General features: G+C 68.2%; 58 protein-coding genes (2 of these 58 cut by a window edge). 25 read left to right on the forward strand and 33 right to left on the reverse strand.

The window, feature by feature from the left end:
• On the forward strand, positions 1–395 hold the final stretch of the coding sequence (locus ACIG5A_RS13590) for a carbohydrate kinase family protein (protein ID WP_397240470.1). 574 nt of this gene lie to the left of the window's left edge; the window shows 395 of its 969 coding nt (coding positions 575–969); its start codon lies off the left edge, out of view; it ends in the stop codon at positions 393–395.
• A gap of 60 nt (positions 396–455) precedes the next feature.
• Here ACIG5A_RS13590 and asnB read toward each other — a convergent pair whose 3' ends face one another.
• Positions 456–2399, reverse strand: a complete 1944-nt coding sequence (gene asnB, locus ACIG5A_RS13595) for an asparagine synthase (glutamine-hydrolyzing) (protein ID WP_397240471.1) — start codon at positions 2397–2399, stop codon at positions 456–458.
• A 296-nt stretch (positions 2400–2695) separates the two neighbouring features.
• On the opposite strand from asnB, the gene ACIG5A_RS13600 reads away from it, so the two are divergent.
• The 5 genes from ACIG5A_RS13600 to ACIG5A_RS13620 all read left to right on the forward strand — a co-directional run bounded on the left by ACIG5A_RS13600 (position 2696) and on the right by ACIG5A_RS13620 (position 8265).
• On the forward strand, positions 2696–3784 hold the full coding sequence (locus tag ACIG5A_RS13600; protein WP_397240472.1) for a cytochrome c oxidase subunit II: 1089 nt from the start codon (positions 2696–2698) through the stop codon (positions 3782–3784).
• 14 nt (positions 3785–3798) lie between these two features.
• Positions 3799–4215 carry a cytochrome c oxidase subunit 4 gene (locus tag ACIG5A_RS13605; protein WP_397240473.1) on the forward strand — a complete coding sequence of 139 codons (417 nt, stop codon included), beginning with the start codon at positions 3799–3801 and terminating at the stop codon, positions 4213–4215.
• A gap of 221 nt (positions 4216–4436) precedes the next feature.
• A complete protein-coding gene (locus ACIG5A_RS13610) occupies positions 4437–6002 on the forward strand; it encodes an alkaline phosphatase D family protein (RefSeq protein WP_397240474.1) in 1566 nt (521 codons plus the stop codon).
• Positions 6003–6054: 52 nt separating this feature from the next.
• Complete coding sequence (locus ACIG5A_RS13615) at positions 6055–7332, forward strand: FAD-binding oxidoreductase (protein ID WP_397240475.1); 1278 nt, start codon at positions 6055–6057, stop codon at positions 7330–7332.
• A gap of 108 nt (positions 7333–7440) precedes the next feature.
• Positions 7441–8265 carry an SDR family NAD(P)-dependent oxidoreductase gene (locus ACIG5A_RS13620; RefSeq protein ID WP_397240476.1) on the forward strand — a complete coding sequence of 275 codons (825 nt, stop codon included), beginning with the start codon at positions 7441–7443 and terminating at the stop codon, positions 8263–8265.
• An 87-nt stretch (positions 8266–8352) separates the two neighbouring features.
• Here the strand turns inward: ACIG5A_RS13620 and ACIG5A_RS13625 are convergent, their stop codons facing one another.
• Together ACIG5A_RS13625 and ACIG5A_RS13630 are read right to left on the reverse strand one after the other, a co-directional pair.
• Positions 8353–8820 (reverse strand): nitroreductase/quinone reductase family protein, encoded by a 468-nt coding sequence (locus ACIG5A_RS13625; RefSeq protein WP_397240477.1) that lies wholly within the window; start codon positions 8818–8820, stop codon positions 8353–8355.
• A 75-nt stretch (positions 8821–8895) separates the two neighbouring features.
• Complete coding sequence (locus tag ACIG5A_RS13630; protein ID WP_397240478.1) at positions 8896–9990, reverse strand: alkene reductase; 1095 nt, start codon at positions 9988–9990, stop codon at positions 8896–8898.
• Positions 9991–10137: 147 nt separating this feature from the next.
• On the opposite strand from ACIG5A_RS13630, the gene ACIG5A_RS13635 reads away from it, so the two are divergent.
• On the forward strand, positions 10138–10599 hold the full coding sequence (locus tag ACIG5A_RS13635) for a MarR family winged helix-turn-helix transcriptional regulator (RefSeq protein WP_397240479.1): 462 nt from the start codon (positions 10138–10140) through the stop codon (positions 10597–10599).
• Positions 10600–10661: 62 nt separating this feature from the next.
• On the opposite strand, the gene ACIG5A_RS13640 is transcribed toward ACIG5A_RS13635, so the two are convergent.
• The 14 genes from ACIG5A_RS13640 to ACIG5A_RS13705 form a co-directional block, all read right to left on the reverse strand.
• Positions 10662–10889 carry a hypothetical protein gene (locus tag ACIG5A_RS13640; protein WP_397240480.1) on the reverse strand — a complete coding sequence of 76 codons (228 nt, stop codon included), beginning with the start codon at positions 10887–10889 and terminating at the stop codon, positions 10662–10664.
• Positions 10889–12499 (reverse strand): cytochrome bc complex cytochrome b subunit, encoded by a 1611-nt coding sequence (locus tag ACIG5A_RS13645; protein ID WP_397240481.1) that lies wholly within the window; start codon positions 12497–12499, stop codon positions 10889–10891. The genes ACIG5A_RS13640 and ACIG5A_RS13645 overlap by 1 nt, the downstream gene beginning before the upstream one ends.
• Before the next feature lie 167 nt (positions 12500–12666).
• Positions 12667–13062, reverse strand: coding sequence for a hypothetical protein (locus ACIG5A_RS13650; protein ID WP_397240482.1), 396 nt, complete (start codon positions 13060–13062; stop codon positions 12667–12669).
• Between the two features lie 434 nt (positions 13063–13496).
• On the reverse strand, positions 13497–14159 hold the full coding sequence (locus ACIG5A_RS13655; RefSeq protein ID WP_397240483.1) for a phosphoribosylanthranilate isomerase: 663 nt from the start codon (positions 14157–14159) through the stop codon (positions 13497–13499).
• Positions 14160–14208: 49 nt separating this feature from the next.
• A complete protein-coding gene (locus ACIG5A_RS13660; protein WP_397240484.1) occupies positions 14209–14934 on the reverse strand; it encodes a lysophospholipid acyltransferase family protein in 726 nt (241 codons plus the stop codon).
• A 111-nt stretch (positions 14935–15045) separates the two neighbouring features.
• Positions 15046–16056, reverse strand: coding sequence for an ROK family protein (locus ACIG5A_RS13665; protein ID WP_397240485.1), 1011 nt, complete (start codon positions 16054–16056; stop codon positions 15046–15048).
• Positions 16053–16475 (reverse strand): hypothetical protein, encoded by a 423-nt coding sequence (locus ACIG5A_RS13670; RefSeq protein ID WP_397240486.1) that lies wholly within the window; start codon positions 16473–16475, stop codon positions 16053–16055. The genes ACIG5A_RS13665 and ACIG5A_RS13670 overlap by 4 nt, the downstream gene beginning before the upstream one ends.
• Positions 16472–17707, reverse strand: coding sequence for an ArsA family ATPase (locus tag ACIG5A_RS13675; protein WP_397240622.1), 1236 nt, complete (start codon positions 17705–17707; stop codon positions 16472–16474). The genes ACIG5A_RS13670 and ACIG5A_RS13675 overlap by 4 nt, the downstream gene beginning before the upstream one ends.
• Positions 17704–18141, reverse strand: coding sequence for an SRPBCC family protein (locus ACIG5A_RS13680; RefSeq protein WP_397240487.1), 438 nt, complete (start codon positions 18139–18141; stop codon positions 17704–17706). Before ACIG5A_RS13680 ends, ACIG5A_RS13675 begins: the two co-directional genes overlap by 4 nt.
• 33 nt (positions 18142–18174) lie before the next feature.
• Entirely contained in the window at positions 18175–18558 is a 384-nt protein-coding gene (locus tag ACIG5A_RS13685) for a polyketide cyclase / dehydrase and lipid transport (RefSeq protein ID WP_397240488.1), read from the reverse strand.
• Between the two features lie 183 nt (positions 18559–18741).
• Entirely contained in the window at positions 18742–19869 is a 1128-nt protein-coding gene (locus ACIG5A_RS13690; RefSeq protein WP_397240489.1) for a glycosyltransferase family 4 protein, read from the reverse strand.
• Positions 19870–19920: 51 nt separating this feature from the next.
• Positions 19921–20931: a hypothetical protein gene (locus ACIG5A_RS13695; RefSeq protein ID WP_397240490.1), complete on the reverse strand. Its 1011-nt coding sequence runs from the start codon at positions 20929–20931 to the stop codon at positions 19921–19923.
• Between the two features lie 6 nt (positions 20932–20937).
• Positions 20938–21963 carry an NlpC/P60 family protein gene (locus ACIG5A_RS13700; RefSeq protein ID WP_397240491.1) on the reverse strand — a complete coding sequence of 342 codons (1026 nt, stop codon included), beginning with the start codon at positions 21961–21963 and terminating at the stop codon, positions 20938–20940.
• A gap of 231 nt (positions 21964–22194) precedes the next feature.
• Positions 22195–22773, reverse strand: a complete 579-nt coding sequence (locus ACIG5A_RS13705) for a C40 family peptidase (RefSeq protein WP_397240492.1) — start codon at positions 22771–22773, stop codon at positions 22195–22197.
• Between the two features lie 560 nt (positions 22774–23333).
• On the opposite strand from ACIG5A_RS13705, the gene ACIG5A_RS13710 reads away from it, so the two are divergent.
• The gene (locus ACIG5A_RS13710; protein ID WP_397240493.1) at positions 23334–25070 is read left to right on the forward strand and encodes a DEDD exonuclease domain-containing protein; all 1737 of its coding nucleotides are present in this window, start codon (positions 23334–23336) and stop codon (positions 25068–25070) included.
• 4 nt (positions 25071–25074) lie between these two features.
• On the forward strand, positions 25075–25350 hold the full coding sequence (locus tag ACIG5A_RS13715; RefSeq protein WP_397240494.1) for an Lrp/AsnC family transcriptional regulator: 276 nt from the start codon (positions 25075–25077) through the stop codon (positions 25348–25350).
• A 16-nt stretch (positions 25351–25366) separates the two neighbouring features.
• Here ACIG5A_RS13715 and ACIG5A_RS13720 read toward each other — a convergent pair whose 3' ends face one another.
• The 4 genes from ACIG5A_RS13720 to ACIG5A_RS13735 all read right to left on the reverse strand — a co-directional run bounded on the left by ACIG5A_RS13720 (position 25367) and on the right by ACIG5A_RS13735 (position 27728).
• Entirely contained in the window at positions 25367–25654 is a 288-nt protein-coding gene (locus tag ACIG5A_RS13720; RefSeq protein ID WP_397240495.1) for a hypothetical protein, read from the reverse strand.
• Positions 25655–25703: 49 nt separating this feature from the next.
• On the reverse strand, positions 25704–26018 hold the full coding sequence (locus ACIG5A_RS13725) for a hypothetical protein (RefSeq protein WP_397240496.1): 315 nt from the start codon (positions 26016–26018) through the stop codon (positions 25704–25706).
• Between the two features lie 138 nt (positions 26019–26156).
• Positions 26157–27218 (reverse strand): anthranilate phosphoribosyltransferase, encoded by a 1062-nt coding sequence (trpD, locus tag ACIG5A_RS13730; RefSeq protein ID WP_397240497.1) that lies wholly within the window; start codon positions 27216–27218, stop codon positions 26157–26159.
• A gap of 78 nt (positions 27219–27296) precedes the next feature.
• Positions 27297–27728: a hypothetical protein gene (locus tag ACIG5A_RS13735; protein WP_397240623.1), complete on the reverse strand. Its 432-nt coding sequence runs from the start codon at positions 27726–27728 to the stop codon at positions 27297–27299.
• Positions 27729–27943: 215 nt separating this feature from the next.
• On the opposite strand from ACIG5A_RS13735, the gene ACIG5A_RS13740 reads away from it, so the two are divergent.
• The 5 genes from ACIG5A_RS13740 (at position 27944) to ACIG5A_RS13760 (ending at position 32797) form a co-directional block, all read left to right on the forward strand.
• Positions 27944–28555 (forward strand): heme-copper oxidase subunit III, encoded by a 612-nt coding sequence (locus ACIG5A_RS13740; protein ID WP_397240498.1) that lies wholly within the window; start codon positions 27944–27946, stop codon positions 28553–28555.
• Positions 28556–28613: 58 nt separating this feature from the next.
• On the forward strand, positions 28614–29489 hold the full coding sequence (locus tag ACIG5A_RS13745) for a c-type cytochrome (protein ID WP_397240499.1): 876 nt from the start codon (positions 28614–28616) through the stop codon (positions 29487–29489).
• A gap of 97 nt (positions 29490–29586) precedes the next feature.
• Entirely contained in the window at positions 29587–30762 is a 1176-nt protein-coding gene (locus ACIG5A_RS13750) for a ubiquinol-cytochrome c reductase iron-sulfur subunit (protein WP_397240500.1), read from the forward strand.
• Entirely contained in the window at positions 30759–32396 is a 1638-nt protein-coding gene (locus tag ACIG5A_RS13755; protein ID WP_397240501.1) for a cytochrome bc complex cytochrome b subunit, read from the forward strand. The genes ACIG5A_RS13750 and ACIG5A_RS13755 overlap by 4 nt, the downstream gene beginning before the upstream one ends.
• Before the next feature lie 92 nt (positions 32397–32488).
• Entirely contained in the window at positions 32489–32797 is a 309-nt protein-coding gene (locus tag ACIG5A_RS13760) for a DUF732 domain-containing protein (protein WP_397240624.1), read from the forward strand.
• Between the two features lie 16 nt (positions 32798–32813).
• Here ACIG5A_RS13760 and ACIG5A_RS13765 read toward each other — a convergent pair whose 3' ends face one another.
• Positions 32814–33302 carry a polyadenylate-specific 3'-exoribonuclease AS gene (locus ACIG5A_RS13765; protein ID WP_397240625.1) on the reverse strand — a complete coding sequence of 163 codons (489 nt, stop codon included), beginning with the start codon at positions 33300–33302 and terminating at the stop codon, positions 32814–32816.
• Between the two features lie 114 nt (positions 33303–33416).
• On the opposite strand from ACIG5A_RS13765, the gene ACIG5A_RS13770 reads away from it, so the two are divergent.
• Entirely contained in the window at positions 33417–34802 is a 1386-nt protein-coding gene (locus tag ACIG5A_RS13770) for a class II 3-deoxy-7-phosphoheptulonate synthase (RefSeq protein ID WP_397240502.1), read from the forward strand.
• Positions 34803–34877: 75 nt separating this feature from the next.
• On the opposite strand, the gene ACIG5A_RS13775 is transcribed toward ACIG5A_RS13770, so the two are convergent.
• Positions 34878–35231: a hypothetical protein gene (locus tag ACIG5A_RS13775; RefSeq protein ID WP_397240503.1), complete on the reverse strand. Its 354-nt coding sequence runs from the start codon at positions 35229–35231 to the stop codon at positions 34878–34880.
• Positions 35232–35396: 165 nt separating this feature from the next.
• Here ACIG5A_RS13775 and ACIG5A_RS13780 point away from each other — a divergent pair, with 165 nt between their 5' ends.
• The 3 genes from ACIG5A_RS13780 to ACIG5A_RS13790 all read left to right on the forward strand — a co-directional run bounded on the left by ACIG5A_RS13780 (position 35397) and on the right by ACIG5A_RS13790 (position 37068).
• Entirely contained in the window at positions 35397–35630 is a 234-nt protein-coding gene (locus ACIG5A_RS13780; protein ID WP_397240504.1) for a ribbon-helix-helix protein, CopG family, read from the forward strand.
• Positions 35627–35920 carry a hypothetical protein gene (locus tag ACIG5A_RS13785; RefSeq protein ID WP_397240505.1) on the forward strand — a complete coding sequence of 98 codons (294 nt, stop codon included), beginning with the start codon at positions 35627–35629 and terminating at the stop codon, positions 35918–35920. The genes ACIG5A_RS13780 and ACIG5A_RS13785 overlap by 4 nt, the downstream gene beginning before the upstream one ends.
• 77 nt (positions 35921–35997) lie before the next feature.
• Positions 35998–37068, forward strand: coding sequence for a hypothetical protein (locus ACIG5A_RS13790; RefSeq protein WP_397240506.1), 1071 nt, complete (start codon positions 35998–36000; stop codon positions 37066–37068).
• A gap of 25 nt (positions 37069–37093) precedes the next feature.
• On the opposite strand, the gene pknB is transcribed toward ACIG5A_RS13790, so the two are convergent.
• Positions 37094–39109, reverse strand: coding sequence for a Stk1 family PASTA domain-containing Ser/Thr kinase (gene pknB / locus ACIG5A_RS13795; RefSeq protein ID WP_397240507.1), 2016 nt, complete (start codon positions 39107–39109; stop codon positions 37094–37096).
• Positions 39110–39237: 128 nt separating this feature from the next.
• Between pknB and ACIG5A_RS13800 the strand changes: the two genes are divergently transcribed.
• Complete coding sequence (locus ACIG5A_RS13800; protein WP_397240508.1) at positions 39238–39606, forward strand: Rv2175c family DNA-binding protein; 369 nt, start codon at positions 39238–39240, stop codon at positions 39604–39606.
• A gap of 54 nt (positions 39607–39660) precedes the next feature.
• Here the strand turns inward: ACIG5A_RS13800 and ACIG5A_RS13805 are convergent, their stop codons facing one another.
• The 5 genes from ACIG5A_RS13805 to ACIG5A_RS13825 all read right to left on the reverse strand — a co-directional run bounded on the left by ACIG5A_RS13805 (position 39661) and on the right by ACIG5A_RS13825 (position 45262).
• Positions 39661–40662: a phytoene/squalene synthase family protein gene (locus ACIG5A_RS13805; protein WP_397240509.1), complete on the reverse strand. Its 1002-nt coding sequence runs from the start codon at positions 40660–40662 to the stop codon at positions 39661–39663.
• Positions 40659–42347: an alpha-(1->6)-mannopyranosyltransferase A gene (locus ACIG5A_RS13810; protein ID WP_397240510.1), complete on the reverse strand. Its 1689-nt coding sequence runs from the start codon at positions 42345–42347 to the stop codon at positions 40659–40661. Before ACIG5A_RS13810 ends, ACIG5A_RS13805 begins: the two co-directional genes overlap by 4 nt.
• A gap of 64 nt (positions 42348–42411) precedes the next feature.
• The gene (gene crtI / locus ACIG5A_RS13815) at positions 42412–43992 is read right to left on the reverse strand and encodes a phytoene desaturase family protein (protein ID WP_397240511.1); all 1581 of its coding nucleotides are present in this window, start codon (positions 43990–43992) and stop codon (positions 42412–42414) included.
• A complete protein-coding gene (locus ACIG5A_RS13820; protein ID WP_397240512.1) occupies positions 43989–44162 on the reverse strand; it encodes a hypothetical protein in 174 nt (57 codons plus the stop codon). The genes crtI and ACIG5A_RS13820 overlap by 4 nt, the downstream gene beginning before the upstream one ends.
• On the reverse strand, positions 44159–45262 hold the full coding sequence (locus tag ACIG5A_RS13825; protein ID WP_397240626.1) for a polyprenyl synthetase family protein: 1104 nt from the start codon (positions 45260–45262) through the stop codon (positions 44159–44161). Before ACIG5A_RS13825 ends, ACIG5A_RS13820 begins: the two co-directional genes overlap by 4 nt.
• Positions 45263–45490: 228 nt before the next feature.
• Here ACIG5A_RS13825 and ACIG5A_RS13830 point away from each other — a divergent pair, with 228 nt between their 5' ends.
• On the forward strand, positions 45491–46408 hold the full coding sequence (locus ACIG5A_RS13830; protein WP_397240513.1) for a methylenetetrahydrofolate reductase: 918 nt from the start codon (positions 45491–45493) through the stop codon (positions 46406–46408).
• 60 nt (positions 46409–46468) lie between these two features.
• On the opposite strand, the gene ACIG5A_RS13835 is transcribed toward ACIG5A_RS13830, so the two are convergent.
• The 3 genes from ACIG5A_RS13835 to ACIG5A_RS13845 form a co-directional block, all read right to left on the reverse strand.
• Positions 46469–47242, reverse strand: a complete 774-nt coding sequence (locus ACIG5A_RS13835) for a cyclase family protein (RefSeq protein ID WP_397240514.1) — start codon at positions 47240–47242, stop codon at positions 46469–46471.
• Positions 47243–47417: 175 nt separating this feature from the next.
• A complete protein-coding gene (locus ACIG5A_RS13840; RefSeq protein WP_397240515.1) occupies positions 47418–48956 on the reverse strand; it encodes an FAD-dependent oxidoreductase in 1539 nt (512 codons plus the stop codon).
• Between the two features lie 80 nt (positions 48957–49036).
• The gene (locus ACIG5A_RS13845) at positions 49037–49576 is read right to left on the reverse strand and encodes a hypothetical protein (RefSeq protein ID WP_397240516.1); all 540 of its coding nucleotides are present in this window, start codon (positions 49574–49576) and stop codon (positions 49037–49039) included.
• Between the two features lie 266 nt (positions 49577–49842).
• Between ACIG5A_RS13845 and ACIG5A_RS13850 the strand changes: the two genes are divergently transcribed.
• The 4 genes from ACIG5A_RS13850 to ACIG5A_RS13865 all read left to right on the forward strand — a co-directional run bounded on the left by ACIG5A_RS13850 (position 49843) and on the right by ACIG5A_RS13865 (position 52945).
• Positions 49843–50439, forward strand: coding sequence for a DUF3558 domain-containing protein (locus ACIG5A_RS13850; protein ID WP_397240627.1), 597 nt, complete (start codon positions 49843–49845; stop codon positions 50437–50439).
• A gap of 108 nt (positions 50440–50547) precedes the next feature.
• Positions 50548–50976 (forward strand): hypothetical protein, encoded by a 429-nt coding sequence (locus ACIG5A_RS13855; protein ID WP_397240517.1) that lies wholly within the window; start codon positions 50548–50550, stop codon positions 50974–50976.
• Positions 50973–52169, forward strand: coding sequence for a hypothetical protein (locus ACIG5A_RS13860; RefSeq protein WP_397240518.1), 1197 nt, complete (start codon positions 50973–50975; stop codon positions 52167–52169). Before ACIG5A_RS13855 ends, ACIG5A_RS13860 begins: the two co-directional genes overlap by 4 nt.
• The gene (locus ACIG5A_RS13865; RefSeq protein WP_397240519.1) at positions 52169–52945 is read left to right on the forward strand and encodes an ESX secretion-associated protein EspG; all 777 of its coding nucleotides are present in this window, start codon (positions 52169–52171) and stop codon (positions 52943–52945) included. Before ACIG5A_RS13860 ends, ACIG5A_RS13865 begins: the two co-directional genes overlap by 1 nt.
• A gap of 289 nt (positions 52946–53234) precedes the next feature.
• Here the strand turns inward: ACIG5A_RS13865 and ACIG5A_RS13870 are convergent, their stop codons facing one another.
• Positions 53235–53537 carry a DUF6342 family protein gene (locus ACIG5A_RS13870; RefSeq protein ID WP_397240520.1) on the reverse strand — a complete coding sequence of 101 codons (303 nt, stop codon included), beginning with the start codon at positions 53535–53537 and terminating at the stop codon, positions 53235–53237.
• A gap of 409 nt (positions 53538–53946) precedes the next feature.
• On the opposite strand from ACIG5A_RS13870, the gene ACIG5A_RS13875 reads away from it, so the two are divergent.
• A protein-coding gene (locus ACIG5A_RS13875; protein ID WP_397240521.1) for a hypothetical protein crosses the window boundary here: on the forward strand, positions 53947–54747 show its 5' portion. The gene runs 93 nt beyond the window's last position; 801 of the gene's 894 nt are visible here — the first part of the coding sequence; the start codon lies at positions 53947–53949; the stop codon falls past the right edge of the window.

Below are 54747 nucleotides of genomic sequence, written 5' to 3' on the forward strand. Positions count from 1 at the left end.
TCACCAACAAGTACGAGTGGGCCCTGCTGCAGCAGAAGACCGGCCTGAGCGAGGACGAGATCGCGGCGCGGGTCGGCATCAGGGTCACCACCCTCGGCAAGGACGGCGTCGAGATCGTCGACCGCGACGGCACCAAGGTGCACGTCGGCGTGGTGCCGGAGACCGAGCGGGTCGAGCCGACCGGTGTCGGCGACGCGTTCCGCGCCGGGTTCCTCACCGGCCACACCGCGGGCCTGAGCCTGGAGCGTTCCGCCCAGCTCGGTTCGCTGATCGCGGTGCTCGTGCTGGAGACGATGGGTACCCAGGAGTGGACCCTGAACAAGGAGACCGCGCTGGAGCGCCTGACCGCCGCCTACGGCGCGGATGCCGCCGCGGAGATCAAGCCGCTGCTCTGAGCGGGGACGTAGACGAATGGCCCGCAACCGAGATCGGTGCGGGCCATTCGTTGTTCGGCGCTAGAGCGAGACCGGGTACACCGGCTCCTGGATCTCCGGCTTGATCCGATCCTCGACGAAGATCCCGTGCCAGATCATGAACACCAGCAGTGTCCACAGCCTGCGGCTGTGATCCGAGGTCCCCGCCCGATGCGCGACGAGCATGTCGGTGATCGCGGCCTTGTTCAGTAGGTGATCGGTCTGCGATTCGGCGATGGTCTGCTGGGCCCAGTCGTAGAGTTCGGTGCCGCGCAGCCAATGCCGCAGCGGGACCGGGAAGCCGAGCTTGGCGCGGTGCAGCACATGCGGCGGCACGATGCCGTCCAGCGCCCGGCGCAGCGCGTACTTGGTGGTCTCCTTGGTGAGCTTCTGCTCCAGCGGCACCTGCTCGGCGACCTTGAAGACCTCCGAGTCCAGGAACGGCACCCGCAGTTCGAGCGAGTTGGCCATGGTCATCTTGTCGGCCTTGACCAGAATGTCGCCGCGCAGCCAGGTGAACAGGTCCAGATGCTGCATGCGCGCCACCGGATCCCAGCCGCGCGACTGCGCGTAGATCGGGGCGGTGACGTCCTGATGGGTCCATTCGGGCCGGAAATCGCGCAGTACCGACCGCAACTGGGCGTCGTTGAAGCTGCGCGCGTTGCCGTAGTAGCGCTCCTCCATGGTGAGCGAACCGCGGTGCAGCAGGCTCTTGCCCCTCGTGCCGTCCGGAATGCGCTCGGACAGCTTGCCCGCGAGCCTGCGCAGACCGCCGGGCAGATATTCGAAGGGCTTGAGCGACAACGGTTCCCGGTAGATGGTGTAGCCGCCGAACAGCTCGTCGGCGCCCTCGCCGGACAGCACGACCTTGACGTGCTTGCGCGCCTCCTTGGCCACGAAGTACAGCGGCACCAGCGCCGGATCGGCCACCGGATCGTCGAGGTACCAGACGATTTCGGGGATGGCGCCGGCGAATTCGGCGGGGGAGACCGTCTTGATGACGTGCTTGGCGCCGATCGCCTCGGCCGTCTCCGCGGCCACATCCGCCTCGGAGTAGCCCTCGCGCTCGAAGGCGCTGGTGAAGGTGATCAGGTTCGGGTTGTGCCGGATGGCCAGCGCCGCGACCGCGGTGGAGTCGATACCGCCGGACAGGAACGAACCGACGGTGACATCGGCGCGCATGTGCTTGGCGACCGAATCCTCCATCGCCGCGGCGATTTCGCGGTAGCGCGCGTCGGCCGAACCGGCCGCGAACGGGCGCACCTGGAACCGCGGCCGGAAGTAGCGCGTCACCTTCGGCGCCTGACCGGGGGTGAGCCGGGCGTAGCTGCCGGATTCGAGGCGGCGGATGTTCTTGTGCAGCGATTCCGGCTCCGGCACGTACTGCAGCACCGTGTAGTGCTCCAGCGCGCGCGGATCGAGCTCGTCGCCGAGCCCGAGCGGGGCGAGCAGTTCGAGCAGGCTCTTCTTCTCGCTGCCGAACGCGGTGCCGCCGGGGCCGGTGGCCAGGAACAGCGGCTTGATGCCGAACTGGTCGCGGGCCAGGAACAGCTCGTGGGTTTCGGTGTCCCAGACCGCGAACGCGAACATGCCGCGCAGCTTGCCGAGTACCTCGGCGCCCCAGTAGTGGAAGCCCGCGACGATGGCCTCGCCGTCGCCCTCGGTCAGGAACATCGACCCGTCGGCGTAGTCCGTGCCGTGCGCGGCCGCGAGTTCCTCGCGCAGTTCGAGGTAGTTGTAGATCTCGCCGTTGAAGGTGAGCGCGTAGCGCTCCCTGTTCTCCGGCGGCCCCCAGCGCAGCGGCTGGTGCGAATGCTCGATATCGATGATCGACAGGCGGTTGAACCCGAAGATCATGTGGTCGTCGTGCCAGGTGCCGCGCTCGTCCGGACCGCGATGGCGCACGCAGTGCAGCGCGTTGTAGACCTGGTCGACCACATCGGTTGTCGCCGCATCGGCGGTCAGGAATCCGAGCAGTCCGCACACGGTGTCGGCAACCTCGTTTCTCCGGTAGGTAGGACGCGAAAAGTTGTGTCCGAGTATGCCGCACGCGCCGAAATCGTGTCTCGCGCACACCCTGTACTGGGTCTATGCGCTGGTGGCCGGGATCGGCGGAGTGTCGAATACGACCCGACGACAAAGTGGGCGCCGGTTTGGTCTACGCTGCGTAGTACTCAGGCCATTCTTAGGAAGCGGCCTGAACGTGCTTAGGACGTACCGTCGGGCGATCGCGGCCCGCGCGGTGCAATGTCGGAATGTGTGGCGACCAGGAAGGCGTGAGCGTGGCGCACAAGGCGAGCGAAGAGATCGGGGCACGACCCGCGAAGGGTCGGCAGGGCCGCATCCTTCGACGGGCCGGGCTGGCGGTGTCCCTCGGGATCACCGCGTTGCTCGTCTCGGGCTGCTCGATCGATAACGTATGGCTGCGGTTCGGCTGGCCGTCGGGTGTCACGGATCAGGGCACCAAGATGCGCGAGCTGTGGACCTGGTCGGTTCTCGCCGCGCTGGTGATGGGCGTGCTGGTCTGGGGCCTGACCTTCTGGACGGTCACCTTCCACCGCAAGAAGGCGGATTCGCCCGAGTTCCCGCGCCAGACCGGCTACAACGTGCCGCTGGAGCTGACCTACACGGCGATTCCGTTCGTGATCATCGCGGTGCTGTTCTACTTCACCGTCGTCGTGCAGAACTACGTGCACGAGAAGGTGGCGAACCCGGACGTCACCGTCGACGTGACCGCCTTCCAGTGGAACTGGAAGTTCGGCTACCGCAACGTCGACTTCAAGGACGGCTACAAGTTCGACGGCATCAACACCGCCAAGGAAGACGCGAACAAGGAGCAGCTCGAGGAGTACAAGGAGCGCAAGAACGAGGAAGGTCACCCGCAGCCGGGCCCCGTGCACGGCAAGCCGGAGAACGACATCCTGTCCTACCTCCACTACGACAAGGTCGAGACCGTCGGCTCCAGCACCGAGGTGCCGATCCTGGTGCTGCCGATCGGTAAGACCATCGAGTTCCAGCTCGCCGCCGCGGACGTGGTGCACGCCTTCTGGGTGCCCGAGTTCCTGTTCAAGCGCGACGTGATGCCGAACCCGAAGGAAAACCACTCGGACAACGTCTTCCAGATCACCAACATCTCCAAGGAAGGCGCGTTCGTCGGCCGCTGCGCCGAGATGTGCGGCACGTTCCACTCGATGATGAACTTCGAGGTCCGCGCGGTGACGCCGGAGAAGTTCACCAAGTACCTCGATGCGCGCAAGGCGGGCAAGACCAACGCCGAGGCGCTGGAGTCCATCGGTGAGACCCCGGTCGCCACGTCGACCCGGCCGTTCAACACCGAGCGCACGACCAAGACCGCGGCCGAGGCGAAGTAAAGGACTGATCTGATATGAAGATCGAAGCGCGGATTTTCGAACTGCTCACGGCGTTCTTCGTCATCGTGGCAATCGTCTACGGCTTCTTCACCGGCCAGTCGCGCACCGGCGTCGAGTGGGCGGGCACCACCGCCACCGTGCTCACCGCGGGCCTGTCGCTGATCATCGGCACCTACTTCCGTTTCGTCGCACGTCGCCTCGACCTGCGCCCGGAGGACTACGAGGATGCCGAGATCGTGGACGGCGCCGGTGACCTCGGCTTCTTCTCGCCGGGCAGCTTCTGGCCCATCACCCTCGCGGCCTCGGGCTCGATCACCGCGCTCGGCCTGGCGTTCTTCCAGCCGTGGCTGATCGCCGTCGGCGTGCTCTGCGTCCTCGGCGCGGCGGCGGGCCTGGTGTTCGAGTACTACCTCGGCCCCGAGAAGCACTGAGTTTGTTCTGATGAAGCGCCCTACCGGATTCCGGTGGGGCGCTGCTCTTCCGCCTCCCCGCGTATTCAGGCCAGACCTGGGTGCCGCGAAATCAGTTGTCATGAAGCGCCCCGCCGGTTCCCGGTGGGGCGTTTTGTGCTTGCTGGGCATTCGCGACGCTGTTGGTCGACGCGCCGATCACCGTTCACATTTCGTTGGGTTTGCTGGGTCAGGGTGATCCCATGAGTGGTTCGAACTTCGGCTTCACCCGGCGCACCCTGCTGCGCACCTCCGCGCTCGGGCTGGTCGCGGCGCCCGCGCTGGCCGCATGCTCGTCGGACGGGCCCGGTCTGGTGCGGCAGCGGCCGGTGCTCACCCACGGTGTCGCGGTGGGCGATCCGCGCAGCGACGGCGCGCTGATCTGGGCTCGCTCGGACCGCCCCGCGAAACTGATCGTGGAGACCGCGGCGACCGAATCCTTCACCGATGCCAAGCGCTTCACCGGCCCGCTGCTCACCCCCGGCAGCGACGGCACCGGCCGCGTGCGCGTCAACGGACTGCCCGCGGGCCAGCAGGTGCACTACCGGGTGACGCTGGAGGGCGAGGACGGCGCCACCTCCGAGGCCGTCACCGGTGTCTTCCGCACCGTGCCGACCAGTCCGTCGACTATCAAGCTGCAGTGGTCCGGTGACGTGGTCGGCCAGGGTTACGGCATCAACCCCGATCTCGGCGGCATGAAGATCTTCTCCGCCATGGCCGCCCGCGATCCGCACCTGTTCATCCACTCCGGCGACTCCATCTACGCCGACGGCCCGCTGAAGGAGTCGGTGACACTGCCCGACGGGCGCGTCTGGCGCAACGTGGTCAGCGAGCCGAAAAGCGCTGTCGCCCAGACACTCGAACAGTTCCGCGGCAACTACGCCTACAACCTGACCGACCAGAACTACCGCCGCTTCAACTCCTCGGTCGCGCAGATCGTGCAGTGGGACGACCACGAGACGGTCAACAACTGGTACCCGGGCGGTCAGGTCGCCGCGACCAAGGGCTACACCGAGCGCAGCATGGACACCCTGGCCACCCGCTCCTGGCAGGCCTTCCACGAGTGGATGCCGCTCGACCCCAAGGAAGCGGTGGACGGGCGGCTCTACCGCAAGATCTCCTACGGCCCGCTGCTCGACGTCTTCGTGCTCGATATGCGCACCTACAAGGACACCAACGACGTCAACACCCGCCCCGACGGCCACATCTTCGGTGCGGCGCAAACGAAGTGGCTGATCGAGGGCCTGCGCGATTCCAAGGCCACCTGGAAGATCGTCGCCAACGACCTGCCGCTCGGCCTGGTGGTCAAGGACGGCGAACAGCCGGGTACCACCGCCTACGAGGGCCCGGCCAACGCCGATCCCGGCGCGCCGTCGGGCCGGGAAACCGAGATCGCCCAGGTGCTCTCGGCGATCAAGGCGAACAAGGTCGGCAATGTGGTGTGGCTGACCGCCGACGTGCACTACTCCGCCGCGCACCGCTATTCGCCGGAGCGGGCCGCGTTCACCGATTTCGACGAGTTCTGGGAATTCGTCTCCGGACCGCTGAACGCCGGTGCGTTCGGCCCGAATCCGCTGGACGCGACGTTCGGCCCGGAGGCGGTGTTCGTGCACGCGCCGCCCGTGCAGAACGCCTCGCCGCTGGACGGCGCCTTCCAGCACTTCGGTGAGGTGCTGATCGACGGAGCGTCAAGGGAACTGACGGTCAACCTGTGCGATGCGAGCGGATCGGTGCTGTTCAGTCAGCGGCTGGCACCGGCATCCAGATGACCCCCCTATTCGGGTGCACATCCGGGGCTCAGCTGTGGTTAGCTTTCGTGCCATGAGCACGCCGCACACCGTCGCCGCCGAAGAGTATCTACCCCGCGACACCGCGGATGTCGTTCGCACCGTTCGGGATTCGCGCGGACGCGCCGAGCGGATCACGGTGCGCGGCGGCGAGCCGCTCGATGATCACCTGTCCCTGCCCGATCAGCGCACCGTGGTGTCGCTGCGGCGGATGAACCAGGTGCTCGACATCAACCTCGGCAGGCGGACGGTGCGCGTGCAGGCGGGTGCCAAGCTGTCCGATATCGATCGGCGGCTCGGCGCGCACGGGCTCGGGCTGCCGATCGTCGGCGACCACCGCGATATCACCGCGGGCGGTTTCGCCTCGGTCGGCGGGGTGAGCACGGCCTCGCACAAGTACGGGCTGTTCATCGATCAGATCGTCGATCTGGAATACGTCGACCCGGACGGCAGGATCGGCACCTGCGGGCGCACCCACCACACCGAGCGGTTCCACCGCATCCTCGGCGCGGGCGGGCGCGCGGGCATCATCACCGCGCTCACCCTCGACGTGGTGTCGGTCGACAAGGAACACACCTGGCTGACCACCAACGCCGACCGCTTCCTCGACTTCGATTCGTTCGTCGAGCACGCCTACGCCGAGATCGCCCGCCCCGGCGACGCGGCGCTGCAGGTCGGCCGCTGGGTCGATACGGCGCCGCTGAAGGTCGCGCGGCCGGTCGGCACCGGGCATGTGCAGCTGGGCACGGTGCGCTTCGGTCAGTGGTCGAGCCTGCACCCGACCACACCGACCAGGGGCCTGCGCGCCCGGCGTGAGGCCGGTACCAGGACGCGTAAATCGCTGGGCGCCATCGCTTCCGCCGCGGGCGGGCGCGCAGGCATGCCGGTGCGCAACGCGGCGGCGGCCGCGCTGATGTTCGCGCCGAAGGTGCTGACGCTGCGCGACGCGGAGTACCTGGCCGACACCCAGCTCAGCTCGTCCGAGCGCGGACCCGCCTACCGCGTGGGCGTTTTCGCGCCGCTGTCGGGGTACACCTCGGTGTTCTACCGGCTGCACGATCTGTTCGCCGGGCATCGGGAGCGCACGGGCTGCTTCACCGTCATCTCGGCCATGACCTACGGTGTGCGCTCACAGCACCTGCGGGCGGAGGCCGCACAGCGCGGGCTCGCGGAGGCCGACTACGGGCTCATCACGTTCACCTGCCGGTTGCGGCCCTCGGCGCTACCGTCGGAACTGCTGCGCGACATCGTGTCCGGCATCGACGAGATCTGCCGCTCCGAACATGCCATGCGGTACGACTCGGCCGATTAGACTGTGCCGCGTCAACCGTAGTCGCTGAGGGGTTGCGGTCGGCTTCGGCACTGTCGGCGGGGTGCTGAATGCGTATGTTCAGTCATTCTGCAGTGAAGGTCTGTGCCGATGCTCGAGTTCCGCCCTGTTCCCGACCGAAGTCCTGTTTCCGATCGCAGTGGTGTGCGGCCCGCCGAATCCGTTGCGGGCCTGCGCGTCCTGATCACCGATGCCTGTGCCGAGCCGGGCCGCGCCACCGCACGGCTGCTCGCCGCGCGCGGTGCGCGGGTCGTGCTGGTCGCCCGGCGTGGCGATCAGCTGATCGCCGCTTGCGAGGAGATCACCGCGGCGGGCGGTGACGCGCGCTGGTACCGCTGCGATATCGCCGCGCTCGGTGATGTCGATCAGCTCGTCGGCTGGGTGCTCGACGAATTCGGCGCGGTGGATGTGCTGATCAACAACGCGGGCCGCCCGCTGCGCAGGCCGGTGGCGCAGTCGCTGGACCGGTTCCGCGACTATCAGCGCATGATGGCCACCAACTACTTCGGGCCGCTGCGCCTCACCCTCGGCCTGCTGCCGGCCATGCTCGCCGCGCGGGCCGGGCACGTGATCAATGTCGGGCCGTGGCACCGGAATATCGGCGCCGCACCGAATTTCGCGCCGTACGCCAGCGCACAGGCCGCGTGGACCACCTTCGGCCAGTGCGCCGACGCCGAACTCGCGCCGCACGGCATCCAGGTGACCACGGTGCACTATCCGGCGTTCCAGGTGGATATCGACGCGGGCATCTCCCACTACAGCGAGGAACCCGCCCTCGATCCCGAGGCCGCGGCGCGATGCGTCGCCACCGCGATTCGTACCCGTCCGGTCGAGGTCGATACCGGTGCCGCGCGGACGCTGCGCGGGCTTGCGCCGCGGTCGACGAACCGGCTACTGCACGCATTCGGGTTGTGAACGCGTGCAGTAGCCGACGGCCGCGTGCAGTAGCCGACGGCCGCGTGCATTAGCTGACTGACGCGCTCTAGTCGCTGACCGCCGGGCTCAGTCGCTGACCGCCGCGGTCAACCGGACGATCGGGATGTGGCGGTCGGTCTTGTTCTGATAGCCGAGATACCGCGGCTGCTCGGCGGTGATCCGCTGCCACGCCGCGTCGTACCGCTCGCCGTCGAGCTGTTCGGCGACGGCGCGAAACTTCGTGCCGCCCAGCTCGATCCAGACCTGGTCCGGATGCGCGGCGATATTGTGATACCAGCCGGGATGCCGGATCGTCCCGCCCGCGGAGGCCACGACCAGCCATCCCGCGCCGTCGGAGAACCGGCTCAGCGGATGCCGCCGCTCCTCGCCGGTCTTCGCGCCGACGGTGGTCAGATACAGCAGATCCATGCCGAGGAACCGGTCACCACGTAGCCGGTGATATCGCTCCATCGCGCTCATCGCGAAGCGGAAGAACGGATTGGACGCGGGCTGGCGCGGCCCCCTCGTTCCGGCCGGAGTCTTCTCGAAGCTCATGGGAACGGCCCTCCTGTGCGGATCGCGACGATGCCAGTGACCAGCATGGCACCGTCGCGACCCGGCTGTTCGCGGTTATGCGAGAACCGCTTCGGCCAGCGTCGGGTAGTCGGTGTAGCCGCGGTGGTCGCCGCCGTAGAAGGTGCCGCGATCGGCGGTGTTGTACGGGCCGCCGGCCTGGATGCGGGTGGGCAGGTCCGGATTGGCCAGCCAATAGGCGCCGAGGGTGATGGCGTCGGCGACCCCTTCGCTCAGTGCCGCCGCGCCGAGCTCCGGGGTGGCCGGGGCGCTCGGGTCGACCGGATGCGGGTTGAGCACCAGGGTGCCCGGCCAGTCGGCGCGGACCAGGCGGGTGATCTCGCGTGTCCCCATCTCCATCACGTGCAGGTAGGCGAGGCCGAGCGGGGCGAGTTCCCGCGCCAGCGCGGGATACAGTGCGGCGGAGTCGCTTTCGGTGATGCCGTTCAGTGTGACGGCGGGGGAGATGCGGAATCCGGTCCGCTCGGGGCCGATGGCCGCGCTCACCGCGGCGGCCACCTGGATGGCGAGGCGGACCCGGTTGTCGATCGAGCCGCCGTATTCGTCGGTGCGCACATTGCTGCCGTCGGCCAGGAACTGGTGCAGCAGATAGCCGTTGGCGCCGTGCAACTCGACGCCGTCGAAGCCCGCCTCGATGGCATTGCGTGCCGCGCTCACGTGCTCGCGCACCGCGGCGTCGATATCGGCGATGGTCATCTCGCGCGGCACCGGGTGCTCCAGCAGGCCTTCGGCGGTGTACATGCCGCCGCCGGTGGCGATGGGAGACGGCCCGACGGGCAGTTCGCCGTGCAGTGACGGGTGGCCGACGCGGCCGGTGTGCATGAGCTGCGCGAAGATTCGCCCGCCCGCGGCGTGCACCGCGTCGGTCACGGTGCGCCACGCGGCGATCTGCGCCGCGTCGTGCAGGCCGGGCGTATCGATGTAGCCCTGGCCGAGCACGCTCGGCTGGATGCCCTCGGTGATGATCAGGCCCGCCGCGGCGCGCTGGGCGTAGTACTCGGCGGTACGCGCGTCGGGGCGGCCGCCGACGGCCCTGCTGCGGGTCATCGGCGCCATGAACAGCCGGTTCGGCAGCTCGAGCGCGCCGAGTGTGACCGGGGTGAACAGCGCGGCGGTTTCGGTCTGCGACATCTCGTCCTCCTGGAAAGTTGGTATACCAAGAGTATTACTTGGGGCCCCAACTAAAATCAACCGAACTGTGACGGCTGCCATGCTCGAGCCCTGGTCAGATGGGCAGTATTATTTGGGATGCCAAGCGATGAATCGGGAAGGAGGGCGATGGATACGCCCGAACTGCCATCCGTATCGGCGGTCAACGGACCGATCAGCCATATGATTGCGCGTGCCACCAAGGCGCATATCGGCGCCGCGGCCGGTCTGTTGCGCAAGGCGGGACTCACGGCGGGCCCGGAGCTACTGCTGATGGTGCTGTGGGATCGGGACGGGCGATCACAGGCCGAACTGGGCAAGGCGCTCGGCCTCGACCCGTCCACCATCACCGCCAAGGTGAAGACGCTCGAGCGCGACGGGCTCATCGTGCGCACGCCGGATCCGGCCGATCGCCGGGCGATGGTGGTCTCGCTGACCGAGAAGGGTGCGGCACTGCGGCCCGAGGTGGAGCGCATCTGGGCGGAACTGGAGGCGGTCACCACCCGTGGCTTCTCGGACCGCCAGCGCGCGGAATTCCTGCGCATGCTGCGTCGGGTCGAAGCCAATCTGCTTGCGCCGCAGGAACAGTGACGACCCCGGGTGAAGGGTCCCGGGGTCGTCGGTCAGGTGGTTCCATGGTGCGGTCGCTGTGGTCAAGTGGTGTGGTTACACAGCACCTCGTAGGCGGCCAGCGCGTCCTCGGGGAAGACCAGCACCCGCCAGCGGCTGCCGCCCGGTGCGTTGCTGATCGGGCGGTCCGGGTCGGCGGGCCCCGTGGTGGCGCGGATGCCATTGCCGCGCAGCAGGTCTCGGACCTTGCCCGCCGTCATCGGATCGGGGACGGTGGCCGCGGGCAGCAGCAGGCCGTAGTCCTCGGCCATCAGTGCTTCCTCCCATCGCGCGCCATCCGCTCCTGATACCGCTGCAAGACCGCCAGTTGCTTGCGCTCCTCCCGATGTTCGAGTTCGAAGTGCCGCCGTGATTCCTCCGGCGGGTCGGCGCGCACGAAGCTGCCGGTGCCGGGTTTGCCCGCCGAGCCGACCTTGTTCATCTTCTTGGGCACCGCGGCGCCCTGGTATTCGAGCGGCACCGGATGGCCGTGCTCGTCGACCGGGCCGAGCGCCTGATGCACCTCGACGTATTCGCCGTGCGGCAGCCGCTTGATGATGCCGGTCTCTATACCGTGCTCGAGTACCGCGCGGTCGCTGCGCTGCAAGCCGAGGCAGAACCGGTAGGTGACGAAGTAGGCCAGCGGCGGGCCGAGCAGTACGCCGATGCGGCCCGCCCAGGTGGTCGCATTCAACGAGATATCGAACTTCAGCGCGATGATGTCGTTGACGCACGAAACCGTCAGCACCACATAGAAAGTGACCGCCATCGCGCCGATCGCGGTGCGCACCGGCACATCTCGCGGCCGCTGCAGCAGATTGTGCGCCGCCCTGTCGCCGGTGAGCCGCTTCTCGATCCACGGGTAGGCGGGCAGCACCGCGAGCACCAGGCCCATCACCAGCGCCACCCAGAACGCCGCGGGAATGGTGTAGTTGCCTATGTAGATCTCCCAGGGCGGCATCAGCCTGGCGATGCCGTCGGTCCACATCATGTAGAAGTCCGGCTGCGAACCCGCCGACACCTGCGCCGGGTTGTACGGGCCGAGCTGCCAGATCGGGTTGATCTGGAAGACGCCGCCCATCACCGCCAGCGTGGCGAGGGTGAACATGAAGAACGCACCCTGATCGGCGGCGAACACCGGAACGATGCGCGCGCCGATCACATTGCGCTCGGTGCGGCCCGGTCCGGGGAACTGCGTGTGCTTCTGGTACCAGACCAGCGCGATATGCGCGGCGATCAGCGCGAGCATGATGCCGGGGAACAGCAGCACATGGGTGATGAACAGCCGCGGAATCAGTACGGTGCCGGGGAATTCGCCGCCGAACAGTGCCCAGTGGATCCAGGTGCCGACGATCGGCACGCTCATCGTGATACCGCCGAGCGGTGACCGCAGGCCGGTACCGGAGAGCAGGTCGTCGGGCAGCGAATAGCCGAAGTAGCCCTCGAACATGGCCATAATCAGCAGCAGCGAGCCGATCACCCAGTTCGCCTCGCGTGGTTTGCGGAACGCGCCGGTAAAGAAGATCCGCAGGCAGTGGATGATGATCGCGGCCACGAACATCAGTGCGGCCCAATGGTGTACCTGGCGTACGAACAATCCGCCGCGCACCTCGAACGAGATGTTCAGCGAACTCTGATAGGCCGCCGACATGTGCACGCCGCGCAACGGCTGATAGGCGCCGTCGTAGACGACCTCCGTCATCGACGGATCGAAGTACAGCGTCAGATAGATGCCCGAGAGCAGCAGAATGATGAAGCTGTACAGCGCGATCTCGCCGAGCAGGAACGCCCAGTGCGTCGGGAACACCTTGTTGATCGAGCGTTTCACGAACGCGGCGCCGCGAAACCGCTCGTCCAGCGCCGCAGGCGCATTGACAGCCATGGTGATCTCCTTGTCGATCTCGTACCGCTGCACATGAGACGGATCCGCGACCGAAAAGGTGACATCCGCGTGGCGAACGTCACGCGGTCAGGAGTGCAAGTGATCGAGGGCGCTGAGGAAGTCGCCGGACGTGGTTGTGCACCGCGACCCGCCGCGTCACCGGCGATCTAAGCGAGCCCGATCTGAATCCACACCACCGCGAGGCTGATCGCGTACCCCGCGAGCGCCACCGAGCCGATCGCGAACAGTGGTGTGCCGAAACGGCTCCCGGTCGACAGCGCGGGATCGCCGCGCACCAGCATCAGCAGCGGCACCTGGTATTCGTCGGCATCGCCGAAGTCGGGAAAGGTCAGCGCGCCGAGCAGTACCGCGGCGTCCGCGACCAGCAGTGCCGGATGGGCGATCCCGGTGGCCAGGAACCCGGCCCCGATCAGCGGCCCGAGCGTCAGCGCGGGCAGCACCCCGAACGAAAGCACCGACGCCGCGAGCATCCACCCGCCGGAAAGCAGTCGCAGCGCCAACACCATGGCCACCACCGCGACCTCGATCCAGCCGAAATTCATACCAAGCGTCCTCATCCCGTATTCGCGCGTCATGTTCTCACGAGTACGGCGTGTCCGCCGGGGGAGCGGACGCCGGGACGGCCGGAGCGCGCCGCCGGGTGCGGGTACAGCTGGGTAATCCCCGGCGGCGCGACTACCCGCGCGGCGTTGTCGGCAACGACCGCACGTAGTCGGGGGCGTCACAACCACCGCGCCCCATGGTGCGACATTCTATCGACCCGAACCGATAGCAGTCAGTTAGCTGGGCCGTAAAAAGTGAGTCAATACCGCTGGTCAGGGCGATTTCTGTGGAATTGCTCGATGGCGTCTATGCGCATCGATACGCGCAGCCGCTCGATCATGTGCCGAAACCCTCCCTACCCCAAGTGGTTCCGTCCAACCTAGCAACACGGTGGGGAGCGCGCAGGGTGAGTGCGCGGTGAGTAGGGGTGGGTTTAGGGGGAGGCCTTGTGGGCGGCGGTGATGAAGGCTTTGGAGGCTTCCGGGTGTTTATCGCCGGTGCCGGTTTCGATGCCGCTGTTGACATCGACGGCGAAGGGGCGCACGGCGTGGATGGCGGCGGCGACGTTGGCCGGGGTGAGGCCGCCCGCGAGCACGACCGGGCGGGCGAGCAGGTGCAGGGCCCGGACGATCGCGGCGCTGATCGACCAGTCATGGGTGAGGCCGGTGCCACCGAGGCGGTTCGCGGTACGCGAATCCAGCAGTACCGCATCGCAATGCGGGGCCAGTTTTCGCGCCGTGTCGAGTGCCTCCGGCCCGGTGACGTGCACGGCCGCGATGACCTGGCGGCCACGGGCCGCGCGCCGCACCGCGCGGACGGTGTCCACCGGGACAACGCCGTGCACCTGGATGGCGTCGACGCCGATGCGCTCGGCCAGATCGATGATCGCGGCAGGCTCCACCACGTGGGTGACGAGCACCCGGCTGACGAACGGCGGTGTGCGCCGCGCCAATTCGGCCGCCGCCGCGGCGTCCAGTGCGTCCTCGCTGAAATGGGTTGTCCCCGAAATGAACCCGACCGCGTCAGCGCCCGCGGCCAACGCGACCCGCAGATCCGCCACCGACCTGATCCCGCACATCTTTGTACGCACCGTCACCGGCACACGATAACCGCCGGTAGCGGTGCGATTGCGGAACGGAAATGAGTCAGCTGGCCGCGGTGTGCGGGATGCGGGCGGCGTCCGGACGTGAACCGCTCGGCACGCCCTTCTTCAGGCTCGCGGCGTACACGTCGACATACTCCTGGCCGCCGAGCTGCATCAGCTCGTACATGACCTCGTCGGTGACGGCGCGCTCGATGAAGCGGTTGCCGCCGAGGCCGTCGTAGCGGGAGAAGTCGATGGGCTCACCGAATTTCACGGTGACCTTGCGACGGCGCCAGCGGAACGGTCCCGGCGGGCTGACCTCGTCGGTGCCGATCACCGCGACCGGGATGACCGGGACGCCGGTCTCCAGCGCGAGCCGGGCCAGGCCGGTCTTGCCCTTGTAGAGGCGGCCGTCGGGGGAGCGGGTGCCCTCCGGGTACAGCCCGACCAGGCGGCCCTCGTCGAGCAGCTTGCGCGCGGCGTTCAGCGCGTCCTCGGCGGCGTCGGCGCCGGTGCGGTCGATGGGGTACTGGCCGGAGGTCTTGAAGAACCACTTCTGCAGTGCGCCCTTGAGACCCGGTGTGTTGAAGTACTCCGCCTTGGCGAGGTAGTTGATCCGCCGCGTGCTCATCAGCGGCGCGAACAACCAGTCCGCGAACGAGAGGTGATTACCCGCCATGATCGCCGGGCCGTCCGCCGGAATGTTCTCCACACCCTCGACCGTCGGCCTGTTGTAGAGATGCATGAACGGTCCCAGCAACACGTACTTCAGCAGCCAGTAGAACATGACGTCCTTCCCCCGGGACCGGGATCGAAGCGAGCACCTGCGTCAGATGCCGACTTTACCGCTGGTCGCAGATCACATCCAACCGCAGCGGTTTATCTCACCACATGATTCTCAACGGGTGGAACGCGCGACCCGCGCCCGCCCGCCGTCGGCGCCGACAAGGGTCGCCCTGGCCAGCTCCGCGGCGCCGATCATGCCCGCCGCCTCACCGAGCTGGGTGGTGCGAATCCGGGCCAGCGGGCGGTGTCCCGCACCGGTGATGGACTTGGCGTAATGCTCGCGCGCCTCGTCCAGGAACAGCGACGCGGAACTGCTGACACCGCCCGCGATCACCACCAGATCCGGGTCGAAGATATCGCCGACGAAGGCGAGCCCGAGCCCGAGCCAGCGCGCGAAATCGGCCATGACCAGGGTGGCGAGCGGATCGCCGTCCTGCGCGGCGCCCGCGACCCTGCGGCCGGTGAGCGAGCCGGGATCGCGATAGACATCCTTGGCGAGTACCGAGCGCACCGGATCGGTGGCCAGCATCTCGATCGCGGTATCGGCCAATGCCGTTCCGCTGCAATACCTCTCCCAGCAACCACGCTTGCCGCACGGGCAGGCCCTGCCGTCCGGCACCACCTGGAGGTGGCCGAGTTCCGGTGCGACACCGTGGGTTCCGCGATACAGCTGCCCGTCGATGAGCAGCGCGGCGCCGATGCCGGTGCCGATCGCGACGAGCACGACGTTGTGCCCGCCCGCCGCGGCGCCGAAGCGGTACTCGGCCCACATGGCGGAGTTGGCGTCGTGCTCCAGGATCACCGGGAGGCCGAGCCGCTCGGTGAGCCGTTCGGCGACGGGTGCGTCGTGCCACGGTAGGTGCGGCGCGAATCGAACGGTCGTGCGATCGGCGGTGATGAACCCGGCCACCGCCAGACCCACCGCGCCGATGGGATGCCTGCGGCACAGCTCGCGCACGGAGCGCTCGAGCGCGTCCTCCAGTGCGCGGGCGGAGTGCGGCGTCGGCGCCTGCACGGTGTCCAGCACCTCGCCCTCGCCGTCGACGACGGAGGCGCGAATGTTGGTGCCGCCGACGTCGATACCGACGGTCAGCGGTGGCGCACCCGCCATCCGGCGCGTCATGCCTTGATCGTCACGGGGATGCCGATGTACCTGCTGCGCTTGCGGGCTGATGTCGGCTCCTCGGTGGTCTGGTCGGCGGCGTCCTCCGCGCCGGGCGAATGGTCATGTACGCCTGAATGATGGTGTCCCGCATCGTCTTCCGGATCGGGCAGCAGCGGCTCGACCGGTACGCCCGCGAGCGCCTCGCGCAGCACCGTGACGATCGCGGTGCCGTGATCGGCGATCGCGGCGACCACGTCGTGGTGTTCGCCGCGCACCAGCGCCGCCGCCGCGCACACGGGGCACCAGCTGCAGCTCGACCATTCGGCCTGCCCGTCGGCGGCGCTGCGGCGCAGCACCGGCTCGACCCGTTCCAGCACCGCCTCGGCGAGCAGCTTCAGCTCCTCGGCGAATTCGCCGAGACCGTCCTGCTCGGTCATATCGGCCACACCTCCGGATCCGGCACGAACCGCACGACCAGGTATCCGTGGTCGAGTTCGGCGCCGTCGACCGTGCACCGCCGCAATACCGGCGCCAGGCGCACGCGGCGCCGGACCCCGTCCGCTCCCACGATCAAATCGTCCTCCACTCGTCCCAGTCGCAGCGTCGCCGGGTCAACCACGGGCAGGTGCATCCGTAGTGCGTACACCGATTGCAGGCCGGTGCCGGACTCCCATCGAACCATCGGTTCGCCGGAAGTGGTGCGAGGCGGTGCCGGATCGTCACCCACCACCGCGTAGGACAGCGCGGCCAGTGAGGTCAGCCCGACCGGTTCGGGCCCGGTGTGCTGGGCGATCAGTACGGGGGTGCCGTCGAGGCTGTATCGGAGGCGGTCGATCACGTCCAGTTGCTCGGCGCGCCGGTTCAGGTACCACTGCATCGCGGGATGGGTGGCGTCGTCGGGCGGCGGCACGGCGGGCAGCACCTTGTTCACCACCACCGCGTCCAGCCGCAGGCCGAGCAGCGCCGCCGCCGAGCGGACCCGCTCGGATTCGGCGATCGCGACCCGCTCGGCGACGGTGATCAGCCGCGCGCCGGTGCGCGTGTGGTCGGCGAGCAGATCGCGTACCTCGGTGACCGCCTTGACGATTCGTTCGACCGTGCTCGCCAGCACCGCGCGGCGCAGGTCGGTGCCGATGGTGCTCATCGCGCGCGCGTGCGGCGGCCACACCCGCTCCAGATAGCCGAGCAGGGTGTCCGGCGCGGTGATGATCCGCAGCATGTCCGCCGACGGCGGGCAGTCCAGGACGAGCACGTCCCATTCGTCGTCGCCGGCGAACTCGGTGATCTCGACCAGCATCAGCAGTTCCTGCACACCGGGCAGCCCGGTCAGCTCGGCCGGGTCGAGCGCGGTGAGGTCGATGCCGTGATCGTGGCCTGTGCCGGACAGCGCGCGCACCACGTCGCGGAACCGATCCTCCAGCAGCGCAAGCGAATCCACCTCGATCACGTCGAGGTCGGGCAGTACCTTCGCGATGCCGGTGACCGTGCCGGGATCGTGCGGGAAATGAAAGCCGAGCGCATCGCCGAGCGAATGCGCCTGGTCGAGCGAGGCGATCAGCACCCGCTGCCCCGCTCTGGCGTAGGCCATCGCGGTGGCGCATGCCAGCGTCGTCTTGCCCACCCCGCCTTTGCCGATGAACAGTTCGACGCGGGTCCCGGTCGTGCTCAGCCTTCGACCCGTTTCTTCAGTTCTTTCAACGCGGTATCGGTGATCACCTTCTCGGCCTTGCGCTTGAACATCCCGATCATCGGGATGTTCAGGTCGACCGTGAGTTCGTAGACCACCTCGGTGCTGCCGTCGGGCCGGTCGATGAGTTCGTACGTGCCGTCCTGCGCCTTCTGCAGCTCACCGCTGATCAGGGTCCAGCTGACCGCCTTGTCGTCGGCGCGCCAGGTGTAGGAGAGCACATAGCTGTCCTTGACCACGCCCGCGTCCAGGACGAACCGCGCGGTCCGCGCCCGGCCGTCGGGGCCCTTGTCGAGCACCTCGACGGATTTCGCCGCCGACACCCACTCCGGGTAGGACTCCAGATCGGCGATGACGGCCATCACCTGCTGCGAGGGGGCCTCGACGATGATCGACCTCTGGGTCCTGTCGGCCATGGCGGGCAACGGTTCCTTTCCGGCGGAGGTGGTTCAGGCGGAGTGCGCGGGAGCGACACCGGCGGGCCTGCCCGCCTCCAGCCTGGCCTTCAATTCGAACGACATGGTCCGGCCGGCGACGCGGCGGGCGCGGTTGGCCGCGGCCAGGTCACGGGGCGCCAGCGCGGTCCGTGGTTCGGCGTGCAGGAAGTAGTGCACGATCACCCCGTCCAGCGACGGCTGCAGCCAGACCTCCATGGTTCCGGTCAGCGCACCGGTCACCGACCAGCGGATTCCCTTGTCGGCCCGGTCTTCCCGCACGTCGAGCGTGAGATCCGGCCACCAGCGGCGCCAATTGTTCGGCGCGGCCAGCACATCGGCGACCGCGGTCCCCGGTGCGGCCACGAACGTCTGATCTGCGACCTGGATGCTGCTCACGGCTGCGCCTCGCTGACGCTCGGCTCCGCCGAGAGCAAAGGCGCTGTGTTGTTGGTTCGCTCGCCTCGCTCCCTCACGGCTTCGCCTCGCTGGCGCTCGGCTGCGCCGAGAGCAAAGGCGCTGTGTTGTTGGTTCGCTCGCTACGCTCCCTCACATTCAGGAGCGTAGTTCATCCACAGATATTCACCGCAGCAGCTGTCGTAGCCGGGCGCCGATGCTGTCCCAGTGCCAGCGTTCCTCGACGAACACCCGGCCCGCGGCGCCCATTCTGGCGGCGGCCGCGCGGTCGGAGAGTATGTCGACGATGGCGCCCGCGATCTGGGTGACCTTGCGCCCGTCGACCACGCGACCGGTCTCGCCCTCGACGACCGTCTCCGGTGCGCCGCCGGAGCGGCCGGCCACCACCGGCACGCCGGTGGCCGACGCCTCCAGGTAGACGATGCCGAGCCCTTCGACATCGAGCCCGGCGCCCCTGGTGCGGCACGGCATCGCGAACACGTCGGCGATGGTGTGATGCGCGGGGAGCTCGGCGGCGGGCACCCGCCCGGTGAACACCACGGAGTCGGCGACGCCGGCGGCCTTGGCCAGCTCGTGCAGCTTCTGCTCGTACGGTCCGCCGCCCGCGATCACCAGCACCGCGCCGTCGATCCGATCCCGGATCTCGCGCATCGCGCAGATCAGCGCGTCCTGGCCTTTGCGCGGGACCAGCCGGGACAGGCACAGGATGGTCGGGCGGTCGTCCAGCCCGTAGCGCTCGCGCAGTTCCGCCCGCGCGGCCGGATCGGGCCGGAAGACATCGGTGTCGACCCCCGGCGGCAGGTACTCCAGCGCGGCACCCGCCCCGAACGCCGAGGCGAACCGGGACCGGGTGTAGCGGCTGACGTAGGTGACCACATCGGTGTGCTCGCCGATCGAACGCAGCGCCTGCCTGGCGCCGGGCAGCATCGACCAGCCGACCTCGTGCCCGTGCGTGCTGGCCAGGACGCGCTCGGCGCCCGCGCGGCGCAGCGCGGGCGCCATCAGCGCCAGCGGCGCGGCGGCGCCGAACCAGACGGTGTCGCAGTTCTCGCTGCGCAGCAGCCGCGCGGCCCTGCGGATCACCAGCGGGGTCGGCAGCATCAGCGTGGTGGGGTGGCGGACCACCTGGAACTTCTGCTTGGCGTCGAACTTCAGATGGCTGTCGCCGCGCCAGCGCGGGGCGTAAACGACCAGATCATCGGGCGGCAGCTGCTCCGCGAGCGCGTGCAGATACGACTGGATACCGCCCGGCCGCGGCGGGAAATCATTGGTAACCAGCAAAGTTCGGGCCATGGGCCCCAATCTAATTGCCGCTCCGCGCCCGGCGCGTTCGCGGGGCAGGTTTCACCGCTGCGCGCCTGCCTGGCCCGGCAGCCACGCCCGCCACTCGCCGACGAACTCCGCGCGGCCGGTGCCGAGCACCTCGCGCAGGATTCGATCCTCGCTCGCGCCGTCCTGTTTGCTCGCCGCGATGCGGTGATAGAGCTGGACCAGGCGCGGTTGATCGAACCGCTCGGCGACGAACTGACAGACCGACCAGGCGCGTTCGTAGGCGAACGAGGCGTTGGCGCCGCCGAATTCGGAATCCGCGGGCAGATCGGCGGGCAGGTCACCCGCGCGCACATGCGCGGTGAGGGTCGGCGCGATATCGGCGAAGCCGTGGTGCTGGCCGCGGTGGGCGACGAAGTCGGCGAATCCCTCCAGCATCCATTGCGGCGCGCCGTCGACCGTCTGCGCGCGGGCCGCGACATGGGTGAGCTCGTGCCGCAGCAGGGTGCGCAGCCCGTCGGGGCCGAGCCGCCTGCCCGCCTCGGGACTGAACACCACCCGCTGTCCGGTCGGCCTGGTGCCCGGCGCGAAGGGATCGGCCACCGAGGCGGCGGCGATCTCGCTCGGCATGCTCGCGCCGGATTTGATCAGCGCGGCGAATTCGGACGGATTGGACGCGACGACCACGACCGCCGACTGTGCCCAGTCCGCGCCCCACACCTCGGTGACGGCGGCGGTGGCCTGCGCGAGTTCCCGCTCGAGCACGCCCATCTCGATGTTCTGCGCGCGATGGCCGGCGACCAGCGATTCCTGACCGTTACCGGTCGGCACCCGGCGGGCGACGATCGCGCCGAACGGCTCGAGTGTCCGGCGTACCGCGGCCAGCCGCGGATCGTCGGGTGCGGCGGCGGGGAAGGCGTCGGCCGACGCGGTCTGCGCCGCACGCAGTTTCGGCAGCACCGAATTGGGCAGCAGCACCAGCGCGCCGCAGGTGCCGGTCAGCACCGCGACCATGGCGACGGTGAGGCAGAACTGGAACCGCCCGCGCGCCGACAACCACCCGCGAAACCGCCCGGCCACCGTCATAGCTGATCAGTATCGCCGAGCGGAGTGGAACGGTGTCGTCCCCATCGGCGCCACCGCCACCGGCACGCCGAAGGTCGAGGCGTGCAGCATCAGTCCGTTGCCCGCGTAGATGCCGACATGGGAGATATCGGAGTAGAAGAAGACGATGTCGCCGGGCTGCAGATCCTTCTCGGCGATCGGCGTGCCGTAGCCCGCCTGCTGCGAGCTGGTGCGCGGCACATCCTTGCCGACCTGTTTGAAGGCCCACTGCACGAGCCCGGAGCAGTCGAACTGATGCGGGCCGGTCGCGCCCCAGACGTACGGGTCGCCGACGCGGGTGAGCCCGGCGGCCAGCGCGCTGGTGCCGCTGCCGGGGACGAGGCCCTGCAGCAGGGTGTCGCGGTCGAATCCGGGCGGGAACGGGGAACCGGCCAGCGCCGAGCGGTCCCTGGTGGACAGCGCGCCCCACGCGGAGACCACCTGGGCGATGGCGCCGCCCAGTTCGCCGCGCTTGCGCTCCAGATCGGCGCGCACCGCGTCGGCCTTGTCGGCGGCGCTGCGCGCGGCGTCGGCGGCCGTACGCGCGGCCTTGTCCGCCGCGGTCGCGGCGTCGGTGGCCTTCTTGAATTCGTTGAGCTGGTCGGCGGTCTGGGCCGAGAGCACGTCGAGCATCGACATCTGGTCGAGCAGCTGCTGCGGTGAATTGCTGAGCAGCACGGCGAACATCCGATTACTGCTGCCGCCTTGGTACTCCGCGATGGCGGTGCGATCGATGACCGGCTGGTACTTGCGCACCTCCTCGCGTGCCGCCTGGACCGCGCCGGTGGTTTCGGCCACCTTCGCGTCGGCCTCGCGCTGCAGGGCGAGTTTGGCGTCGAGATCGGTCTGCGCGTTGAGCGCCTGCTGATTGAGCTGTTCGGATTGCCGCGACAGGTCGATCATCTGCTGGACGGCCTCGCTGGCCGTCGCGGGCATGGCCGCGGGCTCGGCCCCCGCCGGACCGCCGCTATAGATGCTCGTGGCCAGGAATCCGGCCGCGATCGCTACTCCCACCCGATGACCGATGCGTTGTCTTCGGTGTGCCACAGCCTGCCGTGCCCCGTTCTCTGGTCTGGAAGCTAGATCTCCGGTGAAGCGAAAGCGACGTAGTAACCCGTAGGTCTCGTTTAGGTTACGGAACGGCGTAGGCGGATGTCCAGCGGGGAACGAAACGATCACGCCTGTTGTCCGATATACGGCTTTTCGGGGCGGGCCGCTTCCTCTCGGCCCGCCCCGTGCCGTGGCTCAGTAGCGGCGCGCGCCCGCGAACGGCATCGACGAGATCGACGCGACCTGGACCGGGGTGCCCGCGGTCGAGGCGTGCACCACGTTGCCGTCACCGGCGTACAGGCCGGAGTGGCCGCCGCCGTAGAACGACACCATGTCGCCCGGCTGCAGGTTCTCGAGCGACACCGGGGTGCCGGCGCCGAGCTGCTCACCGCTGGTGCGCGGCAGCTCCATGCCCGCCTGGCGGTAGGCCCACTGGACCAGGCCGGAGCAGTCGAAGGCGTTCGGGCCCGCGGCGCCGTACACGTACGGGGCGCCGATCTTGCTCATCGCGGCGTCGAGCGCGACCTCGCCGAGCGTCTTCTTCGGCGCGACGAACGGCAGCGGCGCGCCCGGCTGACCGGGGAGCTCGATGCCGGGGATGCCCTGCGGGATCTGGATCTCGTTCGGAATCTCGAACGTTCCAATGCCGGGGATGGTCACCGGCTGGGCCGACGCAGGGGCGGCCGGAAGCAGGAACGCGCCGAGGGTGGCAGCGCCGACAGCTCCGGCGGCAGCGACACGCTGCGCCTGTCGCTTGACGGTGTTGATCGCCATGATGCGGTACTTCCAATCTGCCCCACGACGCCGCACCAGGTGGATGCGTCGGACTCCGTGAGGTCTCGAAAAGATTACGAACACATCACGGGGGTTTGTAAAGTCGCCGGCTTGCGAAATGAGGGCGGTCAACAAATTTTCGGTGTTATCGGTGCGAGATATCTCACACCAATCACGAAAAGATAACGCCAGGTCTTTATCGGCGAGCGTCCTGGCCGCTACCCGAGTGGGACGCGCACCGGATCTTCACGAGATCGCCATCTGGTTCTCAGCATTTTCCAAGGTCGCGAAGGTCATCATTGACCTTACCGGCCATCGGACTCGCCCGGCCGCGTGGTCGCGGCGCCGCGCGACGCAGCACCCTCGGTTCGCCACCCCCGGGGATTCCGACACGCCCGGAGCATTGATGTATCGTCCGCAACATTGTGACCTGCGTCACTTTCGAGCGTTGGAGATCATTTCGTGGGTATCACGGCGAAATTCTCACGGAGTAATTCGGACTTTCCGGCGGCGTGTTACAGCGGGCGTTCCTGTCGTACCGAGGCCCTACGCTGCACGCCGTGCCCGCCGAGCAACTGGCCTTCGACGACCTCGATACGCCGCTGTATGCGACCACCTTCGTGGTCGTCGACCTGGAAACGACCGGGACCAGCCCGGATGCCGACGCGATCACCGAGATCGGCGCGGTGAAGGTGCGCGGCGGCGAGGTGCTCGGCGAGTTCGCGACGCTGGTCAACCCCGGCCGTGAGATCCCGCCCGCGGTCGTGCACATCACCGGGATCACCACCGCCATGGTCTACGCGGCGCCGCGGATCGAATCGGTGCTGCCGGGCTTCCTCGAATTCGCCGCGGGCTCGGTGCTCGTCGCGCACAACGCCCGCTTCGATATGGCCTTCCTGCGCGCCGCCGCGGCCCGCAGCGACACCGCGTGGCCGAACCGGCAGGTGCTGTGCACGGTGAAGCTGGCGCGGCGGGTGCTCAACCGGGACGAGGCGCCCTCGGTACGGCTCGGCGTGCTCGCCAGGGTGCTCGGCGCCAGCGTGCAGCCGACCCACCGCGCGCTCGACGACGCGCGCGCCACCGTCGACGTGCTGCACGCGCTCATCGCCCGCGTCGGCAACCAGGGCGTGCACAGCCTGACCGAACTGCTCGACTACCTGCCCGACGTCGGCGCGGGGCAGCGGGCCAAACGCGGGCTCGCCGCCGATCTGCCTGCGCGGCCCGGTGTCTATCTGTTCCGCGGCCCGTCCGACGAGGTGCTCTACATCGGCACCGCGGTGAATCTGCGCCGCCGCGTACGCAATTACTTCACCGGCTCGGAGACGCGCGGGCGGATGAAGGAGATGGTCGCGCTCGCCGTGCGCGTCGATCACGTCGAATGCGCGCACGGACTCGAGGCGGGCGTACGCGAGCTGCGGCTGCTCGTCGCGCACACCCCGCCGTACAACCGGCGCTCCAAGTTCCCCAAGCGCGCCTGGTGGCTGACGCTCACCGACGAACCGTTCCCGCGCTTCGCGGTCGTCCGCACGCCGGCCCGGGATGCGCTCGGCCCCTTTCACTCCCGTGCGGACGCGCTCGATATCGCGGCCGTCGTCGCCGAGTTCACCGGCCTGCGCACCTGCACGACGCGGCTGCCGAACAAGGGCCGCCACGACTGCCCGCCCGCGGTGGTCGGCGGCTGTCCGGCGGCGGTCTCCGATGCACCCCTTAATAGAGAGGAATACGCACCCGCCGCGGCGGCGGTGCGCGCGCTGTTCAGCGGCGCCTCGGACGCGACGCTGCGCACCATGCTGGACCGTATCGAAACCCATTCCCGGGCAGAGCATTTCGAGGCCGCGGCCCGGCTGCGTGACCGCACCGTCGCGGTGATCCGCGCACTGCACCGCACCCAGCGGCTCGCCGCCGTTGCCCGGATCGCGGAATTGGTGATCGCGCACCCCGACGGTGCGGGCGGCTGGGAGTTCTCGGTGATCCGCTACGGGCGGCTCGCGGGTGCGGGGCACGCGGTCAGGGGAGTGTCGCCGATGCCCGTGGTGGAGCGGATCGTCGCGTCGGCCGAAACCGTCGTCCCGGCAGGCGATCTCGACGACGCGCCGCCGTTGCGCGGCGCGTCACCGGAGGAGGCCGGTCTGGTCGCGCGCTGGCTGGCCCGCCCTGGCGTGCGGATCGTGCGGACGAGCGAGGGCTACGGCGAGCCGATGCACGGCGCGGCGCGCTGGCTGGGGTGGGCCGAGGTGGCGGATGCGGCGGCCAGGGCGAAACCGCCTGAAGCGGAGTACCTCGACGCTTTAGGCTGATCCCATGATTACCGCGATCGTGATGATCAATGCCGACAACGGCCTTATTCCGGAGACCGCGCAGGCGGTCGCCGACACCGACGGCGTCGCCGAGGTCTACTCCTGCGCGGGCGATGTCGATCTGATCGCGATCGTGCGGGTGCGCGACCACGAGCAGATCGCCGAGGTGGTGACCAACCGCATCGACAAGGTGAAGGGCGTCGCGCGGACCACCACCCACATCGCGTTCAAGTCCTACTCGAGCGCGGAGGTGGAAGCCGGGTTCTCGCTGGGCGAATGAGCCCGGGGAAGCCGGCTCAGCCGACCGCGACGGACTTGCCGGGGTAGGTGCCGGAGTCGCCCGAGGGGAGTACCGCGCTGGCCTCGCCGCTGCAATCGACCCTCGGGAAGACCGTCACCACGCCCTCGGTGTTGTTCTCGAAGGTGCGGTTGGCGTCCTCGCCGATGAAGATGCAGCCCGACGGATCCTGGTAGACAGCGCCGTCGACGATGAGCTGTCCGTTGACCGCGTGCGCGGTGGGGGCGAGGACGAGCAACGCCGCCGCCGCGAGCGGGACGGGGATCGCGCGAATACTGCGTCGCATGCTGTGCTCCTTACTTATAGGGCGGCACTCATCACTTATAGGGCGGCACTCATCGCATGACCTTGATCGACGCACCGAAGAATCCGGCGGGTGCCGGTCCCGGCCGCCGGGTGTTGAACGGGTCGATGTAGCCGGTCATCTCGCCGGTGCAGCCCGAGTCGCGAAAGACCGCGGCGCCGGTCGCGGTGTTGTTCTCGACCGCGAGCGGCATCGCCTTACCGGCTACCTCTAGGCATCCGTCCGGATTGCGGTAGGGGATGCGATTGATGATCAGATCGCCCGCGGCCGCACCGGCCAACGGGCCGACCAAGATCATCGCTGCCCCCGAGGTCACGCCGAGTACTGCGGCGATGCCGTACCTCATGCCGTGCTCCTCGCCAGTCATGCCGGAAGGGCACACGTCCGCGGACGCGTCCGGGCGATTTGCGTGATTGTTGCTACAACTCTAGTTGTTGCGCATGCGGGGTACCGCGAAATCCCGATTGTGGCGCGCTGGCCTGGCTCAGCGGTCGCCGAGGGTGTTCGTCAGCGCGGCCCACCGGTCCAGCAGCCTGGCCGCCGCACCGGCGTCGATCGCCGCGGCGGCGCGCTCGATCCCGGCCGACAGCGCGCCATCGAGGTCGGCCTCGGCATCGCCGGCGCCGCGCGACAGATCGTAGGCGACGATCGCGGCCGCGGAGTTCACCAGCACGGCGTCACGGACCGCGCCCGGCGTTCCGGCGAAAACGTCGCGGGCCACCGCGGCATTGACGTCGGCCTCGCCGCCGCGCAGTGCCGCCAGATCGACGCGCGCGATGCCGAGGCGGGTCGGGTCGATGGTGGTCTCGCGCAGCTTGCCGCCCGACACCACCCAGACATCGGTGGTGTCGGAGGTGGTGATCTCGTCCAGGCCGTCGTTGCCGCGCACCACCAGCGCGCTCGCGCCGCGCTCGGCGAAGACGCCCGCGACCACCGGAACCAGATCGGGGAACGCGCAGCCGACGAGCCCGGCGCGCGGCTGGGCCGGGTTGGTCAGCGGGCCGAGGATGTTGAAGACGGTGGGGATGCCTATTTCTTTACGCGCCGCGCCCGCGAAGCGCAGCGCGGGATGGAAGACCGGTGCGAAGCAGAAGCCGATGCCGAGTTCGCGCACGCACTGCGCGACGGCCTCCGGGCCCAGCGCCAGCTTCACGCCGAGTGCCTCCAGCACGTCGGCGCCACCGCTCTTCGACGACGCGGCGCGGTTGCCGTGCTTGACCACCGGCACACCGGCGGCGGCGACCACGATCGCGGACATGGTGGAGATGTTCACCGAGCCGGACCGGTCGCCGCCGGTGCCGACGATGTCGACGGCGTCGCCATCGATCTTCACCAGGCGCGCGTGATCGAGCATGCCGGTGGCCAGCCCGCCGAGTTCGTCGGGCGTCGGGCCCTTGATCTTCATCGCGACGCCGAACGCGGCGATCTGCGCGGAGGTGGCGTTGTCCGACATGATCTCGTTCATCGCCCATGCCGTGTCGGCCGCGGCCAGGTCGCCACCGTCGGCGAGGGTACCGAGCACCTGGGGCCAGCTACGCACAGTCATGTTTCTACGTCTCCCATTCACACTGGTTCGCACCAGTTTGTCGCGAAGCAGCCTAGTAGGCGAGCGCTTTAGGGCCTATTAGCGTGGTTCGGTCATCGAATCGGGCTGCAAAGCGTCCCAGCCGTCGGCGATCCCGTCGTTGCGCTGCGCCAAACCGGCCATCCGCGACCGCTCCTGTGCGCAGTGCAGCGCGTCGAGCACCTGGACGCGTTGCAGGACAAGCTTTTCCAGCGGACCGGTCATGGGTGCGCGCTCGGCGTCGGTGGGCGCGGGCGGCGCGTCGGCGGGCGCGGGGGAGTAGCCGTCCTGCGCGGCGATCGCACACACGTCGGCGATCCGGTCGGCGGGGACGCGCAGATGGTGGCGCAGCACCGCGGGCGCGTCGGCCACCAGCCGGGTGGCCCGCTCCAGCGCCGCCGAACATGCCTCGGCGTCATCGAAACTGGCCGCGACGACCACCAGGTCGGTCCGGTCCCGATCGAGTTCCGCCGCGCGTTCGCGCCCGAACATCCGCCGCAACCATCCCGCTGCCACCGTTGCCTCCGTCTCAGCTTCTACTTATCCGCGCCTGCCATGCTCGACGCCGGTCACCGCGACACGCTGGGTAAACCCTGACACGCCGAGGCCGCGTCGAGACCCTGTCTGTCCGTGCGTTTTCCGACACGGACGAACAAGTTTCGCACCCGGGTACTTGTGTCGTACTACGACGAGTCATACTTACCCCCGTGACGACCGCAGTAGGGACCCCAGGATCGGCCATTACCCAGCGTGTGCACTCGCTGAACCGGCCCAACATGGTCAGTGTCGGTACCATCATCTGGCTGTCCAGCGAGCTGATGTTCTTCGCCGGCCTCTTCGCGATGTATTTCGTCGCGCGCGCCCAGGCCCACGGCGAGTGGCCGCCGGAGCCGACCGAGCTGAACCTCTACCTGGCGGTGCCGGTTACGACCGTGCTGGTCGCGTCCTCGTTCACCTGCCAGATGGGCGTGTTCGCCGCGGAGCGCGGCGACGTGTTCGGCCTGCGCCGCTGGTACGTGGTCACCCTGATCATGGGTGCGCTGTTCGTCCTCGGCCAGGGCTACGAGTACACGAACCTGGTCAAGGAAGGCACCTCCATCTCGAGCAGTGCCTACGGCTCGGTGTTCTACATCACCACCGGCTTCCACGGTCTGCACGTCATCGGCGGTCTGATCGCCTTCGTGTTCCTGCTGATCCGCACCAAGGTCAGTAAGTTCACCCCCGCGCAGGCCACCGCCGCGATCGTCGTCTCGTACTACTGGCACTTCGTCGACATCGTCTGGATCGGCCTCTTCGCCACGATCTACTTCGTCCGCTGATAGCCAGCCCCCGAAATCTTTTGTACAAGTCGGTTCCGTCTACTCCAAAGGGACACAGATGAGTTCATCTCCCCCGTCAGCGCCAGAACCCGCCAGCCCCGGGAACGCGGCAGCTAACGGCCAGGCAAGCAAGACGCGCAAGCAGCGGCGCGTTCGCCGTCGCATCGCGGGCGGACTCGCACTGCTGATGGGTCTGGTCGGAGCCGGCTTCCTCGCCGCGGCGCTCACGCCGACCGCGCAGGTCGCGACCGCCAACGGTGACCAGACCGCGCTGATCCGCGAGGGCCAGCAGCTGTACGAGACGTCCTGCATCACCTGCCACGGCGCGAACCTGCAGGGTGTGCCCGACCGCGGCCCCAGCCTCATCGGCGTCGGTGACGCCGCGGTCTACTTCCAGGTGTCCTCGGGTCGTATGCCGCTGGCCGCCAACCAGGCGCAGGCCGCGCGCAAGCCGGCCAAGTTCGACGCGCACCAGACCGACGCGCTCGGCGCGTACGTCGCGGCCAACGGCGGCGGCCCCTCGGTGATCCGCGAGGCCAACGGCGAGATCGCGCAGGAGTCGCTGCGCGGCCCCGATATCGCCCGCGGTTCCGAGCTGTTCCGGATGAACTGCGCGTCCTGCCACAACTTCACCGGACGCGGCGGTGCGCTGTCCTCCGGTAAGTTCGCGCCGCCGCTGGAGCCCGCCTCCGAGCAGCAGATCTACGCGGCCATGCTGACCGGCCCGGAGAACATGCCCAAGTTCTCCGACCGCCAGCTCAGCCCGGAGGAGAAGCGCGACATCATCGCCTACGTCAAGAACTCGACCGAGGAGCGCAGCCCCGGCGGCTGGGATCTCGGTGGTTTCGGCCCCGCGACCGAAGGCCTGGCCATCTGGGTCGTCGGCATCGTCGCGGTCGTCGGTTCGGCGATGTGGATCGGTAGCCGCTCATGAGCGAGCGAAGCGAGCGAATCATCAACACAGCGTCTTCAGGAATGACGGAGCCGAGCGCGAGCGAGGCGCAGTCATGAGTGACAAGGAGCCAAACGACATGGGTCGCCCGGATGAGGGGCAGGACGGCAAGACGCCGTCGAACGAGTCGGTGAACTCCGCGTCCAAGGAGTACACCGAGGCAGAACTGGACGCGATGTCGCGTGACGAGCTGGTCAAGCTCGGCACCGAGCGTGACGGCGTCGACGTCGCCTACCGGCGCGAGCGGTTCCCGATTCCGGGCACCCGCGCCGAGAAGCGGGCCGAGCGCGCCGTCTCGTTCTGGTTCGCCGTTTCCGGGCTGGCCGCGGCCGCCCTGGTCGGTGTATACCTGTTCTGGCCCTGGCAGTGGGTCGGCAAGGGCGACGAGAAGCACGGCGTCTACTCGCTGTCGACGCCGCTGATCGGCCTGACCTTCGGTATCTCGGTGCTGTGCATCGGTATCGCCGTGGTGCTGATCCGCAAGACGTTCATCCCCGCCGAGCTGTCCATCCAGGACCGCCACGACGGCCCGTCGCCCGAGGTCGAGCGGCGCACGCTGGTCGCCGAGCTGTCCGACGCGCTGGACACCTCGACCCTCGGCCGCCGCAAGATGATCACCCGCACCGCGGGCGCCGGTCTCGGCGTGCTCGGCATCGGCGCGCTGCTGCTCGGTGTCGGCGGCCTGATCAAGAACCCGTGGGCCAAGGGCGCCAAGTCGCCGCTGTGGGTCTCCGGCTGGACCCCGGACTACCCGGGCGAGACCGTGTTCATCCGCCGCGACACCGGTCGCCCGGAGGACATCGTGCTCGTGCGTCCCGAGGATCTGGACGCGGGCGCCATGGAGACGGTGTTCCCCTGGAAGGAGAAGTGGCGCGGCGACGAGCACGCCACCCTGCAGTCGCTGCGCGGTATCCGCAACGCGGTCATGCTGATTCGCCTGCGCACCGCCGACGCGCAGAAGGCGATCAAGCGCAAGGGCCAGGAGAGCTTCAACTACGGCGACTACTTCGCCTACTCGAAGATCTGCACCCACCTCGGTTGCCCGACGTCGCTGTTCGAGCAGCAGACCAACAAGATCCTGTGCCCCTGCCACCAGTCGCAGTTCTCGGCGACCGAATGGGGTAAGCCGGTCTTCGGTCCCGCCGCTCGCGCACTGCCGCAGCTGCCGATCACCGTCAACGCCGATGGCTACCTGGTCGCCAACGGCGACTTCATCGAGCCGCTCGGCCCGGCCTACTGGGAGCGTCGTTCATGACATCCGCACTCGCGCGCGCTGGCGCGCATCAGGCCAACGCGATGGACGAGCGGTATCGCGCCGCCGCGTTCATGAAGCGCTCGATCAACAAGGTCTTCCCGACCCACTGGTCGTTCCTGCTCGGTGAGATCGCGCTGTACGCGTTCATCATCCTGCTGCTGTCGGGTGTGTACCTGACCCTGTTCTTCGATCCGTCGATGAGCGAGGTCGTGTACAACGGCGCCTACCAGCCGCTGCGCGGCGTCACCATGTCGCGGGCCTACGAGACCGCGCTGAACATCACCTTCGAGGTGCGCGGCGGTCTGTTCGTCCGCCAGGTGCACCACTGGGCCGCACTGCTTTTCGCGGCGTCGATCATCATCCACCTGTTCCGTATCTTCTTCACCGGCGCGTTCCGTAAGCCGCGTGAGGCGAACTGGGTGATCGGCTCGCTGCTGCTGATCCTGGCGATGTTCGAGGGTTTCTTCGGCTACTCGCTGCCCGACGACCTGCTGTCCGGCACCGGCCTGCGCGCCGCGTTCGGCGGTATCACGATGAGTATCCCGATCGTCGGCACCTGGATGCACTGGCTGATCTTCGGCGGTGACTTCCCCGGCGACATCATCATCCCGCGCCTCTACATCGCGCACGTGCTGCTGTTCCCCGGCATCATCCTGGCGCTGATCGGCGCGCACGTCGCGCTGGTCTGGTACCAGAAGCACACGCAGTTCCCCGGACCGGGCCGCACCGAGAACAACGTGGTCGGCGCTCGGATCATCCCGGTGTTCGCCGCCGATCAGGGTGCGTTCTTCATGTTCACCCTCGGCATCGTCGGCATCCTCGGCGGTGTGCTGCAGATCAACCCGATCTGGAACCTGGGTCCCTACAACCCGTCTCAGGTCTCGGCGGGTTCGCAGCCGGACTTCTACATGATGTGGACCGACGGCCTGGCGCGCCTGATGCCGCCGTGGGAGCTCTACCTCGGGCGCTACACCGTGCCCGCGGTGTTCTGGGTCGCGCTGATCATGGGCCTGGTGTTCACCGTGCTGATCGCCTACCCGTGGATCGAGCAGAAGCTCACGGGCGACCGTGCGCACCACAACCTGCTGCAGCGTCCGCGCGATGTGCCGGTGCGTACCGCGATCGGCGCCATGGCGATCTCGTTCTACGTGGTGCTGACGCTGTCCTGCGTCAACGACATCCTGGCGCTGAAATTCGACATCTCGTTGAACGCCACCACCTGGATGGGCCGCATCGGCATGCTTGTCGTGCCACCGGTCGCGTACTTCGTCGCCTACCGATTCTGCATCGGCCTGCAGCGCAGCGACCGCGCGGTGCTCGAGCACGGTATCGAGACCGGTGTGATCAAGCGCCTGCCGCACGGTGAGTACATCGAGGTGCACCAGCCGCTCGGCCCGGTCGACGACCACGGCCACCCGCTGCCGCTGGAGTACCAGGGTGCGCACGTCCCGAAGAAGATGAACAAGCTGGGTTCGGCGGGTAAGCCGGGCACCGGTAGCTTCCTGCGCCCGGATCCGTGGCAGGAGAGCGAACAGCACTTCGAGATCGAGCACGAAGAAGAGCACAAGCAGCTCGCGGTGCTGCTGAAGCGCCAGCAGCTCGAGCACGGTCAGGACGGCAAGCACGGCCACTGATCGGTGATCTGAAGCACGGAGGCCCCGAGTCGAAATCGACTCGGGGCCTTCGTGTTACATATCTCGGCGCGAGATCGTAGGCTACCGCCGTGATGAAGTATCTGGCGGTATTGCCCGCCTTGGCCATCGTGCTGACCGCATGCGGTTCCTCGACCGAATCCCCTGCTCGCGACCCCAAAGACACCGCCTATCTAGCCGCGTTGGACGCCGCGGGCGTCCCGCACGCCGACAACGATGCCGCGATCCGCGACGGTAAGGCGGTGTGCGCCACCATCACCAAGAATCGGGAAACGCCCACCGAGGTGGCCAGTGGGATCTCGATTCCGGCGTTGAACGCCAAGCAGAGCGCCGCGCTGGCCAGCGCGGCGATCGATGCCTACTGCCCGCAGCCCAAGTCCTGACCGGGCCCGTTAGGGGTCAACGCCGCCGGGCCGCCTCGATGGCCTCGAACTTCGCCAGGTTGTGCCTGGCGTCGGCGAGCGCGTCGTGCGCGTCCGGCGGCACCGGGGGCAGCTCCGGGCGCCCGTGCGCGTCCCAGTGCTGGCGCAGCTCGTTGGTGTAGCGCGGTAGCGCGCTCGGCAGGTCGACCATCGATCCCCAGAGCTGGCACAGCGCCACATGGTCGTACGCGGCGACCCAGGCCCACAGTTCCGGCTGCACCGTCGGGCGCGGCACGAAGAAGTTGTAGAGGTCCTCGCGGATCTGCTTGCGGCTGCGCCACAGCGGCGAGGACGGCGAGGGCAGCTTCGGCAGTACGTACTTGCGCACCCATGGCCCCGCGCGGTCCGGATCGAATTCGGTGGAGACCGCATAGTATTCGCGGCCGTCCTCACACACGACACCGATGGAAACGAGGTCGATGACCACGCCGTCCTCGATGAATTCGCAGTCGTAGAAGTATCGCAGTGAGATCGGTCTCTCCTCAGTCATTCGGTGGGGTACGCAGGGTGCGCACAAATCACCCTAGGGGCGGCAACCTCCGGCTATCGTCCCCACCCGGTGCATCCGTATTCTGAACGGGTGAACTGGACCGTCGACGTACCCATCGATCGCCTGCCGGAATTGCCGCCGCTGCCCGCCGAGCTGCGCAGGCGTCTGGACGACGCGCTGGCCCGACCCGCACTACAGCAGCCCTCCTGGGATCCCGGCCAGGCGGCGATGATGCGCACCGTGCTGGAGAGCGTCCCGCCGATCTGCGTGCCCGCCGAGGTGGAGGAGCTGCGCACGCAGCTCGCCGAGGTGGCGCGCGGCGAGGCCTTCCTGCTGCAGGGCGGTGACTGCGCCGAGACGTTCGCCGACAACACCGAGCCGCATATCCGCGGCAACATCCGCACCCTGCTGCAGATGGCCGTCGTGCTCACCTACGGCGCCAGCCTGCCGGTGGTGAAGGTCGCGCGCATCGCGGGCCAGTACGCGAAACCGCGGTCCTCCGATACCGATTCGCTCGGCCTGAAGTCCTACCGCGGCGATATGGTCAACTCGCTGGTCGCCGACGCCGCCGTGCGCGAGCACGATCCGTCGCGCCTGGTCCGCGCCTACGCCAACGCCAGCGCCGCGATGAACCTGGTGCGCGCGCTCACCGGCGCGGGCATGGCCGATCTGCACAAGGTGCACGACTGGAACCGCGATTTCGTCGCCCAGTCGCCCGCGGGCGCCCGCTACGAGGCGCTGGCCGAGGAGATCGACCGCGGCCTCGCCTTCATGACGGCGTGCCGGGTGAACGACCCGAGCCTGCAGTCCGCGCGCATCTACGCCAGCCACGAGGCGCTCGTGCTCGACTACGAGCGGGCCATGCTGCGGCTCAGCGAGAACCACGCGGGCGAGCCGACCCTGTACGACCTGTCGGCGCACTTCCTGTGGATCGGTGAGCGCACCCGCCAGCTCGACGGCGCGCACATCGCCTTCGCCGAACTGCTGGCCAACCCGATCGGCCTGAAGATCGGCCCGAGCACCACCCCGGATATGGCCGTCGAATACGTCGAGCGGCTCGATCCGAACAACGAGCCGGGCAGGCTGACCATCGTGTCGCGGATGGGCAACGCGAAGGTGCGCGACGTGCTGCCGCCCATCATCGAGAAGGTCCAGGCCACCGGCCATCAGGTGATCTGGCAGTGCGACCCCATGCACGGCAACACCCACGAGGCGTCCACCGGCTACAAGACCCGCCACTTCGACCGGATCGTCGACGAGGTGCAGGGCTTCTTCGAGGTGCACCACGCGCTCGGCACCCATCCCGGCGGCCTGCACATCGAGCTGACCGGCGAGAACGTCACCGAATGCATCGGCGGCGCCCAGGAGATCTCCGATCTCGATCTCAACGATCGCTACGAGACGGCGTGCGACCCGCGCCTGAACACCCAGCAGTCGCTCGAGCTGGCCTTCCTGGTCGCGGAGATGCTGCGCTGAGCTGATTCACCTGAACACGCGAGAGCGCGGGATGCCGTTGGCATCCCGCGCTCTCGTGCTGTGCGGGGTCCGCGATTATGCGGTGTACTTGTCCAAGCCGACCAGCATGGCGCTGAATACCCCTGCGCCGTAGAGGATTCCCTGCGCCGGGTTGTGTGTGCCCGCGCCGATGAGCGTGCCGACGATGAGGCCCGCTACCGCCGAACCGAGCAGTATCGCGCCGCCGCGGACGCTGAGCATGGTCGCCCAGTCGACCGCGAGGGCCAGGGTGATGGTCGCCCCCGCGCTGACGATGCCGGTGACCGCCGCGATGGGTAAGTCCTGGTCCGCCAGATGTCCGAGGTAGCCGCCGGCCACGCCGACCACCACCGCGAGGCTGAGGATGAAGAGTGCGCGCGCCGTGAGTAGCGGTGTAGCTGGTGCCGCCATTGCACCTGTCCTTTCCGGGTCATAAGCAGCAGTGCCATCGGGTGCTCGATGTCATCTGTACTCGGAAATCAGATTACAGTAATCTGAAGTTTGACAACAGGTGGCTAGAGGTCGAGAATCATGTAGTGATCGTCTCGACCGATCGCCCAAGCAGAGGAGGACACCATGACGGACAAGCCGGTTACCGTGCGTCTGCCGCAGGACATGATTCAGCGCCTGGAGGCGCTGATGATCGTCGACGGCACCAACCTCGCCGAGCAGATCCGCAGGGCCATGAACCTCTACGTCGAGCAGCGCCTCGCCGACCCCGAACTCCAGGCACAGGTCGCCGCGGCGCACGCGCGCACCACCGACGTGCTCGCCACACTGACCGCACCGGCCACCGAGGAGCGGGATTGATCCTCGCCGAGCCGGAGCTGGCATTGCGCACGGCGATCGTCTTCGTCCGCGTACCCGACACGAACGACTGGTACGCGGGCGTTTTCGCCGGTGCGGCAATCCGGCTGCGGCGCAACACTATGCCGGGCGACAACCCGTACTCACTGTGGCTCGGCGGCGGCCGCCTGCTCGAACTGCTCGCCTTGCCCGCCGCGTGGACCGTGGACAGCGGTCGGTGCGGCGGCCCGCGTGTGTATGTGCGGCCCGCCGATCGGCCGCGTATCCGTCTGTCTTGTAACAAGACTCGCTAGTGCGCCGAAATCGCCGGTGGTAAGCGATAGTCTCGGACCGTCGAACGGGACGCGCCTGGCGAACGGAGGGCCCGAGCATGGACCGAGTCACCCTTCGAGACGGTTGTCTGGATGTCATGGTCGAGGGGCTGACATTCGCCAACGGGCTACTACTCGGCGGCAACGATGTGATCGACGCCGAGACATGGGATTCCAGCGATATCCAGCACCGCAAGGCGCTGCGGCGGCTCGCGCTGCTCGCCGAGGACGTCGGGCTGAGCGATGCCGATCTCGGCCGCCATCCCGGCCACGAGCCCATCCCGGCGGATCGGGATACCCACGTCGTCATGCAGCACCGGCTGCGCATCCTGTTCCCCGGCTGCTACGTGGTCGGCGAGGAAGCGACCGAGCACGACTGGTGGGCGGCGATCGGCTCACCGCCCGGTTCGCTGATCTTCTCCATCGACGCGCTCGACGGGTCGACGCTGTACGAGTCGTTCACCTTCGGCTACGCCTGTAATCTGCTCGCCTATCGGCGAGTCAAGGGCAACGAAAACCTGTTGATGTTCGCGGCGGTGATGAACTCCTCCGGTTTCGTCGCCTGCTACCAGCGCGACGAGCAGGGCGCGCTCGTCGGAAACGTGTACACCGCGACGGATATCGCCCTCGGTACCGATACCGACGACAGCGCGGCCCGCGGCGCCGCCATCGGCAAGCGGCTGGTGTCGATCACCGATCCGGTTGTGCTGGACGGTTTCCGGGCGGATACGGTCGCGACGAATGCCTCGGATCCGGCCCGGCGCCGGGTGATCGCGCCGCTGCTCGCCGACAAGGACCTCTACGTCTCGACGCTCGGTGGCGCGCCCGCCGCGCTCGGCCTGGTGCTCGGCGGTCTCGCCGCCCTGGTCTGCCCGCGCGCTCAAACCACGTACGACACCGCGTATCTGCCGATCCTGGCGTCACTGGGGATCACCATCTACACCATGCACGAGGGCAAGGAGGGGTTCACCCTCGGGCTGAAGGAAGTGCTCGGCTTCTTCGATCATCTCGCCGGTGTCGGCGGCGCGTGGACCACCGAAGGCGTCACCAAACCGGTGCCAGCCTTCGTCGCCGCGCGCAACCCGCAGTTCGGCGCGGAACTGCGCAGGCGCATCATCGAGCAGTACTGAGCCCGCGGTATCCGACCCCCGGGGCTCAGGGCAGCGCGACGATCGTAATCGTCGCCCCCGATTGCACATTCGACGACGGTCCCGGCGATTGCGAGATCACCACCGAACTGTCCAGCTGCGTGAGCTGTTGCACGACAACCTGGAGTCCGAGCGCCTGCAGCTTGGTGCGCGCCTCACCGACGGACGAGCCGATGACCCCGGGCACCTTCACCGCGTTGGACACGATCAGCGTGACGCCGTCGCCGGACTGCACCGTGGTGCCGATCGCCGGATCGGTGCCGATCACCTTGTCCGCCTCGATGCTCCGATCGAACTGAGCCCTGGTCTCGCGCACGGTGATTCCGGCCTTGGTGAGCGCCTGGATCGCCTCCTCGGTGGTCTTGCCGCGCACATCGGGCACCTTCACCGGCTGAGATCCCTTGCTGCGGTACACCTTCACCTGCCCGCCCGCCGGAAGGACGGTGCCCGCACCGGGTTCCACTTTCGCGAGCGTGCCTTTCGGTGCGGTACTCGATGTTTCGCCCGCGTCCACCGGTGAGAGCCCGGCATCGCGGATGAGCTTGGTCACCTGCGCCACGTCGTCGCCCGGTTTCACGTCCGGCACTTTGGGTTTGCCGCTGGAGATCAGCACCGCCACCGTCGACCCCTTGGTGACCTTGGCGCCCGCCGACGGATCGGTGCCGACCACGCCGCCCACCGGAACGGTCTCCGAGGCCTTCTGCCTGATCTCGGTGGAGAAACCGGCGGCCTGCAGCGCGGCGACCGCGCGGTCGCTGTCGAGCCCGGCGACCGCGGGGACGGGGGAGTAGCGGCCGACCCCGAGCCACCAGCCGCCGATGCCGACGAGCAGGGTGATGGCCGCGACGATGGCCACCCAGATCCACACCGTGCGCCGCGAGCGCCTGCGCTCGTCGAAGCCGGGATAGGACGGCGGCGGCTGGTGCAGCTGCTGCGAGGCGTAGTCGTCGACCGGCTGCCGATGATCGGGCGCCGGAGCGTATTCGGGCACCCGCGGCCGCGGTGCGGTGACCACCTTGGTGTGTTGCACCTGCTGCTGTGCGGGCGGCTGCGGGTGCGGCGCGCGCGGCGGCGGCGGGGTGTACGGCTCGGGCCGCGGATCATCGGGGGTGACCGCCTTGAAGCTGGCGCTGAGATGTTCGGCCGACTCCTGCGGCGCGGGCACCCGATACGGCGGCAGGTTCAGCGCGTGGGCGATCGAGCGCAGCGCGGCCGCCATCTCGGTGGCGTCGGCGAAGCGGTGGCTCGGTTCGCGCGCGGTGGCGCGGGCGACGAGATCGTCGAACTCCGGCGGCACACCGGCGATGAACTGGCTCGGGCTCGGTACGTCGTTCTCGATCCGCTGATAGGCCACCGACAGCGAGTTGTCGCCGGTGAACGGGACCCGCCCGGTGAGCAGTTCGAAGATCAGCACGCCGAAGGCGTACACATCACTGCGCGCGTCGGCAGTGCCGGTGGTCACCTGTTCGGGGGACAGGTACGCCGCCGTGCCGAGAATCACGCTCGCCGAGGTGGTGTTGGCGGCCGCGACCGCGCGCACCAGGCCGAAATCGGCGATCTTCACCTCGCCGGCATCGGAGATCAGCACGTTCTCCGGCTTGATGTCGCGGTGGATCAGCCCGGCGTGATGGGCGACGCCGATCGCGGCGAGCACCGGCTCGGCGACCGCGCGCACCGCGTGCGGCGGCATCGGGCCGCGCTCGCGCAGCAGTTCGCGCAGCGTGCCGCCCTCGACCAGCTCCATGATCAGGAACGGGTACTCGCCGTCGACGCCCTGGTCGTACACCGCGACCAGCGACGGATGCTTGAGCTTGGCGACCGCGCGCGCCTCGAACTCGAATCGGGACAGGAACTGCGGATCTCCCGAGAATTTCGGGTCCATCACCTTGATGGCGACGGGGCGATCCAGGCGCGTGTCCACCCCACGGAAGACCATCGACATGCCACCACGGGCGATCGGCGCATCGATGCGATAGCGCCCTTCCAGCATCTGGCCGATCAATTGATGTCCTCCGGTTTTCACAAAGTTCTCACCCCTCGCGCTCGGTGCGACAAGCGAACGACCGCCCCGTGCGGCCCCCACGATGGTATCGACGAAACGTGCCCGGGTGTCTCACGACGTGCGGCGGCGGACCGTCTACCGTTATCCGGGTGAGTGCATTTCCCTGCAGTGATGATGTTCTTCCCGAGTCGGTGGCGCTGGTGCCGCTGCCCGAAGTGGCCGACAAGCTCGGCCTCGTGGTGACCCGGGTGCATCAGATGCTGCGTGACCATCAACTCCTCGCGGTGCGCCGCGACGGCGTCGCCGGGGTGCCGGAGCGCTTCTTCGATGACGACGGCGCGGTGGTGAAGATGCTGCCGGGCCTGATCACCGTGATGCGCGATGCCAAGTACACCGACGAGGAGATCCTCGAATGGATCTTCACCGAGGACGAGACGCTGCCGGGTAGACCCGTCGACGCACTGCACGGCCCACTGGCCCGCGAGGTCGTGCGCCGCGCCGCCGCCGACCCCTTCTGAGCTGAATCCCCGGCCGCGCGCCTGGCCGCCGCGCTGTGCGCGCGGCGGGCTGGTTCAGGCGCGCCGCAGGGCGGCCGTGACGAACTCGACGGAGGCGACGCGCAGGCGGCGGTGCCGGGGGACCACCGCACGCTGCGCGAAGACCGCGTAGCCCGACTGTTCGATCCGGTCGAGAATGCCCGCGTACAGGGCGCTTGCCGTGCGGATGGCGGGGCGGACACGCGGCTCGAGCAGATCGATACCCGGATTCGCGATGCGATAGATGTCACGGTTGATCGCGATCACATGGGCAAGCGCCCTGCGTACCCGCGGGTCGGTGCGACCGGTCCGGTGGCAGTGCGCGAGCAGGTCGGCGTCGACACCGAAGGCGGCGAGCTCGTCGGCGGGCAGGTAGATCCGGCCGCGATCCAGATCCTCGGCGATATCGCGCAGGAAGTTGGTGAGCTGGAACGCCTCGCCGAGCGCGGCGGCCGCCGGTTCCGCCTCGGCGACCGGCACCACCGTGCCGAGCACCGGCAGCAGCTGCAGCCCGATCGCGGCGGCCGAACCGCGCATGTAGTCGCGCAGGTCCGCCATCGTCGCGTATCGATCGCGGAAGTGCGTGGTGCCCGGAACGTCCATGCGCATCGAGTCGAGGAACGTCAGGAAGTGGTGCGGAGCAATGTCGTAGCGGTGGATGGTATCGGCCAGCGCGTGCAGTACCTGCGAACGTAGTCGCGCGCAAGCGTTATCGGCCTCGGTCCACGAGTCACCCTGTGCGCCACCGTCATACGGCCGGTGTTCGAGCACGATACGCAGTTGCTTCTCGACCAGGTCGAGCTCGTCGGCGACGTGGAGGTCCGTGCCGCGCTCGGCGTCGTCGACGATATCGTCGGCCATCCGCGCGAACGCGTACAGCGCGTGCACCGCGGGCCTGCGCTCGGCGGCGAGCAGCCGCGTGGCCAGGAAGTAGGTGCGCCCGTTGACCGCGGCGATCCGGCGGCACGCGCGATAGGCGCCCGCCAGTTCCAGGTCGGCATCGGGTTCCGGGGTCGCGGTCGGCTCCCCGGCCCTCATGACCGCGTCGGCGTCGCCGGCTCGGCGGGCGCGCGCAACCGCAGCGGGTCGACCTTGCGCAGCGACATGGCCGCGACCACCGCGGCGAATGTCGCCAGCGCCACATGCAAGAAGTCGTACAGCCCGATCGAACCGTCCGGCTGGAACACCAGCATCAACCAGGTACACAGGCCGACAAGCACCATCAGCGTCGTCGTCGACAGCGCGAAGCCCGCGGCCAGCGCGAGCGGCCACGAGTAGTACCAGGGCAGCGCGGCGGGCGAGAGGATGACGATGCCGACGAACGCGATCACGATGCCGAGCACCGCTTCCCGCTCGCTGTGCCGGAACCGCCACCACGTCCACACCAGCACGACCACCAGCGCCAGCGCGCCGAGCGCGCGCGTAATTTTCAGCACCGGATCCATCTGGAACGGGGTGACCCACAGGACCATATGCGCCAGGATCGTCGGCAGCGACAGCCAGTTGATGATCCGCTGCGACCCCGACAGCGCGGTCAGCCAGCCGAGGCCGACACCGGCGGCGGCCGAGGCGGCGGCGAGCACCACCGCGAAGACGCACAGGCCGAGCCCGGCGATCTTGGCAAAGGTCCAGGCGGGATGCGGCATATCTTCGCTGGGCCGCGCGGCATCGGGATGATCGTCGGGCAGGGCGGCCGACGGATCCTCCGCCGCGCGCTGTGCGGCCCGGCGTTCCTGTTCGTGCAGCATCCAGATCCACACCAGGAACGGCAGCGCGATGCCCGCGGTCGCCTTGATCGCGACGCCGATGGCCACCACGACGATCCCCGCCACGTGATGGCGCTCCAGCACCAGCGCGACGCCCGCGCACATCAGGCCGACCATCAGCACCTCGTTGTGCACGCCGCCGATGAGGTGGATCAGCACCAGCGGGTTCAGCACGGCCAGCCAGAGCGCGACGGTCGGCTTACCGCCGAGGTGCTTGGTCAGGTACGGCACCGCCCACATCATCAGTGCAAGGCCGGGCAGCATGACCAGGCGCAGCGCGATGGTGCCCGCCACCACGCTGTCGCCGGTGACGGTGGTGATGGCGCGGCCGATCAGCAGGAACAGCGGGCCGTACGGCGCGGTGGTCGTGGTCCACACCGGGCTCACGTTGTCCAGCAGCACACCGGGTTCGAGCGCGACGGGCCCGTACTTGTACGGGTCGATGCCGTCGCGCAGCAGCGCGCCCTGCGCCAGGTAGGAGTAGGCGTCGCGGCTGAACATGGGCACCGCGAACAGCAGCGGGAAGATCCAGATGCCGACGATGGCGCGCAGCTCGTTCAGCGTCACCTCGGCGCCGGGCCGGTCGCCGGTGCCGATCGTGGTGCGGCCGAGCCGAACCCACGCGGTGATCATCAGCAGCACGCCGATCCAGATGACGATCGTGGACAGCGCGTAGCCGTGGCCGAAGCGCAGCCAGGACAGGTGCATCGCCTCGAGCAGCGGGTCCTGCTTGCGCACGGCGCCGGCGCCGAAGCCACCGAAGGTGATCATGAGCGCGCCGAAGAAGCCGAGCAGCGCCGCGTGGCCCTCGGGACTGCGGGCGAAATCGGCGTAGGTGTGTATCCAGCGGCGCGCGGGCGCCGGGGTGGCGCGCACGGTGGCGGCGGGTGCGGTGGTCGGCGAAGTGGTCACTGTCGTTGTGGTGGTCGCTGGGGCGCTCGTCTCGGGGGATGCCATCTGGTGTCGGTCCCCCCGGAATGGTTGGCGGTCGCAACCGCGGGTAAACAGGTCGGCGCTCAGTTTACGGCGTCGCCGGGAACACTATCCCGCTGGTACGTGCGGTTTCGACCCGAGCGGGCCCGATGCCGCCGGTAATCCGGTTTGCCGCCAGTTTCCCGGACAGCAGTGTCGTCGGCACTCCGACACCGGGCGTGGTGCCGCAACCGGCGATAACCACGTTGTCGCTGGAGCGTGGAAAACTGCGTGACCTGAACGGTCCGGTCTGCCGGAAAAGGTGCGCGGCGGAGAACGGCGTGCCCGCCAGCATGCCCTGGTCACGCCAGGTGTACGGCGTATCGAGGCGATCGACGGTGAAATGCGTCGCGATACCGCGATACCCACGCTCCTCGAGGACCTGGAGCAGCTCGCGCAGATAGGCCGGGCCGAGGCGGTCCCAGTCCAGCGGCGCCGCATCGAGATTCGGGCACGGCGCGAGCACCGAGAGCGGCTCGTGGCGGCCGTCCGCACGGTCGAGATACATCGCGGGATCGGTGAGCGCGGGCCGGGTGAGCAAGAGCGACGGGTCGCTCATGGTCTTGCCGCGCCCGCGCCGCGCCGCGATCTCCCGGAACGTCCTGTCCCATTCGTGACCGAATTCGATGGTGTGGTGCGCCTGTACCGGCCAGGTGCGCGCGATCTCGGCGGGGACGGTGCCGTGCGCGACCACCGCCGACGGCGCGGCGCGCAGCCCGCGGCGCTTGCGCACGCCGAAGCGTTCGATGCTGCCGAGATCGGCGGTGAGCACCACGGCGTCGCAGTCGACCGGCCCGGCGCTGGTGCGGACTCGGGTGGCCCGCCTTCTCGCGTAGTCGATCCCGGTGACCTCGGTATTCAGCGCGAGCGTGCCGCCCGCGGCGGTGAACGCCTCGGCCAGCGCCGCGGCGATCGCGCGCATGCCGCCCTCGGGGAAGTAGACGCCGAGCGAGGTGTCCATATGCGGGATCGCCCCGTACACCGCGAGCGCCTCGGCGGGCGCCATGCCCGCGTAGAGCGCCTGGAAGGTGAACAGCCGCGCCAGCCTCGGATCGCGCACGAACCGGCCGACCTGCGGCGCCAGCCTGCCGAACCCGCGCAGCCGCACCAAAGCGGCCAGCGCGGCACGCTTTTCGGGCTTGCGCACCATATCCAGCGGCGAATCGAAGTTCGTGTCCATGAACTCGGTGAACTCGGCGGCGTAGACGCGCGCCAGCCAGGTGCGCAGCCGTCGATAGCCGCGCGCCTCGTCGGCGCCGCACGTCGCGGTCACCTCGTCGGCCATGGTGTCCGGATCGGCGAACACCCGGATGGTGGAGCCGTCGGCGTAGCGGGCGTGATAGCTCGGCGCGAGCTTGTGGATGCGCAGCGGCGGCGTGCACGAATCGAAGTCGCGCCCGACCGCGGCGAGTGCGTCGGCGATCAGCTCGGGCAGCGTCAGTACCGTTGCGCCGGAATCGATCTCGTAGTCGGGGCCGCGGTAGCGGCCGACCCGGCCGCCGGGGTGATCGGCGCGCTCGAGCAGCGTCACCGTGCGGCCCGCACCGGTCAGATAGAGCGCGGCGGCCAGCCCGGACAGGCCCGCGCCGACCACGACCACCCGATCGGCCGGTCCGGCAACGGTTCTCACCTGGTTCTCCTGCGCCGTCCCGCCGGGCCGATGCCGCGGCGGGTCGGCATGGCGCCGCCGACGATCACCCGGCGTTCGATCAGACCCGCCACCCGCTTGCCGTCCTCCGGCCGCGCCGGGCACGAGCCGACCACGATCGCCCGTTCGTGCGGGCCAACGATCGCCCTCATGCCGCACGCCTCGTCGCGGCGAGCGCCATCGCGCGCAGCTGCTCCTTGGCCGAGGCGGTGGCCGAGCTCGCCTCGATGGCGGCCAGGCCCTGCTCGGTGAGTTCGGTGATGCGCCGCTCCACCTCGTCGACCGCGCCGAGGTCGGTGAGCAGCGCGCGGATGCGCTCGACCTGATCGGCGTCGAGGTCGGTGCCGATGCTCGCTCGCAGCAGTGCCGCGGCGGCCGGATCGGTGAGGTCGGCGCGCTGCAGCGCGTCGGCGAGCAGCACGGTGCGCTTCCCTTCGCGCAGATCGTCACCCGACGGTTTGCCGGTGACCGCGGGATCGCCGAAGACGCCGAGCAGGTCGTCGCGCAGCTGGAAGGCGATGCCGATATCGGTGCCGAAGGTGCGGTAGGCCGCGATCAGCGCCGGATCCGCGTCGGCGATGGCCGCGCCGAGGTGCAGCGGCCGTTCGACGGTGTAGGCGGCGGTCTTGTACCGGTTGATCCGCATCGCGGCCTCGACCGATTCGTCGCCACCCGCCTCGCCGTAGATGTCGAGCAGCTGCCCGCCGAGCACCTCGGTGCGCATCTGCGACCACACCGGCGCGAACCGGGCGATCACCGCCGGGTCGAGCCCGGACGCGTGCACCATATCGTCGGCCCAGGCCAGCGCCAGATCGCCGACCAGGATCGCCACGCTGGTGCCGTAGTGCTCCGGATCACCGATCCAGCCCCGATTGCGATGGCGCTGCTCGAAGTCGACGTGCACGGTGGGGAAGCGGCGCCGGGTGCGCGATGAGTCGATGATGTCGTCGTGGATCAGTGCGCAGGCCTGCACCAATTCCAGTGCGGCGCAAGCGTTCAGCACGGCGGTGGCGTCGGCCGCGTTCGGATCGCCGCCCGCGCCGACCCAGCCGGTCCACGCGAACGAGGGCCTGGTCCGCTTGCCGCCGCGCAGCACGAACAGCTCGAGCTCGTCGGCCGCCTCCACGAAGACCGGGCCGAGCTGCTGCACGGTGGCCCTGCGGGTGGCGAAGAACTGGGTGAGCGCGGACTCCACAGCGGTGGCGAAGGCCGCCGTGCCCGACGATCGTGCGATGGCCGTTGGCGTGGACAGGAGAGCCTCCAGGATCGTTCGGATGGTTGGCGCCGATCGAGCGCGGCGGGTGCGGTGGATCGGGCACACCGCTGCCAAGACCGAAGAATACGCGGCCGCCGCGATTCCGCTCGGCTGCCCCGACCGGTCGGTAACAAGTCCCACTACACTGAACCGGTGACTTTCGACAACGTACGGGGACGCTCGACCCCAGGCCGGCCGTCCCCGACGCCACCGAACGTCTCTGTGATGCAGAGCTTGCGGATCCATTCGCGCAGCGCGGTCCCGTTCTCCGTGGAGTTCAACCCGCCGCGGGACGCCGCCGCCGAGGCGCGGCTGTGGCGCGCGGTGCGCGAATTCGAGCGGATGCATCCCGCGTTCGTCTCGATGACCTACGGCGCGGGCGGCTCCACCCGCGACCGCACCGTGCGGGTCACCGGTCAGCTGGCCACCGAGACCACCCTGCTTCCGGTCGCGCACCTGACCGCGGTCGAGCACAGCGTCGCCGAACTGCGTTCGCTGGTCGGCGCGTACGCCGATTCGGGCATCCGCAACATCCTGGTGCTGCGCGGCGACCCGCCGGGCGATCCGCTCGGCGAATGGACCAAGCACCCGCATGGCGTCGCCTACGCGGAGGAACTGGTGCGCATCGTGCGCGATCTCGGCGACTTCCACGTCGGCGTCGCCTCGTTCCCGCAGGGCCACCACCGCTCGCCCGACCTGGACTCCGATACCGCGTACCTGTGCGCGAAACTCCGTGCGGGCGCGGAGTATTCGATCACCCAGATGTTCTTCGACGTGGATGACTATCTGCGCCTGCGCGATCGGGTGATCGCCTGCGATCCGGTCGAGGGCGCCAAGCCGATCATTCCGGAGCTGATGCCGATCACCTCGCTGCGCACGGTGGAGCGCGCCGAGGAACTGTCGGGGCGTCCGCTGCCCGCCGCCGTGCTGGAGCGGCTGCACAAGGCGGCAGGCGACGATCCCGAGGCGAACCGCGCCGCGGTGCGCGAGGTCGGTATCGAGATCGCCACCGAGATGGGGCAGCGCCTCATCGACGAGGGCGCGCCGTGCCTGCACTTCATCACGCTGAACTTCGCGAAGGCGACCAGCGAGGTGCTCACCAACCTCGGGTACGGCGTCAGTGCCGCACCCATCAGCGCCTGACGCTCACGCGGTGCCTTGACGCTCACACAGTGCCTTGACGCTCACACAGTGCCTTGACGCTCACGCGTCGATGATCGCCACCGCCCTGGTCCAACCGGCCGAGGCGGCGTGCACCTTCACCGGGAAGCACGAGACGTGGAATCCGGTGGGCGGGAGCTGTTCCAGGTTGTGCAGCTTCTCGATATGGCAGTAGCCGATATCGCGGCCCGCCTTGTGCCCCTCCCAGATGACCGACCCGTCATGGTCTTTCGCGTATCGCTTGGCGGTGTAGGTGAACGGGGCGTCCCAGCTCCACGCGTCGGTGCCGGTGAGTCGCACGCCCTGCTCCAGTAGGCGCAGGGTGGCGGCGCGGCCGATACCGCAGCCGGAGGAGACGTAATCGTCGGCGCCGTAACGGGTTCCGGCGCTGGTGTTGACCACCACGATCTCCAGCGGGCGCAGCGTGTGGCCGATGCGGTCCAGCTCGGCATCGATATCGTCCGCGGTGACCACGTAACCGTCTTCGAAGTGCCGGAAGTCGAGCTTCACGCCCGGCTGGAAGCACCACTCCAGCGGCACCTCGTCGATGGTGATCGCGCGCTCGCCGCCGTTCATGGTCGAGGCATAGTGGTACGGCGCATCGAGATGGGTGCCCGCGTGCGTGGTCAGCTGAACGCGCTCGATGGCCCACGCCTCGCCGTCCGGCAGGTCGGCCGCGGTCGCGCCGGGGAAGAAACGCAGCATGTCGTCGACGGTGTCGGGGTGGCCGAGGTATTCGATCTGCGGCACATAGCCCGGTGGATCGGACGCGATCCCGGCTTGCAGCGGAACCGAGATATCGATGAATGTCGGCATGGCAGTGGCCCTTTCCGAACGGTTCGTCTCCGTAGCTGATCGAGGGTAGTCACATTGCGGTGCGATACGCCGGAACGGGCCACCATCCGACTGCGCTCGATGCCGAACCATCGACAAACGGCGCCCGGTCGCGCGACCGATCGCAACCAGGCGGCGATTGTGGAGTTCGGTCAGGTCATGCGTGCTCCAATTGCATTGCGCCGAACCAGTGGTCGGCGGCTTGTTCGAACGCCGCCCGATCGGGGGTGGGATCACCGGCCCAGGCGACGACGCCGTCGGGCCGGATCAGCACCGCACCGCAGCCGAGGTTGTTTCGTGCCGGTCCGGCCGCGTAGCGAATCCGGCCCGCCCAACCCGCCGCCGAATCGCGCAGGGATCGGTCGATGGTGAAATCGAGTGCGACGCCCCGTCCGTCGTGCATCAGGTCACCGAGCCGGGTGCCGTCCTCGAGCCGGAAGTTCGGGGCGCCGCGACCGATCAGCGGGTGCCCGCCGCCGAGGTCGTAACGGAGCGAGGATCCCGATATCCGTTGGAACACATAGGTTGTGCCGTCCCGGGTCGCGAGCAGGTCGCGGACGATCGCCTGGATGGCCTGGGCATGGGGGTCCGGCCGCATGACCGCGACTTGGGCGCGTGACCATTCGAGCACTCCGGCGCCGATCGGATGGCGTTCGCCGGTATAGGTGTCGAGCAGCCCGTCCGGCGCGTGCCCGTGCACGGTCGCCGCGAGTTTCCAGCCCAGGTTCATGGCGTCGCCGAGGCCGGTGTTGAGCCCCTGCCCGCCGAGGGGAGAGTGGATGTGCGCGGCGTCGCCCGCGAGCAGGACGCGTCCCTGCCGGTAGGTCGTCGCCTGCTTCGCCCGATCGGTGAAGCTCGACGCGAGCTCGACCTCGCTCACCGTCACGTCGGTGCCGGATACCCGGCGCAGCACCGTCTGCAGATGGTCGAGGGTCGGCGGCTGCGTGCGGTCGAACGCGCCGCCGTCGAAGTCCATCATCCCGATGTGTCCCGCGGCGGGCATCTGGAGGTATGCGCCCGTCGGCGTCAGGGTGATGAAACCGGGGCGCAGCTTCTCCGGATCGGCGAGGGTGAGCAGCGCGACGTAGCCGGTGAATTGCGGCTCGGTGCCGACGAAGTCGAAGTCCGCGAGCCTGCGCACTGTGCTGCGTCCGCCGTCGCAGCCGACGACCCAGCGTGCCGTGTACTCGTGCTCGCCGGCACGCACGACCACGCCGTCCTCGTCCTGCGCGATGGCCGAGACCGCGGCGCCACGCCGGATCCGTACACCGAGCTCGGCCGCCCGCTCGGACAGCACCGACTCGACTTGGTCGAGGCCTGCCATCATGAATTCCGGTATCGGGCTCGGCAGCCGGAACGGCAATGCGGCGGTGTCGATATCGGCCGGATCGAGGGTCATGCCCGCGAAGTGGCCCGCCATGCGCGGGGGCGACGGTTCGTCCGCGTCGGAATTCTCGCCGAACCCGTCCGCGACGCCGGTCGCCGTCAAGAGCGGGCGCACCATCCCGCGCCGGTCGAACGCCTCGACCGATGCGGCGGACAGGCCACGCATCCCGAGCGGCGCCCGCCGCCACTGGGAGCCGTGCTCCGCGTCCCGCTCGAGCACCAGAACAGTGCAGCCCGCGAGACCGAGCTCGCAGGCCAGGAACAGCCCCACCGGCCCGGCCCCAACGATCACCACGTCGAATTCATCCATGACCCAATGCTTTTCGACGCCCCTTGCACCGCCCTGGCGCGACGCTTGCGACGTCCCCGCGTAGTCGCCGAGTGGCGCCGCTACCGAGTAAGGGTTGTGGGGGCGGGGACGGAGCCTGGGCCGCCGCCGGGGAAGGTGCTTGCCGTTGTACACGAGAGGGTGACGCGGCTGCCTGTGGGGCCGACGACGAACAAGGCGTCGAGTGTGTAGTCCGCGGTGGGGTGGGTGTTGGTCTGCTGGGCTCCGTTGGAGAGCGGCGGCTTCCGGTTCGTCGGCCATCCGAGGTCTTCCCAAGCGGACTCCGCGTCGGTATATGCGGCCGAGCCGGAATCGCCGAGTAGCCGGTAGCTGATTACGTAGTACTCGTCGCGGGGGAGAAGGAAGCTTCCGGTACCCGTCGGCACGGTGTGGCCGGGCGGGGTCGGTCGGTCCGGATCCGGTTGGAATTCGAGGTAGGTGCCCTCGGGCATGGCGCGGATGGTCTGGAGCAGGTAGCCGATGCAGGCGTCCTGCGCTTGCTGTGCGTTGGCAGCGGGTGCGGCATGGGTCGGGGCCGCGAATGCGGCGACTGCGAACAGTGCCCCAATGCCCGGTAGTGCTCGGATAACAAGATTCTGCACGAAACTCACATCCAAGAGTCGAACTTGCCGAATGTTTGCTGAGACAAAGCGTAGCGCTTACTTTCCCAGCCGTGCAGCGATTCGCGAAAACCGCCGACCACGGGCGTCCGGCGGATGTTTTTCTGGGGGCTCAGCGGTGGGCGGATGAGCTGGTAGCCTCCGGGCAGGATGGTCGATCGGGGGTTGCCGATCTCGGCGGACGGTGACCGATGGGGCACAGGTTTTCGCTGGTCAGCGTCGACAGCAGGAGGTTGGACGTGATCGAAATGGTGCGGGGTGCGCGGTCGGTGATGCGGTGGGATCGCGCCGGTGTGGTGAGCGTGGGCATCACGGGTGCGCTCGCGCTGCTGCTGACGGGATGCAGTGATAAGGATGGGTCGCCGAAGCCGTCCACGACGGCGGGGTCTTCGGCAGCTGCGTCGTCGTCGGCCAAACCTGCGAAGTTCGATCCGTGCAAGGACATTCCGCAGAATGTGCTCAACGCGGAGAACCTCGAGAATCACATCCCCGTGACCGCCAATTCGGGCGACATCACCTGGAAAGGATGTGCGTACGGTGATCGGCAGGGCAAAGGGTACGAGGTTCGGATCATGACGACGAACTTGACCTTGGACAAGGTCAAGGCCAAGTACCCCGGCACGTACCGAGATCAGTCGGTCGGTAGCCGTCGTGGCGCATACTTCTCGGTGTTCCCCGAGCGTGGTCCAGCTAGCTGCGCATATGCGGCTGAGCTGGCTTCAGGCCTGTTGGAATTCGACTTGTCCAACCCGGCGTCTGCGCCCAAGACTGGAAATCAGAACGCCTGCGACCTGCTAAGCAAGTTGGTGCAGCAGGTGGTGCCTACGATCTCGTCGGGCGCTTGAGGTTGAGCAGCGACTAGTTATTTTGTGCCCTCGATGGACGGAACCGATCGGCAGTCCGAGACGTCCAAGCTGATGAAGGGTTTACGCGAGAGGGGAAGGTAAGGGCACATGGCCGATGAGAGCGCAGCCCAGGTGTTCGGCCCGATGATCGAGAAGGCCAAGACCGGTGGTGTTTCGCTGAAAGTAGATCCGGCCGTGTTCCTCACGCTTGATAAGGCCATGGACCGCCGAATGTCGGAACTTCGGCAGATACAGGCGATTGTCAACACAATTGGCGAGTCGCAGTCTTGGGGCCTAGGAGAATCAGCACCACCACTGACGTCGGCACAGACGATCGTTCAGCGGTTTCGGCAGAAGGCGTCGAACGGTGCCAACAATGCGTTCGATACGTTGGAGGGGCACTACAAGGCGGCCGAGCAGCTCCAAACCCTCTTCCGCACGATCCGAGAACGTTTCGAGCAGACCGATCAAGCATTCGCGGCCAGGTTCCACGAGTTGAAGCTGGCGCAGCGGCCCGAGCACGGTGGTGGGCGATGACGGAATACGATCCGCCGGGGATCACCAACCCCGAGAACGTGGATGCGTTGACGCACAAGGAAATCAAGGAAGCGTTCGACGTGGTCGCGCCGAGCGGTTCGAACGACGCGGCGGACAACTGGTTGCGGGCGCGGACGCTGTTGCAGGATTCGACCACCGAGATGGTGAACGCGGTGCGCTCCGCGGTCAACGGTCACTGGACCGGGGATGCCGCGGATACGGCGGCCGGTGCGGTGGAGAGCTATGCGGTGCGCGCGGAGAACCTGGCGGATCTGTTCGCGGCGACCGCAGGCACCGTCACCAATACCGAGCTCGCCGCGGTGATCGCGAAATCCTTCATCCCGCCGGTGGTCGAGGTGACCGCCGATCCGAAGGACGCGGTCGCGTACGACGATCAGACCAGGGCCGCGAAGACCGCCGAGGCCGAGGCGCGGCAGGTGATGCAGCAGCGCTACGTGATTCCGTTCATCGACCAGGATGCCAAGATTCCGACGTTCCCCCCTGCCGTCGCCGCGTGGAGTCTGCCCGGTACCCCTGGCACACCGGGTATTCCGGGCACCAAGACCGCACCGGGAACGGGCACGTCCACCAGTGGCTCTCCGGGCAACGCGGGCACACCCGGCTCCGAAAACCCTGGCGAGCAAAAGAAATCGGACGAGAAGCCGACCGACGGCAAGCCTGGTGAGCAGAAGCCGGGCACGACTCAACCCGCCGCGACCAACCCCCAGCCGACCACGACCTCGTCACTGCTGGATTCCGGCAGCCAGAACACGTCGCGCGCGACGACGACCACGCCCGCGACCACCACGACGACCCCCGGCAATGTGCCCGCCGGCGTCACCACCGCGGCGGGCACTCCCGGCAGTCGACCGACCGGTCCCGGCCCGCGCCCTGGTTCAGGTGTGCCGAGCCCGGGTACGCCGGGAACAACAGGCTCGCCCGCACCGGGTTCGAGCCGTCCCGCGCTGCCGGGTCTGCTGACGCCGGGCGCGACACCGGCTGCCGCGTCTACAGTGGGACCCGGTGCGACCTCCGGCGCGGCAGGCTCGCCGGGGATGTACCCGCCGGGGGCCCGTGGGGTGCGCGACGGCGACCACGAGAAGAAGGACAAGAAGGTCGATCTGAAGCACGAGCGCAATACCGAAGAATTGCTCGGACGGAACAAGAACGTGCCGCCCGCGATCGGGGAGTGATGGCCTCCTGGTCATTTGAGAGCGAGGAGTTCGCCGCGCTGTGGTTCGGCCCGGCCAACGACCGGATGCTCTACCCGCTGGACTATTTGAGCCGCTTCCCGCATATCAACGAGCGCGACGAATACTGGGCCAGGGTGCGGCACGACTGGTCCGAGCGCGGCCGCCTCAGCTGGGATGAGGCGGATCTGCTGACGCGCGCGTTCACCGTGCTCACCACCCCCGAGGCGTGGCTGGAGATCCACGGCTTCTACGACGCGGTCGGCCCGATCCGGGTCGCCGCCGCCCGCCACGCCCGTCATGCCGCGTTCGCCGCCCAGTTCACGGTGCGCCCACGGATCGAAGTGTCGATCATCCCGGACGACAAACTGCCCGCCGTCCTCACCCGCCTGCTGCCCAAACATCCGCCGGGCAGGGGCCGCCCGCAACGTTTCGATGCCGTCGCGCTCCGCCCGGAGAATCAGCCACTCGGCCGCCGCACCGGCGAACCCACACCGCTGCAATGCTATGAACGCCTGGTCCGCCGCCCGTCCACCGGCGCGGGCCTGATCACCGTCTTCCGCGGCCCCCGGCACAACGCACTCGCCCCGGCCCGCAAGGTCGGCACCGTCCGCTGGTACGACCTCCCCGACGGCCGCTACCTCGAAACCGGCACGCGCACCCTGACCGTCCGCCCCGGCGACATCCCCACCCTGCAAACCATCATCAGCCGCCTCCTCGACCACGCGGTCACCGAATACCGTGACCACATCGAAGATCTGGGCGAGTTCGCCCGCTGACCATCGAAATGGTTCTGCTGGAACATATTCGGCAGGGAACCGGTAGGAATACGGCCGATCGTGCCGCGCGGGCATTTCGCGCGCCGCGCACGAATTATCGCCGAATCCACTGCGCGGCAGCGCAATTAGCGCGCGGATAGCCGTATCCGCCATCGAGTCGGGATCGTCCGTTGTGCCGCGGTGACTCCGGCGGACTGGACACGGCCGCGTTGACGGACGGAACCACGCGCGCCTTGAATGGTGGTATCGGTCCGTGGGCGCGGCCGTGCTCAGGTCGGAGGCTCGCCGACTATAGATACTTCAGATCCCTGTTATCTTGCTGCAGTTTCCCCGCGATGGAGAGATTGCCGTCGGAATCCAGTATCGCGATGATCTTCTTCTGACTTCCGTGGTAGGTGGTGAAGTAGATCTTGTCCGCCTCCTGAGAGGTGCTGTAGTTGGTGTTCACCGAGAATTCGATGCTCAGCGGAGAGCTGATGAGCACATCCTTCTTCGGGGAGTTAGGGTAAACTTGGTTCTGCCGCAACTTGACTCGCCCGTGGGTGTCGCCCTCTTCCCAATCGGTAGCCAGGCCCAGATCGATGTCGGCCATGATGATCTCCTTCTCTGACTCTCGAGGTGCATCCCCGAGCTCCGGTGAAGCGCCGTTGCTCCAAGACTTTCGGCGAAACCGCTCCCGGATTCGATCGTCGCGCGGCATCACCGCGCGACGGTTGCTGAGGCCCCCGTAAGGCTCTTTCGAGCGAGTTGAATCATATTGTGCTGCACCGAAGTATAGGCCGTACCTATAGATCAATTTGCGACTATTGGTCAATCGCGCGACATGATCGCCTGCTGGGCAACATATTTCGACGACTAATCAGACCGGTCGAATTTATTTGTCTGCCGAGTGACGCTGTCGCCCACCGAGATTGGCTACCAAGTCGACGAAACAGATTGAAAGCAGCGGGTTTCCGGAAAACCAGTCGACTCGGGTACCCCGGACTTGCTACTCCTTGTCGGTGCAGCACACAGTAGAGCCCGGTGGGATCGATATCGGCACCCTCATCGAGGCGGTCCGCAATCACGATGCCGACGTCGATGCCGCGCGCGCGGCCGCCGAAGCTCTAGTGGCCGACCAGATCTTGGACCGGCTCGCCGACCTCGACGACAATGGTCAGGTCCTCGAGCGGATCGTCGATGCCCTGGAGTCGGCGATCATCCAGGCAGCGGATCCATTGATCAGGGAGAACGCCGTGATCGCGCTCGCGGCGATCGATGACGACAGGGCCACCGCCGCGTGCTACCGGATGTTCGACCGACACCGCGCCGCCGACGGAGTGGCAGGACGCTTGCTCGCCTATTTCACGGGTGACACCCAGCCCACTGTCGAAACATTGGTGGCCGGCTTGCCGGAATGCGACAACTTCGATGGAGTCCTCACCCAGCGGGCTATCGCCGAATACGGTGCGGCCGCCGTCGCGTACCTGCATGCGGCACTGCTCGCCTTTCCGGTTCCGGCACAGCAGAATACGGGCCACTGGATGGCAGACGAGATCACCAAATGCCGAATCATGAGCTCTCTCCGCGGTATCGGCCCAGTGGCCGCATCCACCACGTCGACGCTGATCGCACTGCTGCTGGATGATGAGAGCTATCGAGACACCCGGCATCAGGCAAAGCAGACCCTCATCCGGATCGGTTCGCCGGAGACCGTCGAGATGCTGATCGCCAAGGTGCGCTCACATGAGCAGGAGCTGTCCGCCCTGGTGCACGCCCTTGCCGAAATGCCACCCGAATCACTCGCCGCCGTAGACGAAGTG

Source organism: Nocardia sp. NPDC052566 (assembly GCF_044547285.1).
GTDB lineage: Bacteria > Actinomycetota > Actinomycetes > Mycobacteriales > Mycobacteriaceae > Nocardia.

Bases quoted from the DNA above. Each gene is read 5' to 3' on its own strand.
- ACIG5A_RS13605 (WP_397240473.1), top strand. From the start codon at position 3,799: ATGAAGATCGAAGCGCGGATTTTCGAACTGCTCACGGCGTTCTTCGTC.
- ACIG5A_RS13610 (WP_397240474.1), top strand. From the start codon at position 4,437: ATGAGTGGTTCGAACTTCGGCTTCACCCGGCGCACCCTGCTGCGCACC.
- ACIG5A_RS13615 (WP_397240475.1), top strand. From the start codon at position 6,055: ATGAGCACGCCGCACACCGTCGCCGCCGAAGAGTATCTACCCCGCGAC.
- ACIG5A_RS13620 (WP_397240476.1), top strand. From the start codon at position 7,441: ATGCTCGAGTTCCGCCCTGTTCCCGACCGAAGTCCTGTTTCCGATCGC.
- ACIG5A_RS13625 (WP_397240477.1), bottom strand. From the start codon at position 8,820: ATGAGCTTCGAGAAGACTCCGGCCGGAACGAGGGGGCCGCGCCAGCCC.
- ACIG5A_RS13630 (WP_397240478.1), bottom strand. From the start codon at position 9,990: ATGTCGCAGACCGAAACCGCCGCGCTGTTCACCCCGGTCACACTCGGC.
- ACIG5A_RS13635 (WP_397240479.1), top strand. From the start codon at position 10,138: ATGGATACGCCCGAACTGCCATCCGTATCGGCGGTCAACGGACCGATC.
- ACIG5A_RS13640 (WP_397240480.1), bottom strand. From the start codon at position 10,889: ATGGCCGAGGACTACGGCCTGCTGCTGCCCGCGGCCACCGTCCCCGAT.
- ACIG5A_RS13645 (WP_397240481.1), bottom strand. From the start codon at position 12,499: ATGGCTGTCAATGCGCCTGCGGCGCTGGACGAGCGGTTTCGCGGCGCC.
- ACIG5A_RS13650 (WP_397240482.1), bottom strand. From the start codon at position 13,062: ATGAATTTCGGCTGGATCGAGGTCGCGGTGGTGGCCATGGTGTTGGCG.
- ACIG5A_RS13660 (WP_397240484.1), bottom strand. From the start codon at position 14,934: ATGTTCTACTGGCTGCTGAAGTACGTGTTGCTGGGACCGTTCATGCAT.
- ACIG5A_RS13665 (WP_397240485.1), bottom strand. From the start codon at position 16,056: ATGACGCGCCGGATGGCGGGTGCGCCACCGCTGACCGTCGGTATCGAC.
- ACIG5A_RS13670 (WP_397240486.1), bottom strand. From the start codon at position 16,475: ATGACCGAGCAGGACGGTCTCGGCGAATTCGCCGAGGAGCTGAAGCTG.
- ACIG5A_RS13680 (WP_397240487.1), bottom strand. From the start codon at position 18,141: ATGGCCGACAGGACCCAGAGGTCGATCATCGTCGAGGCCCCCTCGCAG.
- ACIG5A_RS13690 (WP_397240489.1), bottom strand. From the start codon at position 19,869: ATGGCCCGAACTTTGCTGGTTACCAATGATTTCCCGCCGCGGCCGGGC.
- ACIG5A_RS13695 (WP_397240490.1), bottom strand. From the start codon at position 20,931: ATGACGGTGGCCGGGCGGTTTCGCGGGTGGTTGTCGGCGCGCGGGCGG.
- ACIG5A_RS13705 (WP_397240492.1), bottom strand. From the start codon at position 22,773: ATGGCGATCAACACCGTCAAGCGACAGGCGCAGCGTGTCGCTGCCGCC.
- ACIG5A_RS13715 (WP_397240494.1), top strand. From the start codon at position 25,075: ATGATTACCGCGATCGTGATGATCAATGCCGACAACGGCCTTATTCCG.
- ACIG5A_RS13720 (WP_397240495.1), bottom strand. From the start codon at position 25,654: ATGCGACGCAGTATTCGCGCGATCCCCGTCCCGCTCGCGGCGGCGGCG.
- ACIG5A_RS13725 (WP_397240496.1), bottom strand. From the start codon at position 26,018: ATGAGGTACGGCATCGCCGCAGTACTCGGCGTGACCTCGGGGGCAGCG.
- trpD (WP_397240497.1), bottom strand. From the start codon at position 27,218: ATGACTGTGCGTAGCTGGCCCCAGGTGCTCGGTACCCTCGCCGACGGT.
- ACIG5A_RS13735 (WP_397240623.1), bottom strand. From the start codon at position 27,728: ATGTTCGGGCGCGAACGCGCGGCGGAACTCGATCGGGACCGGACCGAC.
- ACIG5A_RS13745 (WP_397240499.1), top strand. From the start codon at position 28,614: ATGAGTTCATCTCCCCCGTCAGCGCCAGAACCCGCCAGCCCCGGGAAC.
- ACIG5A_RS13750 (WP_397240500.1), top strand. From the start codon at position 29,587: ATGGGTCGCCCGGATGAGGGGCAGGACGGCAAGACGCCGTCGAACGAG.
- ACIG5A_RS13755 (WP_397240501.1), top strand. From the start codon at position 30,759: ATGACATCCGCACTCGCGCGCGCTGGCGCGCATCAGGCCAACGCGATG.
- ACIG5A_RS13760 (WP_397240624.1), top strand. From the start codon at position 32,489: ATGAAGTATCTGGCGGTATTGCCCGCCTTGGCCATCGTGCTGACCGCA.
- ACIG5A_RS13775 (WP_397240503.1), bottom strand. From the start codon at position 35,231: ATGGCGGCACCAGCTACACCGCTACTCACGGCGCGCGCACTCTTCATC.
- ACIG5A_RS13780 (WP_397240504.1), top strand. From the start codon at position 35,397: ATGACGGACAAGCCGGTTACCGTGCGTCTGCCGCAGGACATGATTCAG.
- ACIG5A_RS13790 (WP_397240506.1), top strand. From the start codon at position 35,998: ATGGACCGAGTCACCCTTCGAGACGGTTGTCTGGATGTCATGGTCGAG.
- ACIG5A_RS13805 (WP_397240509.1), bottom strand. From the start codon at position 40,662: ATGAGGGCCGGGGAGCCGACCGCGACCCCGGAACCCGATGCCGACCTG.
- ACIG5A_RS13810 (WP_397240510.1), bottom strand. From the start codon at position 42,347: ATGGCATCCCCCGAGACGAGCGCCCCAGCGACCACCACAACGACAGTG.
- ACIG5A_RS13820 (WP_397240512.1), bottom strand. From the start codon at position 44,162: ATGAGGGCGATCGTTGGCCCGCACGAACGGGCGATCGTGGTCGGCTCG.
- ACIG5A_RS13830 (WP_397240513.1), top strand. From the start codon at position 45,491: ATGCAGAGCTTGCGGATCCATTCGCGCAGCGCGGTCCCGTTCTCCGTG.
- ACIG5A_RS13835 (WP_397240514.1), bottom strand. From the start codon at position 47,242: ATGCCGACATTCATCGATATCTCGGTTCCGCTGCAAGCCGGGATCGCG.
- ACIG5A_RS13840 (WP_397240515.1), bottom strand. From the start codon at position 48,956: ATGGATGAATTCGACGTGGTGATCGTTGGGGCCGGGCCGGTGGGGCTG.
- ACIG5A_RS13850 (WP_397240627.1), top strand. From the start codon at position 49,843: ATGGTGCGGGGTGCGCGGTCGGTGATGCGGTGGGATCGCGCCGGTGTG.
- ACIG5A_RS13855 (WP_397240517.1), top strand. From the start codon at position 50,548: ATGGCCGATGAGAGCGCAGCCCAGGTGTTCGGCCCGATGATCGAGAAG.
- ACIG5A_RS13860 (WP_397240518.1), top strand. From the start codon at position 50,973: ATGACGGAATACGATCCGCCGGGGATCACCAACCCCGAGAACGTGGAT.
- ACIG5A_RS13865 (WP_397240519.1), top strand. From the start codon at position 52,169: ATGGCCTCCTGGTCATTTGAGAGCGAGGAGTTCGCCGCGCTGTGGTTC.
- ACIG5A_RS13870 (WP_397240520.1), bottom strand. From the start codon at position 53,537: ATGGCCGACATCGATCTGGGCCTGGCTACCGATTGGGAAGAGGGCGAC.